Source organism: Clostridia bacterium, from assembly GCA_036654455.1.
In the GTDB taxonomy this organism is placed as follows: Bacteria; Bacillota; Clostridia; order Christensenellales; family CAG-314; genus JAVVRZ01.
On sequence record JAVVRZ010000004.1, the window covers coordinates 1 to 57,671 of the forward strand.

Annotated in this window: 47 protein-coding genes, 1 tRNA gene, 2 rRNA genes, 1 CRISPR repeat array and 1 riboswitch (1 of these 52 running past the window's edge); of the genes, 35 read left to right on the forward strand and 15 right to left on the reverse strand. The window is 37.4% G+C overall.

The genetic code is table 11. The annotated features are described in order from the left end of the window. The 5 genes from RR062_04865 to RR062_04885 form a co-directional block, all read left to right on the forward strand. Positions 1-213: ribosomal RNA gene (locus RR062_04865) — 23S ribosomal RNA — on the forward strand; the annotation flags it as partial. A gap of 126 nt (positions 214-339) precedes the next feature. Further along, a 5S ribosomal RNA gene (gene rrf, locus RR062_04870) occupies positions 340-456 on the forward strand. Positions 457-1,441: 985 nt separating this feature from the next. Beyond that, entirely contained in the window at positions 1,442-3,820 is a 2,379-nt protein-coding gene (locus RR062_04875) for a glycoside hydrolase N-terminal domain-containing protein (GenBank protein ID MEG2027040.1), read from the forward strand. Positions 3,821-3,832: 12 nt separating this feature from the next. Then, the gene (gene nrdR / locus RR062_04880) at positions 3,833-4,297 is read left to right on the forward strand and encodes a transcriptional regulator NrdR (GenBank protein MEG2027041.1); all 465 of its coding nucleotides are present in this window, start codon (positions 3,833-3,835) and stop codon (positions 4,295-4,297) included. Then, positions 4,297-5,358 carry a hypothetical protein gene (locus RR062_04885; GenBank protein MEG2027042.1) on the forward strand — a complete coding sequence of 354 codons (1,062 nt, stop codon included), beginning with the start codon at positions 4,297-4,299 and terminating at the stop codon, positions 5,356-5,358. The genes nrdR and RR062_04885 overlap by 1 nt, the downstream gene beginning before the upstream one ends. A 171-nt stretch (positions 5,359-5,529) precedes the next feature. Here the strand turns inward: RR062_04885 and rpsT are convergent, their stop codons facing one another. After that, a complete protein-coding gene (rpsT, locus tag RR062_04890) occupies positions 5,530-6,078 on the reverse strand; it encodes a 30S ribosomal protein S20 (GenBank protein MEG2027043.1) in 549 nt (182 codons plus the stop codon). 119 nt (positions 6,079-6,197) lie between these two features. On the opposite strand from rpsT, the gene RR062_04895 reads away from it, so the two are divergent. From RR062_04895 to RR062_04930, 8 genes are all read left to right on the forward strand, one after another. Then, the gene (locus tag RR062_04895) at positions 6,198-6,911 is read left to right on the forward strand and encodes an aspartate/glutamate racemase family protein (protein ID MEG2027044.1); all 714 of its coding nucleotides are present in this window, start codon (positions 6,198-6,200) and stop codon (positions 6,909-6,911) included. A 229-nt stretch (positions 6,912-7,140) separates the two neighbouring features. Then, on the forward strand, positions 7,141-9,198 hold the full coding sequence (locus RR062_04900; protein MEG2027045.1) for an elongation factor G: 2,058 nt from the start codon (positions 7,141-7,143) through the stop codon (positions 9,196-9,198). Between the two features lie 139 nt (positions 9,199-9,337). After that, positions 9,338-10,357, forward strand: a complete 1,020-nt coding sequence (gene galE / locus RR062_04905; protein MEG2027046.1) for a UDP-glucose 4-epimerase GalE — start codon at positions 9,338-9,340, stop codon at positions 10,355-10,357. A gap of 139 nt (positions 10,358-10,496) precedes the next feature. After that, positions 10,497-11,366 (forward strand): UTP--glucose-1-phosphate uridylyltransferase, encoded by an 870-nt coding sequence (locus RR062_04910; GenBank protein ID MEG2027047.1) that lies wholly within the window; start codon positions 10,497-10,499, stop codon positions 11,364-11,366. Positions 11,367-11,402: 36 nt separating this feature from the next. Then, positions 11,403-13,187, forward strand: coding sequence for an oligoendopeptidase F (gene pepF, locus RR062_04915; GenBank protein ID MEG2027048.1), 1,785 nt, complete (start codon positions 11,403-11,405; stop codon positions 13,185-13,187). A gap of 3 nt (positions 13,188-13,190) precedes the next feature. Further along, on the forward strand, positions 13,191-13,475 hold the full coding sequence (locus RR062_04920) for a Dabb family protein (protein MEG2027049.1): 285 nt from the start codon (positions 13,191-13,193) through the stop codon (positions 13,473-13,475). Positions 13,476-13,543: 68 nt separating this feature from the next. Beyond that, positions 13,544-14,878 carry a TldD/PmbA family protein gene (locus tag RR062_04925; GenBank protein ID MEG2027050.1) on the forward strand — a complete coding sequence of 445 codons (1,335 nt, stop codon included), beginning with the start codon at positions 13,544-13,546 and terminating at the stop codon, positions 14,876-14,878. 12 nt (positions 14,879-14,890) lie between these two features. Continuing rightward, a complete protein-coding gene (locus RR062_04930; GenBank protein ID MEG2027051.1) occupies positions 14,891-16,111 on the forward strand; it encodes a metallopeptidase TldD-related protein in 1,221 nt (406 codons plus the stop codon). A 98-nt stretch (positions 16,112-16,209) separates the two neighbouring features. Here the strand turns inward: RR062_04930 and RR062_04935 are convergent, their stop codons facing one another. Then, positions 16,210-16,695: a QueT transporter family protein gene (locus RR062_04935; protein MEG2027052.1), complete on the reverse strand. Its 486-nt coding sequence runs from the start codon at positions 16,693-16,695 to the stop codon at positions 16,210-16,212. 98 nt (positions 16,696-16,793) lie between these two features. Here RR062_04935 and RR062_04940 point away from each other — a divergent pair, with 98 nt between their 5' ends. From RR062_04940 to RR062_04955, 4 genes are all read left to right on the forward strand, one after another. Beyond that, the gene (locus RR062_04940) at positions 16,794-17,021 is read left to right on the forward strand and encodes a DUF378 domain-containing protein (GenBank protein MEG2027053.1); all 228 of its coding nucleotides are present in this window, start codon (positions 16,794-16,796) and stop codon (positions 17,019-17,021) included. 232 nt (positions 17,022-17,253) lie between these two features. Beyond that, positions 17,254-17,808, forward strand: coding sequence for an NfeD family protein (locus RR062_04945; protein MEG2027054.1), 555 nt, complete (start codon positions 17,254-17,256; stop codon positions 17,806-17,808). A 26-nt stretch (positions 17,809-17,834) separates the two neighbouring features. Next, positions 17,835-18,836, forward strand: a complete 1,002-nt coding sequence (floA, locus tag RR062_04950; protein MEG2027055.1) for a flotillin-like protein FloA — start codon at positions 17,835-17,837, stop codon at positions 18,834-18,836. A gap of 3 nt (positions 18,837-18,839) precedes the next feature. Beyond that, positions 18,840-19,319 (forward strand): hypothetical protein, encoded by a 480-nt coding sequence (locus RR062_04955; GenBank protein ID MEG2027056.1) that lies wholly within the window; start codon positions 18,840-18,842, stop codon positions 19,317-19,319. A gap of 111 nt (positions 19,320-19,430) precedes the next feature. On the opposite strand, the gene RR062_04960 is transcribed toward RR062_04955, so the two are convergent. Next, positions 19,431-21,110: an alpha-glucosidase gene (locus RR062_04960; GenBank protein MEG2027057.1), complete on the reverse strand. Its 1,680-nt coding sequence runs from the start codon at positions 21,108-21,110 to the stop codon at positions 19,431-19,433. A gap of 141 nt (positions 21,111-21,251) precedes the next feature. Between RR062_04960 and RR062_04965 the strand changes: the two genes are divergently transcribed. From RR062_04965 to RR062_04995, 7 genes are read left to right on the forward strand one after another with little or no spacing between them, the layout of a single operon-like run. Next, positions 21,252-22,901 (forward strand): phospho-sugar mutase, encoded by a 1,650-nt coding sequence (locus RR062_04965; GenBank protein ID MEG2027058.1) that lies wholly within the window; start codon positions 21,252-21,254, stop codon positions 22,899-22,901. Between the two features lie 24 nt (positions 22,902-22,925). Then, positions 22,926-25,316 (forward strand): glycoside hydrolase family 3 C-terminal domain-containing protein, encoded by a 2,391-nt coding sequence (locus RR062_04970; GenBank protein MEG2027059.1) that lies wholly within the window; start codon positions 22,926-22,928, stop codon positions 25,314-25,316. Next, entirely contained in the window at positions 25,316-26,692 is a 1,377-nt protein-coding gene (locus RR062_04975) for a glucose-6-phosphate isomerase (protein MEG2027060.1), read from the forward strand. Before RR062_04970 ends, RR062_04975 begins: the two co-directional genes overlap by 1 nt. Positions 26,693-26,706: 14 nt before the next feature. Continuing rightward, entirely contained in the window at positions 26,707-27,918 is a 1,212-nt protein-coding gene (gene hisS / locus RR062_04980) for a histidine--tRNA ligase (protein MEG2027061.1), read from the forward strand. Continuing rightward, positions 27,919-30,372 (forward strand): HAD-IC family P-type ATPase, encoded by a 2,454-nt coding sequence (locus RR062_04985; protein MEG2027062.1) that lies wholly within the window; start codon positions 27,919-27,921, stop codon positions 30,370-30,372. Beyond that, positions 30,369-31,091 carry an SDR family oxidoreductase gene (locus RR062_04990; protein ID MEG2027063.1) on the forward strand — a complete coding sequence of 241 codons (723 nt, stop codon included), beginning with the start codon at positions 30,369-30,371 and terminating at the stop codon, positions 31,089-31,091. The genes RR062_04985 and RR062_04990 overlap by 4 nt, the downstream gene beginning before the upstream one ends. 3 nt (positions 31,092-31,094) lie before the next feature. Continuing rightward, positions 31,095-32,036: a hypothetical protein gene (locus tag RR062_04995; protein MEG2027064.1), complete on the forward strand. Its 942-nt coding sequence runs from the start codon at positions 31,095-31,097 to the stop codon at positions 32,034-32,036. Positions 32,037-32,260: 224 nt separating this feature from the next. Here RR062_04995 and RR062_05000 read toward each other — a convergent pair whose 3' ends face one another. From RR062_05000 to RR062_05010, 3 genes are read right to left on the reverse strand one after another with little or no spacing between them, the layout of a single operon-like run. Then, positions 32,261-34,585, reverse strand: coding sequence for an alpha-galactosidase (locus RR062_05000; protein MEG2027065.1), 2,325 nt, complete (start codon positions 34,583-34,585; stop codon positions 32,261-32,263). 9 nt (positions 34,586-34,594) lie between these two features. Then, positions 34,595-35,800, reverse strand: a complete 1,206-nt coding sequence (locus RR062_05005) for a galactokinase family protein (GenBank protein ID MEG2027066.1) — start codon at positions 35,798-35,800, stop codon at positions 34,595-34,597. Then, the gene (locus RR062_05010) at positions 35,797-36,636 is read right to left on the reverse strand and encodes a hypothetical protein (GenBank protein ID MEG2027067.1); all 840 of its coding nucleotides are present in this window, start codon (positions 36,634-36,636) and stop codon (positions 35,797-35,799) included. Before RR062_05010 ends, RR062_05005 begins: the two co-directional genes overlap by 4 nt. Positions 36,637-36,746: 110 nt before the next feature. Here RR062_05010 and RR062_05015 point away from each other — a divergent pair, with 110 nt between their 5' ends. Both RR062_05015 and RR062_05020 read left to right on the forward strand, forming a co-directional pair. Then, on the forward strand, positions 36,747-37,466 hold the full coding sequence (locus RR062_05015) for a metallophosphoesterase family protein (GenBank protein ID MEG2027068.1): 720 nt from the start codon (positions 36,747-36,749) through the stop codon (positions 37,464-37,466). 95 nt (positions 37,467-37,561) lie between these two features. Then, on the forward strand, positions 37,562-38,944 hold the full coding sequence (locus tag RR062_05020) for a glycogen synthase (protein MEG2027069.1): 1,383 nt from the start codon (positions 37,562-37,564) through the stop codon (positions 38,942-38,944). Between the two features lie 3 nt (positions 38,945-38,947). Here RR062_05020 and RR062_05025 read toward each other — a convergent pair whose 3' ends face one another. The 7 genes from RR062_05025 to RR062_05055 form a co-directional block, all read right to left on the reverse strand. Beyond that, a complete protein-coding gene (locus tag RR062_05025; protein ID MEG2027070.1) occupies positions 38,948-40,048 on the reverse strand; it encodes an ATP-grasp domain-containing protein in 1,101 nt (366 codons plus the stop codon). A 19-nt stretch (positions 40,049-40,067) separates the two neighbouring features. Further along, positions 40,068-41,417 (reverse strand): UDP-N-acetylmuramoyl-tripeptide--D-alanyl-D-alanine ligase, encoded by a 1,350-nt coding sequence (murF, locus tag RR062_05030; protein MEG2027071.1) that lies wholly within the window; start codon positions 41,415-41,417, stop codon positions 40,068-40,070. A 181-nt stretch (positions 41,418-41,598) separates the two neighbouring features. Continuing rightward, positions 41,599-42,309: an alpha/beta hydrolase gene (locus tag RR062_05035; protein MEG2027072.1), complete on the reverse strand. Its 711-nt coding sequence runs from the start codon at positions 42,307-42,309 to the stop codon at positions 41,599-41,601. 26 nt (positions 42,310-42,335) lie between these two features. Further along, positions 42,336-42,782, reverse strand: a complete 447-nt coding sequence (gene rimI / locus RR062_05040) for a ribosomal protein S18-alanine N-acetyltransferase (GenBank protein MEG2027073.1) — start codon at positions 42,780-42,782, stop codon at positions 42,336-42,338. Then, positions 42,760-43,383, reverse strand: a complete 624-nt coding sequence (gene tsaB, locus RR062_05045) for a tRNA (adenosine(37)-N6)-threonylcarbamoyltransferase complex dimerization subunit type 1 TsaB (GenBank protein ID MEG2027074.1) — start codon at positions 43,381-43,383, stop codon at positions 42,760-42,762. Before tsaB ends, rimI begins: the two co-directional genes overlap by 23 nt. Further along, the gene (gene tsaE, locus RR062_05050) at positions 43,380-43,784 is read right to left on the reverse strand and encodes a tRNA (adenosine(37)-N6)-threonylcarbamoyltransferase complex ATPase subunit type 1 TsaE (GenBank protein ID MEG2027075.1); all 405 of its coding nucleotides are present in this window, start codon (positions 43,782-43,784) and stop codon (positions 43,380-43,382) included. Before tsaE ends, tsaB begins: the two co-directional genes overlap by 4 nt. Before the next feature lie 36 nt (positions 43,785-43,820). Continuing rightward, positions 43,821-44,591, reverse strand: coding sequence for an ECF transporter S component (locus RR062_05055; GenBank protein ID MEG2027076.1), 771 nt, complete (start codon positions 44,589-44,591; stop codon positions 43,821-43,823). A 70-nt stretch (positions 44,592-44,661) separates the two neighbouring features. Continuing rightward, positions 44,662-44,785: riboswitch (FMN riboswitch) on the reverse strand. A 161-nt stretch (positions 44,786-44,946) separates the two neighbouring features. On the opposite strand from RR062_05055, the gene RR062_05060 reads away from it, so the two are divergent. The 8 genes from RR062_05060 to RR062_05095 all read left to right on the forward strand — a co-directional run bounded on the left by RR062_05060 (position 44,947) and on the right by RR062_05095 (position 52,411). After that, on the forward strand, positions 44,947-46,398 hold the full coding sequence (locus tag RR062_05060) for an MATE family efflux transporter (GenBank protein ID MEG2027077.1): 1,452 nt from the start codon (positions 44,947-44,949) through the stop codon (positions 46,396-46,398). Between the two features lie 243 nt (positions 46,399-46,641). Beyond that, a tRNA-Asn gene (locus RR062_05065) sits at positions 46,642-46,716 on the forward strand. Between the two features lie 608 nt (positions 46,717-47,324). Further along, on the forward strand, positions 47,325-47,558 hold the full coding sequence (locus RR062_05070; GenBank protein MEG2027078.1) for a hypothetical protein: 234 nt from the start codon (positions 47,325-47,327) through the stop codon (positions 47,556-47,558). A gap of 7 nt (positions 47,559-47,565) precedes the next feature. Next, a complete protein-coding gene (locus RR062_05075) occupies positions 47,566-47,895 on the forward strand; it encodes a type I CRISPR-associated protein Cas7 (protein MEG2027079.1) in 330 nt (109 codons plus the stop codon). Next, positions 47,895-48,563: a CRISPR-associated protein Cas4 gene (gene cas4, locus RR062_05080; protein MEG2027080.1), complete on the forward strand. Its 669-nt coding sequence runs from the start codon at positions 47,895-47,897 to the stop codon at positions 48,561-48,563. Before RR062_05075 ends, cas4 begins: the two co-directional genes overlap by 1 nt. Then, positions 48,526-49,548: a CRISPR-associated endonuclease Cas1 gene (gene cas1, locus RR062_05085; GenBank protein MEG2027081.1), complete on the forward strand. Its 1,023-nt coding sequence runs from the start codon at positions 48,526-48,528 to the stop codon at positions 49,546-49,548. Before cas4 ends, cas1 begins: the two co-directional genes overlap by 38 nt. 8 nt (positions 49,549-49,556) lie before the next feature. Beyond that, a complete protein-coding gene (gene cas2 / locus RR062_05090) occupies positions 49,557-49,841 on the forward strand; it encodes a CRISPR-associated endonuclease Cas2 (protein ID MEG2027082.1) in 285 nt (94 codons plus the stop codon). Positions 49,842-50,020: 179 nt separating this feature from the next. Continuing rightward, positions 50,021-51,326: a CRISPR direct-repeat array (repeat unit 33 nt; unit sequence GTTGCACCCCGCGAGGGGTGTGTGGATTGAAAT). A 587-nt stretch (positions 51,327-51,913) separates the two neighbouring features. Further along, on the forward strand, positions 51,914-52,411 hold the full coding sequence (locus RR062_05095; protein ID MEG2027083.1) for an AAA family ATPase: 498 nt from the start codon (positions 51,914-51,916) through the stop codon (positions 52,409-52,411). A 438-nt stretch (positions 52,412-52,849) separates the two neighbouring features. On the opposite strand, the gene RR062_05100 is transcribed toward RR062_05095, so the two are convergent. Together RR062_05100 and RR062_05105 are read right to left on the reverse strand one after the other, a co-directional pair. Beyond that, positions 52,850-54,142, reverse strand: coding sequence for an ArsB/NhaD family transporter (locus tag RR062_05100; protein ID MEG2027084.1), 1,293 nt, complete (start codon positions 54,140-54,142; stop codon positions 52,850-52,852). 202 nt (positions 54,143-54,344) lie between these two features. After that, complete coding sequence (locus RR062_05105; GenBank protein ID MEG2027085.1) at positions 54,345-55,598, reverse strand: M18 family aminopeptidase; 1,254 nt, start codon at positions 55,596-55,598, stop codon at positions 54,345-54,347. A 173-nt stretch (positions 55,599-55,771) separates the two neighbouring features. Between RR062_05105 and RR062_05110 the strand changes: the two genes are divergently transcribed. Further along, positions 55,772-57,671: the 5' portion of an InlB B-repeat-containing protein gene (locus RR062_05110; protein MEG2027086.1), read on the forward strand. It continues 1,052 nt past the right edge of the window; 1,900 of the gene's 2,952 nt are visible here — the first part of the coding sequence; it begins with the start codon at positions 55,772-55,774; its stop codon lies beyond the right edge, outside the window.

Genomic DNA, 57,671 nt, shown 5'->3' on the forward strand with positions numbered 1-57,671 from the left:
TGCACCAGTTGTTTCGCCAGAAGCATTGCTGGGTAGCGAAGTACGGACGGGATAAACGCTGAAAGCATCTAAGCGTGAAACCCACCTTAAGATAAGATATCCCATATCATAAGATAGTAAGACCCCTTGTAGACAACAAGGTTGATAGGTCAGAGGTGTAAGCGCAGTAATGCGCGTAGCTGACTGATACTAATAGGTCGAGGGCTTGATCACATTTATATGTGATTCTTAGACCTTATACAAATTATTTCTTTTACGCTTTTGTTATTGAACTATGCAGTTGTCAATGTTCCCTTTAATAGATTATCCTACGGCTATTTGGCCGTTAATAATAACCATTGCGGTGGTTATAGCGAGAAGGATCCACCTGTTCTCATACCGAACACAGAAGTTAAGCTTCTCAACGCTGACAATACTTGGCGGGTAACTGCCCGGGAAGATAAGAAGCTGCCGCATCCAACAAGGCGCAAGAGTATTTTATAAATACTCTTGCGTTTTTTTATGCCCGTTTTTTCGTTACCACCGATATCTCATTATTTTTTATTTCGTCTTTTTATTGCGGCCTAAGTAGTTTTTTTGTAACTTGCGTTTTTGTTACCACCTATGTTCCATTATATTTTATTTCTTTTTTTGTTACGGTCTAAGTTGTTTTTTATGCCCATTTTTCGTTACCAACAATGTTCCATTATTATTTTATATTTTCTTGTTATGTCGATACTTCTTGACTTTATTATTTTTTTATATAGGCCTGCGTTTCGTCACTTTTTATCTCGAACATTTCCAATTTCACTTGTCGTTATTATTTATCTCGTAGCCTTATTTTTGCGTAAATATTTTTTGCTACCTTTTATTATAATAAGCAATATCTATCAGTTATTTAATTAATATTTATTTTTATCATTTGTAATTGTCTATATAATTATATTTTTTTAAATATTTGTTATAAATGTAAATTTTCCTTTAAGTTCTATCTTTAAATTTAGATATTTCGCAAAGTTTTTGTCAAATTACGAAGTTCTACACGGCGAGATTATTTCGGTCGGTAGAGAGTATATATTTAGCTTTTGGCTGTTGTAGGGCTTCTTATGGGCTTATTTTGCCATACATTTTTTGTTACAGCGTTTTAAGTCTTTTTTATAAGCTCCATAAGACTTAATTTGCTTTAAAATTATTCTTTTATGCCTTGTAAAAAGTCCAAACGGTTAAACTGCTTGCAAGTTCTTTTTTTTAAAGGACAAAAACATAAAATTTTAAACAATAAGTAAAAATAATAGTAAAAAATAAATAAAAGCATAGACAAACTAAGTTTATTTTGTTACAATCTATTAATATCAATGAAATGAAAGCTAATATTATTTTTTTTGAGCGTTTAAACACTATTTAAGACGCTAAAAAATAAAATATATAAGTATTTTTCTTTTTAACTGCATAAGGAGAGTGTATGGCAACGGTAAAAAAGCAGTCTAATATAATATCTTCGCAAAATCCTGCGGCTTGGTGGGGAGAAACTTGGCGAGAAGGGTATTTTGTAGGCAACGGAGTAATTGGCGCAAATGTTTGCGGTGGCGCAAGCTGTGAAAAAGTTCTTATTACCCACGCAGATTTATTGTGGCAAGGTCGAATAAATGTTGTTCCCGACGTAAGCGCAAAGTTAGTTCAAGCTCGTCAACTTGTCGAGTCCGGGCAATATATTGAGGTCGGCGACGTTTACACGAGGGCTCTTGCAAGCAAAAATTTCCGTCCGCAACACTTCTATTCCTTCCCTCTATGCGTGCTTAAAGCTACTACGTTGTTAGAGCGTAGTCCAAAAGAATTCCTACGCAGTCTTAATATGAACAACGCCGAAGTAACGGTTACTTATATTGATGGTCAAACTAGAACCAACCGCAATTTATTTGTTTCTAGGGCAAATGACACTATTGTCTACGAAATAACTAAGACGGGCGGAAGTAAATTGTTGGACTACGAATTTAGCCTAGAAACGCAGGACGCTTACAATAGTCGCACTCCAAACAGCTTTTCTAATCTTCCGCAGGGCGTTAGAACCAAATACGACCGTTATTTTATGTATTACACGGCTCGTAACGACGACGGAGCAGACTACGGCGCAGTTGCAAAACTTAATCATTACGGCGGTAATTTAACAGTTACCGATCAAGGTATTCGTATTTCGGGCGCAAATTCAATAATCATTTATCTTAAAGTATTTGTTAAAAGCGCATACGAAAAAGAGTTTACCCGTCTTAAACAAGAACTTAGTTTGCTTAAAGACCCTTATGACAAATTATTAAAACAACACACCACCATACACCAAAAGTTATATTCTTCTTCAACCCTCAGCTTTGAAGATACCGAAGACCAAATAACTGATGTTTTAATTGAAAATGTTAAAAAGCAAGATATTTCTACCGATTTGATTGAAAAAGAATATAAATACGCAAGATATTTGCTAATTTGTTCGACCAACGAACACGGTAGATTGTTTAATCCTTACGGACTTTGGAGCGGTAGCTTCCGCCCTTATCGTTCGGCTATGCTTTATTCTGGCGCTATACAAGAAGTCTACAACTTTGCCGTGCAAACAAATTTGTTACCGCTTGCCGAATCTATATTTAATTTTTTAGACGAACATTTAGGCGAATTTAAAGATAATGCGATAAGATTATTTAATTGTCGGGGTATATTTATTCCAACAATCCTTGCGACAAATACGGGTAGGCTAGGCTCGATTGAGCCAAACGCAATACATTTTACAGGTTGCGCCGGGCTTACCGCAAGACTTTACAAGCAATATTATTTGTTAACCGGCAATGCCAAATTTTTTAAAACTAGGTATTTGCCCTTTTTGCGTGAGGTTGCGGTATTTTATCAAGATTATTTTAAAATTTTAAAAGATGGTAGCGTACTATCTACGCCGTCGTGTTTGCCGGAATCAACCTTTACAAGCATTTCCGCCTCGCAAGATTACCCAATAGCTAAAAACGCATATATAGACTTTGTTTTATGCAAAGAAGTTCTTACCGACTTAATCGAGGGGTGCAAAGAAAGCAAACTATTCTTAGCCGAGATTGATTCGTGGCAAACCTTACTTAACGCCTTGCCCAAAAGGCAACTTTCACCCGGCGGAGAGATTAAAGACTTTCTTGACTGCGACGTTAAATCAACCCAAATTACCAATATTTCTACGCTTTACGAGGTTGATAACGCCGAAACTGCTAGCGACCTTGCAAACGACCTACTTCAAACGGCAAAAGCTAAGTTTTGCGAACCTAATAAGCAAAATTCTTATAATTTATCTATGCTTGCGCTTGCCTTTGTCAAATTAAATCAAAAGAAACTAGCGCAAGAAGCAATCGCCAACGTGGTTAGAGGTTGTAGTATGTCAAATCTTGCCCTAACCCTTAATGACTGGCGTGGTATGGGCGTGTGTGGTAATGAAATTTATGCCCCGATGCAATTACAAAGCAATATAATAATAGCTTCCGCTATTCAAAATATGTTGCTTAGGACTTCTCAAAATTCTATCTATATCTTGCCTTGTATGCCAACGGAATGGGGCAGTTTTAAAGCCGATAATTTGCTTTCGGTAAATAGTTGTGAAGTTTCTATCGCATATAACAGTTCTAAGTCGACCTTGCAAGTAGATATTAAAGCTAGAAAAGCTAGCGTATTTAATCTAATTTTACCCGATGGAACAAAAAAACTTCTTAAATCGGCGACTAAACTAATATTTGACGTTGAAAAAGATACTATCGACAATATAGAACTATCCGCAGGAAAGTCAATTAGCTTAAATTTTGCGTTTAAGCCCAACAAATAAGAAGGAATGATTATGAAATGTTTATTTTGCGGTTGTGAAGAAAGCAAGGTTGTTGATTCTAGGTCAATCGAAGAAGGCAACGCTATTCGCCGTCGTAGGGAGTGCGAAGGCTGCGGAAGGCGTTTTACGACTTTCGAAACGATAGAGACTACGCCTATATTAGTAATCAAAAATAGCGGAGTACGCCAACCTTTTGACAAAAATAAGCTTAAAAATGGTATTATAAAAGCCTGTGAAAAACGACCTGTCGCAATGCGTCAAGTCGATAGTCTTGTAGAAGACATACAAAAGCAACTTTTTAATTCGCTAGAACAAGAAGTTACAAGCAAGCGTATCGGCGAGCTTGTTATGGAGGGTCTTAAAAGCATAGACGAGGTCGCTTACATTCGTTTTGCCTCAGTGTATAGACAATTTAAAGACAGCGCAACTTTTATTCAAGAAATGACAAAAATTTTTGAACCTGAAAAAAAGATATAATGTTTGTAGATATTTTACTAAAACATTACAATAAATATCCGCTTATGCGCATAGACGACTTTGTTAAATTAATTTATCAAAGCGAATTCGGCGCGCATTTTAACCCTAATTACGATGTAATTCTTCAAGGCATTGAAGAAGAATGTCGAAATCTTACACCGCAAATCAAACCGACAATGCCAATTTCCAGCAATCTTGTAAGGGTAGACTTGCAAGATTGTTTGTATAAAGGCGTAAAATTTTCAATTCTTGCAAATATGTTTTGTTTAAGTAGCCTCGAAGGCAATCAAGAATCTATTTGTCAAAAATTTGATATTTTGCTTGATTTAATTCAAAGTAAAAAAATAAATTTATCTTTAAACGCAACCAAGGCATTTTTAATTAATTATAAAAAGTCGCCTTACGCTTTGTCGCACTCAATGGCTTACAGCAAAAATTATCAACCGCATTATAGAGTAATCGATAGCAAACTTTGGCAACTTTATAAGGTAATTGAAATTATCGAGGGCATAGCCGACAAAAAAGGCACGGTAGTAGTGGCGTTTGAGGGTTGTTCGGCAAGCGGAAAAACCACAACGGCAGGTATAATTAAGAATTATTTTGGCAGTCGTTGCAATTTGTTCCATACCGACAATTTCTTTTTGCCTCAAAGCCTAAAAACGAAGGAGCGACTAGCTGAAATAGGTGGCAACATTAATTACGAAAAATTACAAGAGTTGCTACATTCTATTAGACAGGGACAAGTCGTAGGCTACCAAAGTTTTGATTGCCATACCCAAACTTTCACAAATATTTCCCTACCGCCGTCAAATATCAACATCGTAGAGGGGGTTTATTCGCTTCACCCAACGTTAATTAAAAATTACGACCAAATTTTCTTGTTTAGCGTAGATAAATACGTTCAACAACAGCGAATAACCTTGCGTGACGGGCAAGAGGGGTTAAAACAATACAATGAAGTTTGGTTGCCGCTTGAAAATAAATACCTAAATAGTTTGGCTCTACAAGGAGAAGTAAACTATATCGACGCAAATGACCTTGACAACATCATTATTAAATAAAGATTAATTTAATAACTATTTCAATATTACTTAAATTAAAAAAACGAACATATTCAATATTACTTAAATTAAAAAAACGAACAAATTTAATATTACTTAAATTAAAAAAATGCAACAAAAACTCCACTACACAGTAGTGGAGTTGATTTTTGTAGTAAAATTAACCGTTAATTATTTAATCTCGTCGGTAGGCTCGTCGACAGGTTGCTCAACTGGCTTAGCAACTTTCTTTGGAGCTTTTTTGGCTGTTTCTTTCTTTTCCTCAGTCTTCTTAACCGGACTAGCGACAGGCTTAGCGGACTTTTTGGGAGCAGGAACTTTTGCAGCTTCTTTTGCCTTTCTTGCGTCGTTAATAGTCGCCTTAATTGTGGCTTGTTCTTCGGCTTTTTTGACTGCGGCAGCCTTTTGCTCGGCTTGCTTTTGTGTCTTAGCGTCAATCTTGATTACGACAATGCCGTTTACAAGTTGATACAAAGCTTTACTAACTTGTGATTTTTTGCGGTTAGCGCAATTTTTGTGGATAACGCCCTTAGTTGCTGCGCCGTCGATTTTGCTTTCGGCGATAGGCAATAATTTCTTAGCAAGTTCAAGGTCGCTACTAGAAATAGCTGCGTTAAATTTTTTGATTGCGGTGTTCATTTGCGAACGAACCATTTGATTTTCAAGTTTTTTCTTGTTTGAAACAGAAACTCTCTTTTCTGCGGATTTAATGTTAGGCATTTTCTACTCCTTACCCTTTAATTTCTTATTTAGCCTTGTAATTTTATCACAAATTACAATATTTGACAACAATTTTAGCTAATAATTATTATTTAGTTTGCTTATACATAGTATATAGCGTGAGCATTGTTATAATTGATAGCGGAGTAGGGGGAAGCTCCGTTTACCAAAAGGTAAAAAAATTACTTCCTCAGCAAAATTACATATATTTTTGCGATAATTTGCATTTCCCATACGGAGAGCGTAGCGTTATGGAGTTGCAACAAATAGCCAAACAAAACATCGATTACTTGATAAACAATTACCAAGTAAGTTGTTTTGTTTTAGCTTGCAATACTATTACGGCTTGCGCAATAGATTGTCTGCGGTCAACCTACCTAGACTATTCTTTCGTAGGCACTGAACCGCCAATTAAACAAGCGCTTGAATATACGGCTAATAATTGCTTAGTCGCCAGCACTCGGGCGACAGCGTTAAGTCAACGCTTAAAAGAGCGTTTTAACCAAGATAACGTTAAATTTGTAGCTTTTGACAAGCTTGCCTCAATGGTAGAATGTCAAGAGCCAAGCAAAAATATTAGTAGATATATCAATAGCGTACTTGAAAAACAAGATTATAATTTTGACTGCGTAGCCTTAGGTTGCACGCATTTTTTATTATGTAAATACGAATTTTCCCAAGCATTTATCGGCGAAGTGTTTGATGGTAGCTTAGGGGTTGCGTCTAGGGTTAAACAATTAGTCGGCAAGGCTAGGCAAGAATTTGCTTGTTCGGTTATTTTAACCAAGCACGACGACAACAAATACAATCAAATTGTTAAGTTATTACAGTAATTTTTATTTTTATCTTTGCCATTGTTGCTTTTATTTGTATTATTTGGTTTAACTTGAAATAAAATAAATCAATTTATTAAAAATATTCCTCTATTTATAATAAAAATAATAGTAAATAACCTTAAACTATTTGATAAATATAGCTGTTTAGTGTATAATCACGTTATATGGCGGTTTTTAACTACCTGTAACGCAAGTTTTATAAATTAAAGATAAAGGGGAATAAAAGATGATCGCAAAAGACATTCGCAATTTTGCTCTTATAGGGCACAGCGGTGAGGGTAAGACCACCCTAGCCGAAGCTATACTTTTTAACGCTAAGGCAATAGACAGACAAGGCAAAGTCGACGACGGCAACAGCACGCTTGACTTTGACCCCGAAGAAATAGCTAAAAAAATATCTATTTCGCTATCGGTAGCTAACGGCACTTATAGGCAAACTAAATTTAATATTATCGACGTTCCCGGCTATTTTGACTTTGACGGCGAGAAAGTACAAGCTCTTTCGGTTGCCGACTCTGCTATAATCGTAACTTCGGCTTCGGGCGATATGTCCGTAGGCACAGAGAAGTCCATAGATTACTGTATTGCAAACAAAATACCCGCAATTATATTTATCAACGGTCTTGACAAAGAGAATACTAATTATCAAGGTACTGTTTCGGCAATAACCGAGCGTTATTTAACCAAAGTTACCCCGTTATTTATTCCTATTACTAAGGGTGGATTTAGCGGTTTTGCAAACGTTCTTAATGGTAAATTCTACCAAACTAGCGACGAAGCAAACGCTATCGAAATGCCTTCTGCAATAGCTGACGAAGTAGCTTCGCTTCACTCAAAAGTTGTTGAGTCTGCCGCCGAAAGCGACGACAAACTTATGGAGAAATATTTCGAAGAAGGCGATTTAACCGAAGAAGAAGTTGAGCAAGGTCTTAAACAAGGCGTGCTTAATTGCGTAACAATTCCAATATTTGGCGGAGCTGCTTATTCTAACAAGGGTATATTCAACTTAATGAACCATATCATTTCCCTTTTACCTAGCCCCGACAAACGTGAAATAATAGCTACCGACGACGACGGCAACAGCAAGACAATCAAATGCGACGCAACTTGCCCTGTTGTTTTGAGAGTATTTAAGACCGTAGTAGACCCCTTTGTAGGTCGACTAACATATTTTAAATTACTTAGTGGTTCGCTAAAAAGCGGTTTAATGCTTAAAAACGCCAATAAGGACAGCGAGGAAAAGATAAGCTCAATGTATTTTGTTAAAGGCAAAAAACAAGAGCCTACCGATACAATCACAGCCGGCGACATCGGCGCAGTTAGCAAACTAAATACGCCAACAACAGGCGACGTGCTTAGCGAGGGCGTAGAACTTACCCTTCCGCCCATCAATATGCCTTCACCCGTACTTTCAATGGCGGTTTACGCTGCAAAAAAAGGCGAAGAAGACAAGATTTTTGCCGGACTATCCAAACTTAAAGACGAGGATATTTCTTTCTCGGTAGTTAAAAATATTGAAACAAACGAAATGCTACTTTCGGGCGTAGGCGAAAACCAACTTGACATTTTGTGCCGTAAATTAAGAAATAAATTCGGCGTAGAAGCCGTGTTAAAAGAACCTCGCATCGCATATAAAGAAACAATCAAGGGCAAAGCTACCGCCGAAGGCAAACACAAAAAGCAATCGGGCGGAGCAGGTCAATATGGCGTAGCTACAATCGAATTTGAGGCGGGCGCAGCCGACGGTATGTACGAATTTTGCGACAAGGTCGTAGGCGGAGCAATACCCAAACAATTTATTCCGGCAGTAGACAAGGGGCTTAAAGAAGCCGTTAAAAAAGGTATCCTTGCAGGTTACCCAATGATTAACCTTAAATGTAGCGTAATTGACGGTAAATATCACCCCGTAGACAGTAAGGAAATCGCTTTCGTTTCGGCGGCAAAACTTGCATACGAAGAAGCTATTCCTAACGCAAAGCCAATTCTTCTCGAACCGGTATATCTTATTAAAGTAACTGTTCCCGAGAGCTTTATGGGCGATATTTTAGGCGACCTTAATAAGCGTCGTGGTAGAGTGCTAGGTATGGAGCCTGACCAGGGTAGACAAATTATTTCCGCCGAAGTTCCTATGGCTGAAATTACTAAATACGCAACCGACCTGCGTTCGATGACGCAAGGCAGAGGCAGTTTTACTTTGGAGTTTATTAGATACGACGAAGTTCCCGCATTGTCGGCTACTAAGATTATCGAAGACGCTAAAAAGCGCGCGACCGAAGAAGAATAAACTAATATTTACAAAATTTAAAGGGGCAATTAGATACGCCCCTTTTTTGTATAAATTTTACCGTTTTTATATTTTACTTAAAAAAATTGATTTTTAGTCAACATTACTATATAATGTATGGCAAGATAAGGAGAAGTTTATGAAAATTTTGGTTACGGGCGGTACGGGCTACATCGGTAGTCATATTGTAGTCGAATTATTAAGCAGAGGCGACGAAGTCGTTATAATAGACAACCTCTCTAACAGCGACATTACCGTACTTGACCGAATAGCTCAAATTACTTCGGTTCGTCCGTCGTTTTATAAATTAGATTTATGTGACCTTGACGGGTTGTCGTACATTTTTTCCATACACAAATTCGATGTGGTAATACATCTTGCAGGCAAAAAAGCAGTAGGCGAAAGCGTAGAAAAACCCCAAGAATATTACTACGTCAACCTTATCGCCACGCTTAATTTAGCCTCGTGTATGCAACAATTTGAAGTAAAAAATCTTGTATTTTCTTCTTCGGCTACGGTGTATAGCCCAAGCAAAACTCCCGTAGACGAACAAGCTAATCTAGGTTGTACAAACCCTTATGGATATACCAAATTATTTAACGAACAGATACTAATTGATATATGCAAAGCTAACAAATCTCTTAACGTTGCAATTTTAAGGTATTTTAACCCGCTGGGAGCGCATTCTAGCGGTCTAATAGGAGAGTGTCCTATTGATACGCCTAACAATCTTGCGCCCTACGTGCTTGCGGTTGCAGGACGACAATTACCCTACGTAAGAGTATTTGGCAACGATTATTCTACGCCTGACGGCACAGGCGTAAGGGACTATATTCACGTTTGCGACCTAGCAAAGGGGCATATTAAAGTTATTGACAAACTGCTTACAAACTGCGGTTGTGTAATATATAATTTAGGAACTGGCAAGGGCTATTCCGTGCTTGAAGTAATCGACGCTTACAGGGTAGCGACTAAGGCGGATATTCCATATCAATTTTTGCCAAGACGACCAGGCGACATTGACTCGGTCTACGCCGTAGCCGATAAGGCACGTAGAGAACTTGGTTTTACGGCAGAAAGAACCTTACTTGATATGGCAAAAGACAGTTGGAAATGGTATCAATATTATTTAGCTCATATCAATAAGACAAAGAATTAACTTTGAGAACTTGTGATTGACAAATGATTGACAAACATATCAAGGGTTAGTTTAGCTAAGTCGCTTAATAGAATATTTAGCAAGAGTTATTTAATTGAAAATTATTAAAATTATTAAAACAAATTATAGGAAGTAAATTATGACAGTAAACAAGGCTTGTATATTAGCCGCAGGTCGTGGAACACGATTTTTGCCCTACACTAAGGCGGTTAGTAAAGAAATGATAGCCGTTGTCGACCGTCCTGCAATTTCGCTAATCGTAGACGAAGTAATCAGTTCGGGGATAAAGGATATTTTAATCGTCATTAGTCACGACAAAGAACAAATAATTAAGTATTTTAGTCCCGACCAAGACTTGCAAAATTTTTTAATTGCAAAAAATAAACCTATTCTTGCAAAATTAGTACAAGAAATAGGCGATAGAGCAAATATTTCTTATGTTTTTCAGTCTGTTGCAAATGGCTCGGGCGAAGCGGTTAAACTTGCAAAAGAGTTTTGCGACAATTCGCCTTGCGTTATTCTTAACGGCGACGACGCAATATATAACGCAAATAAGACTGCAACGACCCAATTAATAGAGTGCTACGAGAAATATAACCATACTGTAATAGGCGTGCAACAAGTTACTCGTCAACAAATTAGCGCTTACGCCTCTTGCAACATTGTAGCAAGTTTTGCAAAAGCTCACTTAGTCGACCAAGTGATTGAAAAGCCTTGCGAACAACAAATTAAGAGCTTGCTTGCTCCGCTAGGTCGCTACGTAATTACCCCAGACTTTTTTAATTACTTAGACAAGATTACTCCTGCAAATAACGGCGAACTTCAATTTACCGATGCAATAAACTTGCAAGCTAACAAAGTCGGCATTTACGCTTACGAATTTGAGGGTAGACGCTACGACTTAGGCGACAAATTAGGCTATCTTGAAGCCGTAGTGGAATACGCTCTTAGAGATAATTTGTTAGGCGAACCTTTTGCCAGGTACTTAAAGACTTTAAATAATAAATAATTAGTAATATATTTTTATAAAAAAAGGAGAACATCTATGAGTTATCAAACAAGAAACGACATTCCTACCCAGCACAAATGGAACTTAGCCGACATTTTTGTTTCAACGGAGGCGTGGGACAAGGAATTTGAGCAAATCTTGGCTTTACTGCCCACGTTTACCGAATACAAGGGCAAGCTTAACAACAAAAAGACCATTCTTGAAATGTATAAAAATAATGACATTACAGAAGAACGTATTGAAAAGTTGTATTGCTACGCTTATATGACTTATTGCGAGGACAGCAAGAACACCGATTCGCAAACAAGATATGGCAAAGTATCTACATTGCTCTCTAAGATGTCGGAGCTACTCGCTTATGTAGAACCGGAAATGTCTAAAATACCCGACCAAGAACTTAACGAAATGGTTGCCGACAAAGATTTTGCCGATTATAGCGAAAGCCTAAAAGCTTTAATTAGAAATAAGCCTCACGTACTCAGCGAAGAACAAGAACGCATAGTAGCTTCAACTGGCGACGTTACCAGATTTTTTAACGAAACATTTTCTCGTCTAGATAGCGGCGACCTCGACTACGGCTCGATTATGGTCGACGGCAAGGAAGTTAAACTTTCTCACGGCGCATACTCAACCTTAATGCAACACCCCGACCAAAACGTTCGCAAACTTGCCTTCGAAAGGTATTATAAGGCTTATATCGACCAAGTAAATACAATTTCGGCAATATACGAGGGTAGCGTTAAGAGCGACATTTTCTACGCTAAGGTAAGAAAATTTGACTCGGCTATGGAGAAAGCAACTTTCTACGAAAACGCCGACAAAGTCGTTTATGAAAATTTAATTAAGAGCATCAACAATTCTTTTGAACCTTTGCACGAATATATAGCGCTACGCAAAAAATTATTAAAGGTCGACAAGTTAAATATGTACGATTTGCACGTTCCAATCTTTGCTAACGCCGATATAGCTGTCGATTATGAAAAAGCGTTTGATATGGTGCTTGAAGGTCTTGCTCCCTTAGGCGAAGACTATCGCAAACTATTACTTACTGCTCGCAATAACCGTTGGGTTGACGTTTATGAAACTCCAACTAAGCGTGGCGGAGCATACTCAATGGGCGTTACCGGCGTTCACCCCTTTGTAATGTTAAATTATCAAGAAACAACGCACGACATATTTACCCTCGCTCACGAGCTAGGTCACTCAATGCACAGTCATTATTCGTCAAAGAATCAACCGCAAGCAAAAGCCGGCTACACAATATTTGTCGCCGAAGTTGCTTCAACCGTAAACGAAGTGTTGCTACTTAATTACTTACTTGCAAAAGAAAAAGACGTAAATATTAAGAAATATCTACTATCTTACTACCTAGATATGTTACGCACTACTATGTATAGACAAGCAATGTTTGCCGAATTTGAGTATATCGCCCACAAGAGAAGCGAGAACGGCGAACCTTTGTCAAGCGAAGTGCTAAGTAACGACTATTACGAACTAAACAAGAAGTATTATGGACCATCGGTTGAGCATAACCAACAAATTAGATACGAATGGGCAAGAATACCTCACTTTTACAGGGCGTTTTACGTTTATAAATATAGCACAGGCATTACAAGCGCAGTATGTATCGCTCAAAGAATACTCAAAGAGGGCGCTCCAATGGTAGCTAAATACAAACAATTCTTATCGCTAGGTTGTTCGCTTGACCCGGTAAGCGAGCTTAAAGTTGCAGGCGTTGACCTAACAAGCAATGTTCCGTTTGACATAGTTAAGCAGTCTTTTGCCGAAACGTTACAACAATTAAAGGAGCTATACGAATAAATTATGGTTAAACATATTGTTTGTTACACTTTTAAAAACGCAGGCGATAAGCAAAAAGCCCAAGATATTTTGTTATCTATGGTAGGCAAAGTACCGCAAATTATTGAAATATCTGCAAAACCCGACTTTCTTCATAGTCCACGTTCTTACGAACTTGCGCTTGAAGTAACCGTAGCCGACAAACAGCAACTAGACGCATATCAACAGAACGAATATCATTGTAATGTTGTCAAAGCATTTATGCATAGCGTTGTAGATAAGGCAGTTTCGGTAGACTACGAATTCTAATCTAATCAATTAAAATTGCTTGTTGGCATTAACAATAGGCATAAATTTAAAAAAAATAGGAGGTATCAATGTATAATTTCGACCCAATGTTTTATGCGGACATTCGCATAGAAGATAGATATTCTACAAATATAGTGTTTAAGAATAATGTGTTTGAAAGCATAATCGAGCGTAAAGATAAGCGAGCTTTCATAAGAGTTTTTGACGGAATAATGTGGTATTACGCTTCTACGAGCGAGATTAGTAACGTTCAAACCGAGCTTAACAAACTATACAAGCAGGCAAAACCAAATAAAGATATAGCTTCTAATCCGGTTGTTGCAAAATTTGAGGTAAATAAAGACCGCAAAATTGTATTTACGGATAATAATATTCGCAACGTATCTAAGCAAGATAAACTCGACCTTGTTAAAGATTGCTTTAACTATTTAACTCAGCCTTATATTAAGTTATCGGTTGTAATGTATATAGACCGTAGTAGCCTTTACGAATTTTATTCAAGCAAGGGCGCAGACATTAAATACGACCATCAAACCGCAGGGCTTAACATTATGTACGCCTTAGCAAGCCAAACCGAACAATTTACAGGCAGGTTTGGTAGGGGCGAAACTAGCTTTGACAAGTTAATTAATTTAGGTCAAGCTATTACCAAAGAAGTTGACAGAGGCGTAGACTTTTTGCTTAACGCCAAACCTTGTAAGAAAGGCAACTTCCCCGTTGTGCTTTCTCCTATCGTAGCAGGCGTGTTTGCTCACGAATCTTTTGGACATAAGAGCGAAGCCGACTTTATGCTAGGCGACGAAACTATGCGTAAAGAGTGGGCGATAGGTAAAAAAGTCGCAAGCGATATCTTAACCATTGGCGATACCGGCGTAGAATTAGGTTCGGGCTATGTGCCTTACGACGACGAGGGAACAAAGGCAACACGGACATATTTAATTAAAGACGGTATTTTGTCGGGCAGGCTTCATTCTTCTCAAACCGCAGTGTATCTTAAAGAGGAGCTAACCGGTAACGCACGGGCAATGAACGCTCAATACGAGCCCATAGTTCGTATGACCTCAACCTATATAGGTTCGGGCGACAGTACTTTTGAACAACTTATTTCAACTATTAAAGAAGGTTATTTTATCTACGACCTTGCGCACGGTTCGGGTATGAGCCAATTTACCATAGCGCCAACCATTTCTTACGAGATTAAAGACGGCAAAATTGCAAATCCCGTAAAGATATCGGTAATTACCGGGTCGGTATTTGAAACGCTAGGTTTAATTGACGGGTTAAGCGACAAGACCGAGATGCTTTCTTTTGTAACCGGCGGTTGTGGCAAAATGGAACAATATCCTCTAAACGTATCTTTCGGCGGGCCTTATGTAAGGGTGTCAAAGATGAGCGTACAATAAGGAGTTTAAACTATGCAAAAAGAAATTATTAAGACAAAATCTACAAATTATACGGTAAATATTACAAATAGCAAGGTTACTTCGTTACGCAAAGTCGTCAATACCTTAACAACCGTAAGAGCTTACGAGAATGGTTATATAGGTATAGCCGGCGGAGTAGGAGAAATTGACCTTGCAGAACTTGAACAACAAGCTATCGCTAACCTTGACAACAAAATGACTTACCCCTGCGAATTGCCGGAAAATGTCACAAAAGACGTTGACGTTGCTAACGCAATTATCAATCCCGACAATTTTGTTGAAATATGTTCTTCAATTATGTCTAGGGTATCCTTAGCTGCGCCGACCTTTATGTTTTCTAACATAATTGTTTATAGCGAATTAGAGAAATATTATTCTAATTCTTGCAATAGCAGTCTTAGTTACAAGGGCAATTCTATTCAAGTAGCGCTTGTGCTTAAAGAGAAAAGTTCGGCAAATCTATTTGACCTATTTTACGAAGCTGAGGCTGATTACATTGATATCGACCAAATTGTAGCCGATATTACCGACCTTACCGCAAACTATTATATTCCTTGCGACATAAGCGAGGGAACGCACAAAGTTATTTTTAATGGATTTAACGTTGTCGATTCGGCTATGCAACACCTTTCTTGCGAGATGTATGGCGTAGGCGCTTCGCTGTTTAAAGATTCGCTCGGCAAGCAAATATTCAACCAAGATTTTAACCTTTATTATAATTCTAACCCAGAAGAACAGATATGTATTCCATTTTTTGACGCCGAAGGGCGTTTTGGACAAGATTACAAGTCTTATATTATTAAGGATGGAATTTTGACTAACTTACTCGGCAACAAGAAGGTTGCTCAAAAGTTTAATTTGCCTTGCGCCGAACGTTCTTCCGCCGACTACGACGGGCTTGCGCAAGCTAGCCACGTAGGTATGGAAATAGGTTGCAATAATCAAAGTTTAGCCGAGCTTGCAGGCGAAGAAGCCGTACTTATAACCATTGCTTCGGGCGGAGATATGACTTCGTCGGGCGACTACGCAACCCCTGTTCAACTTGCCTATTTATATAGAAACGGCAAGATAGTCGGTCGTTTGCCAAATCTTAATATTAGCGGTAATATCAAGGATATTTTTGGAAAAGATTATATCGGCTCAACTTCCACGCTTTGTCGTCGTTATGGCAAGTCAAGCTATACGCTTGCTTTAATGAATGTAACTAAATAAAACTTTATTTATATTTAATTAGGCTTGAAACTTAATGTTTCAAGCCTAATTTTTTTTCAAGCGTTAGAAAAATTTATGCAATTTTGCCGATTGTTATCTTAGTCGGCGCTATTATTTAGCAATAGAGGTATAATATTTCGTTTTGTGAGCAAATATAAAGGTATGCCCACGCCGTAGAGAATAATTGCTTGACTAATAAATATCGACAAGCAGTTAAGCCAATAGAAAGCGTCAACTCCGCTAAGCAACCAAATAAGCGGTAGTCCTACGGCATTAAGAACAATAGGCGGTATAGGGGCAAGCCACATATTCTTAATTTCGGCGGTACAAATGCCTGCTATAAGGGTGATTAAAGTTCCAAAAATAATGTCGTAGACACCCATAACAGAAAAATATACGTTTGATATAAGACAACCAACCGTAACGCCAAGAGTAGCAAAAGGCATTAAAGAAGGCAATATTGCAAAACACTCGGCTATTCTTAATTGAATTACGCCGTAGCTAATAGGCGCAAGCACGATTGTCATACTAGCGTATAGAGCGGCAATAACTCCGCTAATACAGATTTTTGTAAGATGCGACATAATTATATTATTACACATTTTACGGTAAAATGCAATTAATACATAATATTATCTGTTTAGATAATACTATACATATAAATCTTTATAAGGAGGAGTGTATGAGGACATTTAATGTTTTTTCGGTTATATCGCTAATTCTAGTAATAATAGGCGCCCTTAACTGGATGGTTGTTGGAATCTTTAACTTTAACTTTGTTTCCTTTATCACGGGAACGTGGACTTGGTTAGAACGAACAATCTATATTCTTGTAGGCGTTGCAAGTATCTATCTTATTATCTGGTCGTGTGTGCGTATGCCCATTAAGACCCAACAAGCCAAAAACTAATCTTAGTTAATTAGTTTAAACCGCTTTTTTAAATGTTAAAAAGGCGGTTTTTTTAATGCTCGATTATTCTTTTAGGCGTAATTTCTAACAGTTTTATCATTATACCGCATATTAAAAAACAAGGTTTAAAAAAATATTTGTATTATATTTAAATTTATGCTATAATATAATTACAAATAAAGTAAAGTGCGTAGCTTTTGCTATTAATTTGATTTTATAAAAGGAGGATAATATGCTAAGTTTTTTTACAAGTTCGGCAGACGCTAACTTTTGGCAAAGTTTTGTGTTACTATTTTCGGAGATGTCGACAATCGTAATTGTTTTGTTTGTCGTAGGAATCTTGTTTTGCTTAATCGAAGTGTTTATACCCGGCATTGGCGCTTTTGGCATTATAGGACTTACGTCTTTTATCGTCGCTATGATTATACGTATGGTTCAAGATGGTAACGCATATATGTTGCTTATTATGGTGTTCTTTGGCGTAACTCTTATCGGCGGGACATTCTTAATCCTATCTCTATTAATCAAGAACGGCAAACTTGACAAAACAAAAATGTTTTTAGTCGGCACGTCGGTTTCTACCGGTATTACAGAAGGCACAAAAGATTACTCAAATTTACTTGGTAAGGTTGGCACTGCTAAGACATTATTGCGTCCTGTTGGAATAGCCACATTTGACCAAGAAACGGTCGACGTAGTCGCATTAAACGGCGTAATTGAGGCAGGCAGTCAAATCAAGGTAATTAAGGTAGAGGGGCAACGAGTGGTAGTTGAACCCGCCGAATAAAATAAATACATATTAGGAGGAATATTATGGCACAATTTTTACTAGCATTTGCGGCAATAGAAGGTTGGGTAATAGCCTTAATCGTTATTATTGCTGTTATTTTACTTTTAGTTTTACTTATTTTCCCAATCGGGACGTGGTTTAGAGCCTTGATAAGTAAGGCGCACGTATCAATGGGGCAACTCGTTGGTATGAAATTAAGAAAAATTAGGTTTAAAATGATAGTCGAAGCTTACATTCGTTCCAAAAAAGCAGGTCTAGACATTGAAGTTAACGAACTTGAAACGCATATTATGGCAGGCGGTAACGTTTTAAATATCGTCGACGCTTTAATATCTGCGCATAGCGCAAATATTGAACTTAGCTCGCAAACTGCAAAGGCAATCGACTTAGCAGGCAGAGACGTTCTTAACGCCGTAAAGATGTCTGTTAACCCTAAGGTAATTGAAACGCCTATTATTAGCGCTATTGCCAAAGACGGTATTGAGTTAAGAGCAAAGGCAAGAGTTACCGTTAGAGCAAATATCAGTCGTCTAGTTGGTGGCGCAGGCGAAGAAACAATTATTGCTCGTGTAGGCGAGGGTATTGTAACAACTGTTGGTTCGTCCTCAACGCATAAGGAAGTTCTTGAAAATCCCGACCTTATCTCTAAGACAGTACTTAGAAAAGGTCTTGACGCAGGTACTGCTTACGAAATATTATCTATTGATATCGCCGACATTGACGTAGGTAGAAATATCGGCGCTCAATTACAAATGGACCAAGCCGAAGCCGACAAGCGTATTGCGCAAGCTAAGGCGGAAGAACGTAGAGCTATGGCAGTTGCAAAAGAACAAGAAATGAAAGCCGCAACCCAAGAAATGAGAGCTAAGGTAGTAGAAGCAGAGGCGGAAGTTCCTAAGGCTATGGCGGAAGCTTTCCGTACAGGCAGGCTAGGCGTTATGGATTATTACAAGATGGAGAACGTTCAAGCCGACACCGCTATGCGTCAAACTCTAAGTGGCGGTACAAAAGAAAGTAAGAAGTAGAATATGGATTATATGATATTTATGCCTATACTCGTATTTATCGTTATTGCCTTTATCATTACAGGCGCAAGCGTTCTTAACGCTAAACGCAAAAACCATCAAGAGGAAGAACGTAAAAAATACGATAGACAGGTCAATTTTAGAGCGCAAAACCATTCGGGCATTGCGCCAAAATCTAAAAAAATCGTTGTTCCGCCAACGGCTTCAACAAGAGAGCCTATGAGGGTAAGCGTAGTAGCTGATAGATTAGCTAGCGGTCACGGACACGCTTCGGCTGGCGATGCGATAGAATTTAGACCAGATACTTCGGGTTCGTTAGGCGACCAAGAAACTGAGGGTTGCGTAGAGCATAATAACATACGCTTTTTAACTAAAACGACAGAAACCGAAGAAGGTCAACAAACTATCTACGATTACGACCAAATAGCCTTAGCTATTGTGCTAGGCTCGGCTCTTTCCCAACCTAAATACAAAGACTTATAATTTACCTACAAAACAATTATCCGCAAGAATTAGTTCTTGCGGATAATTTTGTTTTAATTAATAATTTTATTTAAAATGTTACTTCTTTAATATATTTAATATTTGTATATATTATTTATCTAACAATTCGTAAACCACGCTTTCATAAGCTCTTAATTTACAAGAACATAGATAAGGCGAACTATCGGGATAATTTGAAATAAATAATTTGCTTGAAGCGTAGGTAAGACCTAATTTTGTAGCCTTAAATTTGTAGTCTTTAACGGTAAAATTAGAGATTACAACTAAACGCTTGCCCTCAAATTCTCTTAAATAAGCGTAAAGTTTGTTACCGCCGATATTTATTAAAGAATATGTCCCAAATATCATTTCGTCGTGCGTTTTTCTAAGAGCGATTAAGCGTTTATAATAGTTAAGCGGACTTGTTTGTTTGTCAATTTGACTTTTTACGTTTATCTCTTTATAGTTTGGGTTAACTTTTAGCCAAGTTGTGTCGCTAGAACTAAATCCGCCTTGTTTAGAGCTATTCCATTGCATAGGCGTGCGAGCGTTATCACGAGAAGAATACGCTACAAGTTTCATAGTCAACTTTTTGGTTAGAAATTTATGAAGAAGTTTATAGCTACGGTGGCTCTCTACGTCTTTATAGTCGTCAATATTTTGCATACGAACGCTTGTCATACCTATTTCTTGCCCTTGATAAACGTATGGCGTACCCGATAGGAAAAACATTACGTTAGCTAACATTTTTGAGCCGAGTTCTCTATACTTTGCATTATCCAAACAATATCTGCCCACAATGCGAGCCTGGTCGTGATTTTCAAAATAGTTTGTGTTCCAACCTTTGTCGAATAGACCATTTTGCCAATGTTTATGAGCATTTTTAAGATATTTAAGACTAAATTTTCGTTTTAGTTGCTTTACGCCAAAATAGTTGTCGGCGCTCATTTGCTCAAAAGCAAATACGGTATTGAGTAGAGGAGCATTTTTGTCGGTTAGTTTAATTGCGTCTTCAACGTTGATTAGCACGCTTTCGCCCACGGTGTAAGTGTCATATTTGTCAAGAACGTCATTTCTAAGTTCTCTTAAAATATTGTATAGTTCGGGTTGATTTAAGTAGTGTTCTTTGCCGACAAGGGCGATGTTTGCTTTACCGTTTGGCAGACCCTTAGCTTTTGCTATAATATTAATTACGTCGCATCTAAAACCGTCTACGCCCTTATCTAACCAAAATTTTAAAATATCTTTAATTTCTTGTTTTACAGCCGGGTTTGAGTAATTTAAGTCGGGTTGGCAAGCGTCGAATAGATGTAGATACCATTCTTTTGTCGTCTCGTCGTATTCCCAAGCTTTGCCTATAAAGAAACTTGTCCAGTTGTTTGGAGGCTTTTTGCCATCTTTGCCACGACCCTTTGCCCAAATATAGTAATTGCGGTAAGGGTTGGTAAGGCTACTTCTACTTTGTTTAAACCATTCGTGCGAGCTACTTGTGTGATTGATTACAAGGTCCATTATACATTTTAAGTTGCGTTTATGCATTTCTTCCAAAAGCAAATCAAAGTCTTGCATATCGCCGTATTCGCTATTTATGTTTTTGTAGTCGCTAATATCGTAGCCGTAGTCGGCGTTAGGCGAACAGTACAGCGGAGAAAACCATATTGCGTCAACGCCAAGTTGTTTAATATAGTCTAATTTAGAGATTATACCTTTAATATCGCCAATTCCGTCGCCGTTGCTATCGCAAAAACTACGAGGGTATATTTGGTAAATCGTCATTCTTTTATAGTCCATAATTGATACTCCTTTGCTTTAATAGCTAATTTATATTTTATCACACATAATTAGTAATATCAACATTAAAAAATACTTTTTTCCTACTTGCAAAATAATATATATTTGTGTTATAATAATTAACTAAGGAGGTAAGTTTATATGACTGAATTTGAACTTTGGCGTGAAAAAGCAACCGACCAAACTGTAATTAGTAATTTGCAACAAATGACGCAAGACGAGGAGCGCAAATCTTTTGCATTTTGTAAGCAAATAGAATTTGGAACGGCAGGGCTAAGGGGGCTGATGGACGCAGGCACAAACTGTATGAACGTTTATACAGTAGCTCAAACCACGCAGGCTCTTGCTATTCGTTTACTTAGTGGCTTAGAAAGCGAAGTTGTAGTTTCTTACGACAGCAGGCATAATTCGCTTTTGTTTGCGCAAATTACGGCTACCGTATTAGCTAATAACGGATTAAAAGTATATCTTACCGAAGAAATACAACCTACGCCTTTCTTATCTTTTGCCGTTAAACATTTTTCCGCCGACGCAGGCGTAATGATTACCGCTTCTCATAATAGCAAAGAATATAATGGTTACAAGGTTTACGGCGCAAACGGGGCGCAAATAGGGCAACAAACCGCAGACGAGATATTTGAGATAATAAAGACCGTAGACTGTTTTAACGTCAACACGCAAGGCTTTCTAAATCATTTAAATAAAGGCAACATTCAATATATTAACAAAAATGTAGTAGGCGAATATTTAAATAATGTTTATTCGCAAAGTATTAACACAATAGATAGACTAAGGGTAGTTTATTCGCCCCTTAATGGTTGCGGACATATACTTGTGCCTAAGGTACTAAAAAATAGGGGTTTAACTGATTTATACCTAGTGTCTACGCAAAAGTACCCTAGCGGTGACTTTACCACGTGTTCTACGCCTAATCCCGAGAAAAAAGAAGCCCTTGCCTACGGCATAGAGTCCTTAGAGTCTAACGGCTATGACATTTTAATAGCGACTGACCCCGATTGCGATAGGGTCGGCGTTGCTATCGCCCACAAAGGAAGCACCGTAAGACTTACAGGCAACGAAGTAGGAATACTTCTTACCGATTACCTTCTTTCTAGCAAAAAGGCAAATAAAACATTGTCGCCTAACCCGATTATTATAAAAACTATTGTTACAACCGACTTAGTCGAAGATATAGTAAAAGATTACAACGGAATGTGCGTCGATTTACTTACGGGATTTAAATATATTGGCGAATACGTTGACGGGCTAACTAGGCAAGGGCAACAAAGTCGTTTTGTATTAGGATTTGAAGAAAGTTGCGGTTACCTTACGGGCAACTATGCAGGTGACAAAGACGCAGTCTTAGCAAGTATGTTAATTGCCGAAATGGCGTCCTTCCACCTAAAAAGAGGACAAACTTTGGTAGATAGGCTAGAATATATTTACTCAAAGTACGGCTATTACTCTCAAACACAATTTAGCCTTGTTTACGAGGGAACAAAAGGTATTAAACTAAGGCAAGAAGCTATTGATAAATTAAGAGCGACTGAACTTACTAATTTAGGCGGTCAAACTGTGCTATCTATTACAGATTTGCTTAACAAAAACGACACTAATTTACCAAAAGCCGATGTTTTAATCTATAAATTGAGCAACGACATTAAAGTTATTATTCGACCAAGCGGAACAGAACCGCTTGTTAAATTCTATCTATTTGCAAAGTGCGCTAATAATATTTCCCAAGCGTTATTTTCTAAGTTAGAGTTTTGTCTAAAAGAATTACTGAAATAACACTAAGGAGAGAGGAAGAGGGGTATGAACGAATTATTACAACAGCTTACAATAGAACAGAAGGTCGACCTACTTAGCGGTTTGCATTCGTGGTGGACTAGGGGGCAAGAGCAACCCTATGTTCCGCAAATAATGATGACCGACGGCCCTTGCGGGTTACGTAAGCAAAGCGCAACTGCTGATAATATCAACGACAGTAGCATAGCTACTTGTTATCCAACGGCTTGTAGTCTTGCAAACAGTTGGGACAGAGATTTAGCGTTTAGCGTTGGTTCGGCTATTGGGGCGGAGGCTCGTGCCGAACAAGTTTCAATAGTGCTAGGGCCGGGCGTAAATATCAAGCGCAACCCTTTATGCGGTAGAAATTTCGAGTATTATAGCGAAGACCCTTTTCTTACAGGTAGACTTGCCGACAAATGGATTGAAGGCATTCAAAGCCAAAAGGTCGGCGCTTGCGTTAAACACTTTGCCGTAAATAGTCAAGAAACAAGAAGGTCTACTATTGATACTCTTGTAGACGAACGAGCGTTAAGAGAAATATACCTCTCAGCTTTTGAGTATATTACGCTTAATAGCAAACCTTGTTCGATTATGGCTGCTTATAACAAGCTTAACGGCGTAAGTTGCGCTCAAAATAAGCGTTTGCTTACGGATATTCTACGTGGCGAATGGGGATACGAAGGTTTGGTTATGTCCGATTGGGGCGCAGCTTATAACATCGTAGAGTGTATTCGTAACGGTATGGATTTAGAAATGCCCGACGGACTAGGTTTATCCAAAAAAGCTTTACTCGAAGCAGTCAAAAATGGCGAACTAGATGTTAGCGATATAGATAGGGCAGTAGCTAACGTACTTAAATTAGTATTCGCTCGCAAAAAAGATATTACCGAAAAAGCCGTAGTGGACCTTGCCGAACAACATTTGTTAGCTAAGGAAACCGCTACCGAATGCGCAACACTGCTTAAAAATAATTTAAACGTATTACCTCTCAAACCCGAACAAAAAGTTCTTGTAGTAGGCGAACTGGCTAAAAATATGCGTTTTCAAGGCGCAGGAAGTAGTCATATACACGTTTCGCCAACGCCTAATCTGCTTGACACTCTAAGACTTAATAATATTGACGTAGGTTATGCACGTGGTTACGACGCTTCAACCGACGAAATTAACAGCGAATTAATAGAGCAAGCGTGTAACTCCGCCAAAGATTACGACATCATTGTATTTTGTGGCGGACTTACCGATATTTACGAAAGCGAAGGTTACGATAGGGAGCACTTAGATATGCCCCTAGCCCAATCTCACCTTATTAGCAAGTTGACCAAGCTAGGCAAAAAGACCGTGTTTGTTTCTTTTGGCGGCTCTCCCTACATAATACCTTATGTAGACGAGATAGACGCAATTTTAAATATGTATTTATGCGGACAGGGCGCAGGCGAAGCCACATACGAATTGTTGTATGGTATAAAGAATCCTTGTGGCAAACTTAGCGAAACCTGGCCTAAAAAATTGTCAAGCGTGCCTTGTTACAACTTTTTTAATCGTAAAATTCGCAGTAGCGAACATCGAGAGAGTATTTTTGTAGGATATCGCTACTATGATACATTTGATGTTCCAACATTGTTTGACTTTGGTTATGGACTGTCCTATACTCAGTTTGAGTATAGCGACTTTACCGTCAACAAAAATAATGTCTACAATTATACTGTAAGCGTAAAAGTGAAGAATATAGGTTCTACTTCTGGCAAAGAAGTCGTTCAACTTTATATAGCTAACCCTCGTCAAGATATAATTAGAGCAAAAAGGGAATTAAAAGGTTTCGCCAAGACAGATTTGCTCGAACCAAACGAGGAACAAGAGATAATTTTTACCCTAGACAAACGCAGTTTTGCTTTTTATGACGTAACAAAGAGCGATTATGTTGTTCCTAGCGGTAAATATACCTTACAAATAGGGGGCGGACTTAAACAAATTAAGGCGACAAAGGTTATTACGGTTTCGGGTGAAACCATACCGAGTATGCAGGCAGATTATCCCAGTTATTTTGAGCAAAACGGCGATACATTCTTTATCCCCGAAGACGAATTTGTTAAATTACTGGGTAGACCATTGATTGAGGACGGCGAATTTCACAAGGGCGAATTTACCCTCTCTAACACGCTTTACGATATGCGCGCAAACAGATTTATTAGATTTATAACTAATATTGTAATTAAACAGACTATTAAGAGTATGGGTATGTCTAAGCATAATCCGGCTGTAAAGATGGCTATTTCGGGTACGCTTGAAACTCCGCTTATAAATGCAACGGCAATGAGTCAGGGCGTATTTAAACGCAAATTTTGCCAAGCGTTAGTTTATATTGCAAACGGAAAATTCTTTAAGGGAATAGGTCATTTGCTAAGTAAGGAGAAATAATGATAAAATTTGACTTTACAAATATGCTTGATACCGCAGTTAAAAATGGTATTGACAAAAAAGATTTATTGTCTAGCGAGGTGTATTCTGCCTATGATTTGGTTCAAAGTAATCGTGGTAAAGGTATGCAAGAGTGGATGGATTTGCCGGAAAATCAAGACCAAGTCGTACAAGACATTTTAGATACGGCAAGGGAAGTTCAATCAAACTTTGACTATTTTGTCGTGCTAGGAATAGGCGGTTCGGCGTTAGGCTCTATTGCGGTATTTAACGCTTTATGTCACCTATATCATAACGACTTGCCTAAGGTAGCTCGTGGTAATGCGCCCAAATTTTACGTATTAGATAATGCCGACCCCGAACGTATGCGAGCTCTTTTTGATTGTATCGACTTAAAAAAGACAATGTTTAATTGCATAACTAAGTCCGGCGCAACTAGCGAAACTATGAGTCAATACTTAATTGTTACAAATTTGCTTAAACAATGTTTAGGCGAGGATTATAACAAACATATTATAGCGACAACTTCGGCAAACAAGGGCAATTTAATTAAGCTAGCTAGGGAACACTCTTATAAGACATTTTATATTCCCGAAGGCGTAGGCGGAAGGTTCTCGGTATTTAGTCCCGTTGGGCTACTTCCATTTGCCGTACTCAACATAGATATTATAAGTTTACTCAAAGGCGCAAGCGAAATGAACAAAATTTGTTCTTCTCGCAATCTTTTGACTAATCCCGCTTTAATGTCGGCAGTAATTCAAAAGAAAGCTATCGACAAAGGCTGTAATATAAGCGTGCTTATGCCTTATGCGGACAAGCTTAAATATATAGCAGATTGGTTTTGCCAACTTTGGGCGGAATCTATCGGCAAAGCAGTCGATAAATCGGGTAAGGTCGTAAACGTTGGGCAAACTCCGGTTAAGTCACTAGGCGTTACCGACCAACACTCCCAAGTTCAGCTTTATGCCGAAGGGCCTTACGACAAAGTCGTAGTGTTTTTAGAATGTGGGTTTGATACCGTATACAAAATTCCCGAAGAAAAGACCGAGTTTGACGACGTTAATTTCTTATGCGGACAAACTCTTAATCAATTAATGGATAGCGAAATGCGAGCTACAAGGTATGCTTTAACTAAGGCAAATAGACTTAATTACACTATTACTATGCCTTGCGTAAACGCATATTATTTAGGACAACTTATGCAAATGTTTATGTTGCAAACTGCTTATATGGGCGCAATTTACAATATAGATACTTACAATCAACCCGGCGTAGAAGGGGGCAAAAATGCAACTTACGCTTTATTTGGCAGAAGCGGTTACCAAGAATTAGCCAAAGAACTTAGCGTAATTCCCGACGAACAATTTATTATTTAAGCGAGGAACAAACAATGATTAGTAAACTTCCACCTAAGGGAATGAGGGACTTTCTCCCTTCGCAAGTAAGAGCTAGAAATTTACTTTTACAAAAAATAAGAGAAACATATTCTAGTTACGGTTTTGTTGAAATAGAAACTCCTTGTATCGAAGATATCTCCCTACTTCTAAGCAAACAAGGCGGAGATAACGAGAAATTAATGTACAAAATTTTAAAGCGAGGCGACAAGTTGGCTAAATCGTCAAACGAGGACTTATGCGACCTTGGACTAAGGTTTGACTTGACCCTACCGCTTTCAAGATACTATGCAAATAATATCGGCAGTCTTCCGCCGGTATTTAAGGTAATGCACATAGGCAACGTATTTAGAGCCGATAGACCGCAAAACGGACGATATAGGCAGTTCGTTCAATGCGACATAGATATCATTAACGAGCCTACAATTCTTGCCGAGATTGAATTAATTAACGCAACTTCGGCGGCTTTATTTGCCGTTGGCATACGTGGGGCAAAGGTAATTATCAACGACCGCAACTTGCTTAAACTACTTGCAAGCTATTGCGGATTTGCAGAAGAACAATATGACGAAGTATTTATTACCCTAGACAAACTAGATAAGATAGGTTACGACTCGGTCTACGAGGAGCTAATTACAACGGCTAGTAAAGATGCTTCGGCTAAGTTAGTCGCCACCATACAGCAAATAAGAGCCTCTAATGACCAGTTAAATTGTGTTAGGTCGGTTTTGGGTAGTTTGGCAGAACCCTATATCGACTCGCTTAGCCAAATTATTTGTAGCGCCGAAGCGACTTTTGACATTACGCTTGTAAGAGGTATGAACTACTACACAGGCACAATTTTCGAAGTGACTACGCCCGAATTACCTTATTCGGTAGCAGGCGGAGGAAGATACGACAAATTAATTGAGAAGGTCAGTGGAACGCCAACTTGCGCTTGCGGTTTTTCAATCGGCTTTGAACGCATCTCGGCATATCTAGGCGACAACGTAGATTTGCCTAAACAACAAGCCATAGCCTTTGTTTTTGACAAAGCCTACATTTCGCAAATAAGTAAAATTTTTGACTTAGTTAAAGAATATCGCAAAGACAACGTATGCAGTATTTTTACCAAGAGCAAGAACTTTTCTTATCAAATAAAGTCGCTCTATAACAATTCTTTTACGGCAATAATGGTTTATAACGGCAATACTTTTGAGGAAATATAAGTGACCAAACAAGAAAAAGCTAAGTTATACGTCAATCCTAAGCCTATCGCCATTGAGGACGGGGCTAAGTTTGACATAGATATAAATAAGGGTCTAAGCGATAATCAAGTAGCTACAAGGCGAAACGAAGGGCTTGTAAACCTTGACGCGCGTAAAAAAGGCAAGTCGATTTTGCAAATTTTGCTGTCGAATGTCTTTACCTACTTTAACTTAGTATATATGATATTGTCTGCAATATTGATTATTTTTCAGCAGTACAAGCAACTTATGTTTTTAGGCGTAGTTTTACTAAACACGGCTATTGCGATTATTCAAGAGATTAAGTCGAAGCGCTCGTTAGACAAACTTAAATTTATATCTATTCCGCACGCTACCGTTATGCGTAACGGCGTAAAACAAAAAGTTACTATCGAGCAAGTCGCCCTTACGGATATTATTTATTTTTCTAACGGCAGTCAAATTTGCGCCGACTGTATTGTAATTGAGGGCGGAGTTGAAGTCAATGAATCAATTCTTACCGGCGAAAGCGAAAGCGTGCAAAAAAATAAAGGCGACAAGATATTTGCAGGTAGTTACGTAGTTTCTAACAACTGCACGGCTATTGTAGTAGCCGTAGGCAAATATAACTTTATAAATACCCTTGCAGGCAAGGCTCGCCAATACAAAAAGCCCAAAAGTCAACTTAATAAATCATTTAAAATTATTCTTTATGTAGTGTCAGTGTTGATACCTATACTTGCCTTTGTAATTTACAATATAAATTTTAGAGCGATAGGCTTTGGCGATATGCCAACTTTTATCAACAAGACTGTTTCGCCTATAATTAACATAATTCCAGCAGGCCCATTCTTGCTTACTTCGGTAGCCTTAGCGGTATCGGTAATAAGGTTAACCCAACACAAAACTATGGTGCAAGAGCTGTATTGCATAGAAATGTTAGCAAGGGTAGACACTCTTTGTCTTGACAAAACTGGCACGCTTACCGACGGCACTATGCGAGTAATAGAGAGTATTGATTTAAGAACTGACGGTAAGTTGATGGTTAAAGATATTATTTCTACAATGAATAGCGCTTTCAACGAGTCAAATATGACTGCGCAGGGGCTTAAAGCTTTTTACGGCGACAAAAAACACCCAATGCTAAAAAGTTCGGTTGTGTTGCCATTTTCTTCTAAACGCAAATTTTCAGCCATTTCTTTTGAAAGAGAAGGGACGTATTTTTTAGGCGCTCCCGAATTTATCTTAAAGACAAAAAATCAACGTATCGACGATATGGTAGACAAATACGCAGGGCAGGGGTATCGAGTGCTTCTACTTGCTCATTCTACAAGTATGATGCTCTCTAATGCAGATTTAAGTCAACTGCCATTACTCCGTAGACCCGTTGCCTTGATTGTAATAGAGGACCATATACGAAGCGACGCCGAGCAAACGCTCAACTGGTTTAGAGATTTAGGCGTAGATATCAAGCTAATTTCGGGCGATAACCCTATTACGGTTTCAAATATTGCAAAAAGGCTAGGTATTGTCGGCGGAGAGAATGCCGTTAGCCTAGAAAACTTTACCGACGAAGAAGTCAAAGATTGCGCTACAAAGTTTAGCGTGTTTGGCAGAGTTAGCCCCGAACAAAAAGCTATACTTGTAACGGCTTTAAAGGCTAACGGGCGTACGGTAGCTATGACGGGCGACGGCGTAAACGATATTTTAGCGCTTAAAGAAGCTGATTGTTCTATCGCTATGGCAAGCGGAAGCGACGCAGCCTACAACGTGTCGCACTTAGTTTTGCTTGACAATAACTTTGCTAACCTTCCGCAAGTTGTATTAGAAGGTAGGCGAGTAGTCAATAATATTCAAAACGCTAGTAGTATGTTCTTTATGAAGACCGTATTTTCTACCGCTTTGATGGTTTTTTTAGCAATTTTAGGTTTTGGTTTCGGTATTTATTACGCTTATCCTTTTTCAACCACGCAAATAATTTTAATCGACACCTTTATAGTAGGCTTGCCGACGGTTTTTTTAGCCTTGCAACCCAACAAAAATATTATAAAAGGTAACTTTCTTACCAACATTTTTAGACGAGCTATACCGGCTAGCATAACTTTTTTTGTAAGTTTTATTGTGCTATTTGTATTTAATTTTGTGTACAAGTTGCCAGTTAAAGTCGAACATTTCCAAACAGTTTGCGCTTTGTGCTTTGTGCTGTGTTCTTACTACGCCTTAGTTTACGCTTGTAAACCTTACAAATTTTGGAAAATTTTACTCCTTATCGTAGTAATTTTTGTAATATTTATAGGCGCTACCGTATTTAGAGAATTTTTAGATTACGCCTTGCTTTCTCGTGAAGAAGTGCTACTTCTTTTGACTGTGTCTATGGCGAGTTTTCCTGTTTACGCTTTCGTTTACGCATTATTTAATGGATTTAAACCTAAGTTTGAGTTGGGTCTTAAAGTATGAAAGTAGCGTTAATTACAGGAGGCAATCGAGGCATAGGTAGAGCTACGGTAGAAAAGTTTGCAAGTAATGGCTATATTGTCGCTTTTACTTATAACTCTAATAAACTTCAAGCCGAAGAATTAGTTAAAAAATTATCTTTTTCTCAAAATATAGTTGTAGCTTATCAATGCGACGTGTCTAGCTTAGCTAGCTGTCAAAACGTAGCGAGTCAAATAATTAATCAATTTAAACATATTGACTGCGTCGTTTGTAACGCAGGCATTTCTATTTCTAAACCAATTACCGATTATACGCAAGACGATTACGCTTCAATTATGTCGGTAAATGCAAGAGGCGTGTTTAACACCGTAAAAGCTGTTGTTCCTTATTTAATTTCTAGTAAAAGCGGTAATATTATAGCGCTTTCTTCAATCGCCGAACAAGGTTTAAGTTGCGAAAGCGTCTACGCTATGAGTAAGGGCGGAGTAGTTAGCTTTGCGTATTCGCTTGCTAAGGAATTAGGGTTAAGTAATATTCGGGTAAATTGCGTTAGTCCCGGTCTAATAGACACCGATATGAATAGTCAACTAACCGAGCAAGAAAGGCAAACGCTACTAGACAAATGTTTAATTAAACGAATAGGGCTTAGTCAAGACGTAGCAAACGCCATATTTTTTCTAAGCCAAGCTAGTTACATTACGGGTATAAACCTCGCCGTAGACGGCGGACTAATTCTTTAAATTATGGAGTGGTATTTTTATATTTTAATAATTTTAGGCGTTTTAACCCTTTTTCAATTTGTAATCGCCCTAGTTTTAACTTTGGTTGTGCTTCGTCCTCGCAAGCATAGCGACCAATTTATTATCAATAGACAGCTAGATAGAGAGAATGTCGACTACTTATTTTTTGACAATTTGCATAAAGAAGATTTTTCTTTGCAATTAGGTAGAACAACTATCGTAGGCAAATATATCGTCAATGCCGAATCGACCAATAAGTGGGTAATTATTTCGCACGGTCACGACGCAAGCCACCTCGAAAGCGTTAAATATCTAAATATGTACTACAAATTAGGTTTTAATTGCTTAGTGTTCGACCAAAGATATTTTGGGCGTAGCGTATCCTCAAACTGTTCGCTTGGTTACTACGAACGAAAAGACTTAGTCGCCGTAATTGATATGCTTTGCGATAAATACGGCGAGATTTTTTTAGTCTTGCACGGCGAGTCTATGGGCGCTAGTTCTTCTATTTGCGCATTAGAATTTACAAATAAACCCGCTTGTGTTGTCGCAGACTGCGCATACGCTTCGGCTGACAAATTTGTATATGCCGTAATCAAAAAGGTTGTCAAACTTTTTGCTCCGCTAGTCTTTGTATTCGCTAAACTTATAGCTTTTTTGTCGTGTGGTTGTAGACTTAATAAAGTTAGCCCAATTAAAGTAATCAAACATAATAATACGCCAATATTATTTATACACGGAACAAACGACCAGCTAGTGTCGGTTAACAATAGCATAGATATGTTTAACGCTTCGACTTCTAAACTTACTCGTTTAGAGTTATTTGACAAGGCTAAACACGTAGAGAGCCACCAATTAGATTCCGCAAGATATGCCTTAGCCGTTCAAGATTTTACCAACAAAGTTTATTTAAATTATCAGCATATAACGGACGAGAATTTATAAATAATAAATTTATATTTAAAGTAAAAATAGAAATTTTAATAATAATTTAAACAAAAAAATAAAGAGCGATAGTTATGATGTTAACCCTAAAAGTTGGACATATTGAAAAATATGTTAAAATTTAAAAGGCGCATTTCATTTTTCGTTCTTTATTTTTATAAATACTATAACTTATATAGCATAGGTAAATTATTATATAAGGCGTAAATTGTCGTACAATTTAGTTATTTTTGTTTATCTTTAACCGCTTCGACAGAGTAAAGACGCCCGCCATAGTCGGTTAAAATTCTTACCGTCTCGTTCCAACCCGAACTGCTAAACGCTTGATATAGCTTAATGCCTGCGTTACAAAGCAAGTCGCCGTAAGAAGTATATTTCTCGCATTCGGTTTCTAGGCTGTAACCGTGTTCGATAACCATCTTAAATATAGGGTTATTTGCAAGGTGAGGTAGGGCTATATTTATTAAATCGCCAAATTGTTTAGCCTCAAAACTTTGTTTTTTGGTAGTTACGACATATTTTGTAGCGTCTTCAAGACCGTCAAGTTTGAGAATATCGCTAGGGGGCGAAGTTATGGCTTGCCCGTAAAACATTCCAACTATTGCCGTTTGTTTGTCGGGGCTAACTCTAATAAAGCTACTAAGATTGCTTGTAAAAATGCTACTTAATTTGTACTGTTTGCCGTATTGAAGGGTTTGACGATATTTTTTGTAATAAGATATTTGTTCTTTTACGCTCTTTAAGTCGTTATTGCTCAATTTATTTAAATCTAATTCGTAGCCGAGCAGTCCCATACTTGCTACATTAAAGCGGTTGTCAATGGTTGACATTCTTAGCGTTTGATGGTTAGGACAAGCCGAAACGTGCGCTCCAAGCGTAGAAGCAGGGTAAGCAAGCAACGTTCCTTCTTGTATTTTTGTTCTGTCGCAACTGTCGGTATTGTCGCTACACCAATATTGAGGCATATAGCATAACATTCCTAAGTCGACTCGATTACCACCCGAAGCGCAACTTTCAAATAAAATTTTATCAAATTTTTTGGTTAAGCGACTAAGAACGTCATATAGTCCAAGCGTATATTTATGGAAAAATTCGCCTTGATTTGTTAGCGTAGGGGAATAGAAGTCGCTCATAGGACGGTTGAAGTCCCATTTGACATAGCTAATATTTGCCGAACTAAATATGTCGGTAAGTCTTGTTACAATGTAATCTCTTACGTCTTTGTTTGTGTAGTCAAGCAGTAGCTGATTACGGCTCAAAGAGTAGTCGTAGTCGGGGTTGGTAACCGCCCAATCGGGGTGACTTCTAAATAAGTCGCTGTCGGGATTAACCATTTCGGGTTCTACCCAAATGCCAAAGTCAAGTCCAAGTTTGTTAATTTTGTCGCATATTCCGCTAAGCCCGTCAGGAAAACGAGATTTGTTGACATACCAGTCGCCTAGCGCTTTTGTGTCGTCGGTGCGTTTGCCAAACCAACCGTCGTCAAGCACAAACAACTCTATTCCTAGACTGCTAGCCTTTTGCGCAAGGTCAAGAAGCTTCTTTTGAGTAAAGTTGAAGTAGGTTGCCTCCCAGTTATTAACTAGAATAGGGCGAAGTTTGTTTTTCCAAACGCCTCTTACGATATGCTCGTTTACAAAAGTGTGGTATTGTTGGCTAATGCCGTTTGTACCTAAGTCGCTAAACACCATTGTAGCTTCGGGAGTAACAAAGCTAGCTTTACTTTGCAATGTCCAGCTAAAACCAAAGTCGCTTATACCAGTCATAAATCTAGTTTTGTTGTGGATAGTGACTTCGCAAGTTTCTTTGTGATTTCCCGAATAAATTAAGTTAAAGCCGTAGCCATCGCCAACGCTATCTGTTGTATTTTGCTTAGACAATATTACAAAAGGGTTGTGAATATTTGAAGATATACCGCATTTTGAATCTATTTGAGTTAAGCCTATTTGAGCCGTTCGTTTAGTAATTTGTCGTTCTTTGCCCCAAGCGCCGTCCAAAGTAGTCATATCTAAGTTAGCGTAAGGTAAATCAAGCTGTAAGCTTGCTATTTTTTCAATTATAATTGTTTTTTCGCCGTTATTTACAAGTTTTGCCGACCTAGTTATTATGTCGCAATCGGCAAAAGTCGAATAATAAAGTATTAAATCTAGATTAGCCCCTTTGTCGGTAAGCGTAATAGCTAGCGTATCGGTTTTTGCGTAGCTACTGGGAAGTTCGTCAAGCTCAAAATTAGAAATATGTTCGGCTCTACTAAATAAAAAATTAGAAACCAAACTGCCGTTACTGTTTTTTACAAGTATAAAAGGCTCTCGGTAGTCGCCCTTTCCGGAAGTAGATATTTCTTGCGACAAGTTATTTAAGTTAAGCGTAGGAAATTTTGCGCTATACGCAACCGTTGTGCCTAGACTTGTGCCAAGTTTTTCTTCAAGCGGAGTAATCTCGCAAGGGTTGGCTATTTTTTTGCCATAGTAAAGCTGTTGAAGGTGTCCGCTGTCCATTACCTCAAAGATGTAGCTTGTATTTAGGGTATCTAATTTAAAATATTGCATTACTTCCTCCTAAAAAAGTTTATCTATTTCAATTTGAGCCAAGCTAATATTAAAACCAACTTCAAGAATATTTTCTTTGCCAAATTTTTGTTCAAGTATTAGTTGCTTTTTTGCATCTTTATTTACAAAAGCAAGCACGCTTCCTCTAAACCCCCCTCCGTGAACTCTTACGGCGCAATCTGGATAAATATCTTTTACGCCTTCGATTATTGCAAGTAGGGGCGAATTTGTTTCGTTATCTATGCTACAATTTCCTAAGTAATCTCTACTGCTTATGCCCGATTGATTAACTAAATTGTAAAATGTAGGTAAGTCGCCTTTTGTAAGGGCTGTATATGCAAGTTCAACTCGATTATTTTCGTTAAAGAAGTGGAAAGAGCGTTTAAGCTCCCTTGTCTTTTCGTGGCAGTTATAGTAAGCCATAAATTCTTGTTCGTCGACCTGTCTAAGATAATTTTTACCAAATATTTTAGCAACGCTTACCATATCGTCTTTAATTTGAGCGTAGTAAGCGCCTAATTTTGCGTGGTCGTCAAGCGTTTTAATTAGCAATATTTGTCGGTCAAGCTTAACCGAGAGGGTTTTTACCAAAATGTCGCTAGGATTTGCAAAGTCAATATAGCTTAGTTTTCCATAAGAAACGCCACATTGGTCAAGCAATCCGCAAGGTTTGCCGAAATATTCGTTTTCGGCGTATTGCCCGATTTTAGCAAGTTGCATTTTTCCTATCGAATTATTGTTAAACAGTCCGTTTAAGATGTTTCCAATTAATATTTCAAATGCAGCCGAACTTGATAAGCCCGAAGCGTAAGGTATATTGCTTGAACAAACACAATCGAAACCGCTCTTAATATAATTATTATTTGAAAAACCTTTAAGAATACCTCTTACAATGGCTAAACTGGTGTTAATTTCGTCTTGTCTTTTTGCAATTTCGTTACAGTTAAGGCAAATTTGCCCAAAGTCGCTTATAATATTGATTACATCTGTATTATTTTTTTTAGCAAAGCCGATAATATCACGATTAATTGCGCTTACAAGAACTTTACCGTTGTTGTGGTCGGTATGGTTTCCAAGTAGTTCGCACCTGCCGGAGGCGGTAAAAACAGCCTCGACCTTGCCGAATTTTAATGCAAAGAGTTGGGCGACACTATCGTACCTAGCCTTAGTATATTCCTTTGGTAAATCGCCATAAATAGAAGAATAGTAACTCATATTCTTTCAAACTCCCACAACTCGGTATGCGTTTTTTGACCGTGTTTTGCAATTTCGTATATAGGCGACAACGTTTCGGCTTCAATAAAATGTTGATTAGCGTAGCACTCAACGTTGCAACAATAGTCGGGATATTCGCCCGCTACAACTTTTGCCGACTTAGTAAATTTAATATTGTCTTTAATATAGGTTATTTCTCCGTTTTTAACAAAACTGCCAACTTTTAAGGGCGGTAAGTCTAAATAATTTATTGTCAATTTATCTTTTGTAAGAACAATTCGGCTGTCGTTTATGTCGCAATATTGCCACAAAACAATGTTGCGGTTAGGCGTAAAGCCCAAAGGAGAATTATCAAATACAATTTCGACTTTTGCGTCCTTTGCAAGGGCGGTTATTGCCCAAAGACCGAGTTTAGCCATTTCGCCGAAGTTTTCAATTTTGTGAGTAATGGCTAGACTTGTGTCGGTTAAAAATTTAATATCAATAGAATAACGCAAGCCGTTTGCGTTTATGGGCGAAACCAGACTGATTTCTTCTTGCGTTGCGGTTAAAACAGCCTTAGCGTTGTCCTCATAGTAACAAGAGAAGTCCTCGGGACTTTTCCATAAGCGGTGACCGCCTAGCTGAAACCATTTATTGCCGTTATTAAGCAAGGTAGACTGAGTAAATTTATCGTCGTAATAACATAAGTTAGGGCTATTGAAAGCTGAAATATAACTTATTCTTATACCATATTGATAAGTTAGCCCAATACTAACCGAATTTGTTGAAATAATTGTCATTTCTCCAAATGCAGTAAGCCTAGTAGATATTGTATAATTGTCAAAATTTTTCATAATGTAATTATGACACATTAGAGTTGCTATGACAAGTAAAATTAAAAAAATACTTTTGTTAGTATTGTTAAACAAGTTTTTTCGTGTTATAATAAATTTAAGAGGTTATTATGACAAAGATAGGTATTTTTTCGGACACGCACGGCAACTTATTCGCTCTTGAAACAATGTATAATTACTTTATAGATAACGGTTGCGAGGAGATTATTCACTGTGGCGATATGATTACAATGGGGGCGCAATCAAAAGAGTGTTTAGACTTCTTTTTTTCTCACCCAATCACTATGGTTAGGGGCAACCACGATATGGACTATGTGTTAAACAGAGTTTCTCGCAGGGGCGAGTCGCAAGTTAGTCAAGAACATAAGGAATTTATTTTTGCTTCGCTAGGCGAAACCTATAAAGAGAGAATTCGTCAACTGCCTTTGGTTGTGTATAGAGAGTTTTACAAGGTAAAATTTGCTTTTATGCACTACGCTCTTTCTCGTGACAAACAATTTACGTTTACGCCGATTTATCAACAACCAACGATTGAAATTTTTGACGACATTTTTTCGGGTATTGACGCCGATTGCATATTTTATGGTCACAAACACGAGCCTTGCGATATGCAAGGTGTTAAACGTTATATTGACGTAGGTAGCGTAGGTTGTCGCAAAGAAAGCGACGTTAGCGGAATTATTCTTACCGTTTGTCCTAGCGGTTACAAGGTAGAAAGAATATATTTGCCTTATCCTCGTCAAAAAGTCTTGCAAACTATGCTTGATAGAAATATTCCCGATAGTTTGCATATCTTTGACTATTATTTTAAAGAAGCCGAAAATAAATAAGAATTATTCTTTATTACTATTTTAAGCAATTAATATATTAAAAAGCAGACATATATTTTACTTATACTAATATCAATAATAAAAGGGGAGCAATAATGAACAAAAACTTTACTAAAAAGATTCTTTTTGTCGTATCCGAGTGTCGTCCTTTTGTGGCTTCGGGCGGTTTAGCCGACGTTACGGGAAGTTTGCCAAGTCAATTAATAAAACAAGGCTTGACCGTAGACGTGGTTATGCCACTCTATCAATCAATTAAACGCAAATTTGGCAAAGACTTAGTCAAAATTGAAACTAAGGACGTTTATCTTGATTATCGCAAACAACAAACCAACCTTTATTCTATTGATTGTTCGGGCGTAAAATACTATTTTATTGATTACGATTATTACTACGACCGCCCCAATCTTTACGGCTATGATGACGATATAGAAAGGTTTACTTTCTTTTGTACCGCCGTTATATCTTTTTTCCAAGATAAATACGATATATTTCATTGTCACGACTGGCAAACGGCGCTTATACCTACTTTGTTAAAGATGACAAAACCAACTAAGCGCACAATTCTTACTATACATAATATTGATTATCAAGGCAAATTTGCCGTTGGACAGCTACAAGACTTAACCGGACTATCAAGCAACTTTTTGGGAATATTTGAGTGGCAGGGTAGTTGCAATTTGCTCAAAAGCGGAATTGTAATGTGCGATAAATTGACCACTGTTTCGCCTAGCTATGCCGACGAAATTCAACTTTCCTATTATTCGGCGGGGTTATGCGATATTATAATGCAGAATAGGTATAAATTAGTTGGCATCTTAAACGGTATTGACACCTTAAACTATTCTTCTAGCCTTGATACTAATCTTGTCGCAAATTTTGACGCTTCAACGCTTGCTAACAAAAAACTCTGCAAACATCAATTACAACAAACCTTAGGCTTGCCTCAAAACGACCTTCCTTTATTTTGTATGGTAACTAGACTTGCTACGCATAAAGGGCTGGACTTAGTCAAAAGCGTTATTCCATATTTTTTACAAAAAAATATACAATTTGCAATTTTAGGAACAGGAGAAAAAGAATACGAAGAATTTTTCGCCTCTCTTTCAAAAACTAATGATAACTGCGCCTGCGTAATAGACTTTAACAATGTTTTGGCAAAACTTATCTATGGCGGAGCAGATTATTTAATTATGCCTAGTTTAAGCGAGCCTTGCGGATTATCTCAAATGATAGCTTGTCGCTATGCAACGCTACCTATTGTAAGACGAGTAGGGGGATTAGGCGACAGCATAATCAACAACAAACAAGGCATAGTTTTTGACGACTACGACACAACAAGTCTTAGCTTAGCTTGGCAAAAAGGAATTGATATTTATTTAACGCCTATCTTCGACGAAATGCGTCGTTATGCCCTCGCTACCGATTTTAGCTGGGAAATTTCTTCGCAGGAATATATTAAATTGTACAAGTCAATTTAATAATTACTTTTTAAGCTTAGTCTTTGCAAAACTATTAGCTTCTAGCACACTCGTTTGGTAACTGTTTACAAGCGAGTGTTTTTTTATGTTTTCAATTTTAGCTTGTTTGCCTAGCATTTCAACAAATTCGGTTTTGGTATATTTGTTAGCGAATAGGTGATAAGCAAGATTACCGGGAATAGTGTTTATCTCGTTTACGTAGATTTTGTCTTCAATCAATAAGTCAATACGCATAACTCCGCTTGCGTTAAGCGAGGTTGCAATTTTAAGCGCAAGGTTAGATATTTCTTCTTCTTTGCTATGCTCGTTGAGAATAGGACTGGTAAATTTGCCCCCTTGCGCTAAGTATTTATCTGCAAATGAAAAGACTTCTTGATTTTTAAGCGGTTGTTCAAGACAAGAAACTATATACCCATCAAGATAACGCATGACTGCTACGTTAATTTCTTGTGCGCATACAAACTTTTCAACAAGGACAAATTCGTCGTAAAACATCGCCGTTTCTATTGCCTTTAATAGTTGCGTACGATTTTCAACTTTGCTTACGCCAATGCTTGAACCTTGTTTTGTAGGCTTTACAATTAAAGGATAAGCAAATTTTGACTCAACCGTTTGAACAACATTTTGACAATTTGTAAGATAATCTTGCTTGCGTATCAATTCGTATTCGACTACGTTTAAACCGCTACTTGCAAGGACAAGTTTGGTTAAATATTTGTCGTAGCAAACGTGACTTAGGCTAGAACTCGGCGAAACATAGGGGATATCGGCAATTTCAAGCAGTCCTTGTATATCGCCGTTTTCTCCGCTTCCGCCGTGAAAGGCTAGCAAGGCTAAATCAATCTCAAACAGTTTTTTAAGCCTATTGCCTTTTATTTTATATAAAAATTTGCTGTTTGGTAAAATTATGCAAGGTATGCCCGAACAATTTGTATATTGCTTAGGCGTTAAGCTATTCTCAATTAGCCACCACTTATTTGATTTATCTATGTATATTTTTTTATAGTTGGCATTTTCAAACAGACAAGCGGTTATTATTGAAATGTCGTGTTCGGTTGAAGGCATACCAAACATTATTACTTTGCTTTTTGTTATTTTTTTCATTCTTTTACTCCCTAATTTTTTATAAGTTATCCGGCAAGTCATTTTGAAAGACTAGCGTAGAGTGGGTCGAGTAATGCGCTTGACAAATTTTTACGGCGTCTTGTAAATTTTTAGCTTTTATAGCGACTTTGTTTCCAGTAGCGTAACCTTGACTAATTGCTTGGGAATTTTTACCGATAACTACTAATAAATCTACGCTTAAAGACATTTTTTGCCCGACTTTAAAATTTATATCATAGCTTGCCGAACCCACTTCGACTATGCCTTGACTGATTGCCATTTTTTTGCCGTCAAATAAATCTAAGGTTTGGCACAAAGCTTCAACTCCGCTTAAATTTGCGTTATAGCTATCGTCGATTACGGTGATATTTCCCACTTTTGTTAGACTTAGTCTGTGTAGGGTAGGGGTAAGGTCAAGGCAAGTTTTTGCGATGTCTTGCGTGTTTACGCCTAATTTAAGGGCAAGCATACTAGACAAAGCTATATTGGTCAAGTTGTGTTTTCCTAGCAGTTTTGTTTGGCAAGGCAAAGATATTTCTTGATATTTTATGGTAAAATTGCTACCTAAATAACTACAACTTATGTTGTTTATAGATAGTTCGCCTTTTTCGCCTGCGGTAAACTTTTGACATTTGCCTAATGCGAGATATTCTTTGCAGTTATTGCAATCGCTGTTAATTATACACAAGTCATTTTGTTCTAAATAATCTAAAACTTCGCCTTTGGCTTTTATAATATTTTCAATAGACTTAAAAGTTTCTAGGTGACAAGTGTCAATTCCCGTAATAATTGCAAATTTAGGTTTGACCATTTGACATAAGTAACTTATGTCGCCTAGCCTTTTTGCGCCCATTTCATAGATACAATAGTCGCAGTCAAGGCTAGTAGTGTTGACGAATTTTGCAATGCCTAAGGGCGTATTGTAACTTGATGGGGTAACTACGCAATTATATTTTTGACTAAGCATTTTATATAAAATGTTTTTTACGCTTGTTTTACCATAGCTACCCACAATAGCTATTGATATTGCTTTTGACGAGCAAATTTTTGTTTTAGCTTTTTTTATGTAGTAATTATTAATATGTTTTTCTATCGGTAAATTAATTAAGTTTGCGCTAGCAAGCAGTAGCGGAAGAAAAATATAAGTTATAATGAAAGCGAGTAAGACTTGTTTTAAACATATTTCTAGCGTGACTAAAAGGATAACGCAGACAACACAGTAGGAACAAATCAGTCTAATCAAGCGTTTTGTGTACTTGATATTTGTCTTAAATTTAATCTTAAATGACAAGGCTAGCATAATTAAAGAGAAGGCAAGTATTAAGTATTCTTGATATTTGTCAAATAGAAATATAAGCAAAAATGACAATAAAAAACCTAAGCAAAAAAGCCAAAATTTATCTTTATATACTTTAAAAAAAGTCTTATTAAACTTATAAGATTGCAGTTGTAAAAACAATAAGTACTTTTTACAAGCGTACAAACAAACAAATAAGGCTGGCAAGCTTAGTATGTATTTAAGCAAACTTCTCTCCCAAAATAACTATTATTTAGCCTTCTAGGTAGGCGTTTAAAATGCCGTTAAATAACGTTGGACACTCTAAAAATGGAAAATGTCCGCAAGGCAAGGTTACTAGGCGACTATTTTTTATAAGTTTATTAAATTTTTTGCCCATAGCAAGTTTGGTTTCTTGGTCGTGTTCGCCCCAAATTAACAGGGTTGAAGCCTTAACCCTACGGGCGTACTTTGCTAGCGAGGTATTTACCGCTTTGACAAATATCGCCCGCATAACGCCGTCACACGCCTTGTAATCGCCACTTTGAAATTTTTTTAGCTTATTTTTGTCGACAAGCCTTAGTTTTACCAAGCATTTACACCACTTGTACCGTAAAATTTTAAGCCGTGTTTTTAGCGATTTTTGTATAAGTCCTGCGCTATCCACAAGGACAATTCCCTTAATTATTTTTGGGTACTTAGCGCCTAGAACTATGGCAATTCTTCCGCCAAAACTGTGACCGACAACTATAACTTTCTTTACATTTTGCGCTGTCAAATAGTCGTAAATTTGGTTTGCGTAGTCTAGTATACTCAATGGTTCTTTGGGAATTTGCGTTTTGCCAAAGCCTGCAAGGTCGGGAGAAAGGGTAAAATATTTATGTTTTAAAAAGTCAATTTGTCCTTTAAATATCGAACCGTCGCTTCCCCAGCCGTGCAAAAAGAGAATGGCAAATTCGCCATTCTCTTGTGTAAATTCTAACATAATCTTTCCCTATTATATTTGTTTATTTATAACTTTTTGACCATAACATAAGCGTCTTTGCTATCAAAAAGTGGTTTGCTATAAAAGTTTTTTCTTGTAGAAATCACTTCGAAACCGTACTTGCCATATAACTTTAAGGCGTTTAAATTTTGAGTGTTTACTTCAAGAAATATTGCCTGCGTGTTATAATCTCTTGCTTTTTTTATAAGTAGTTCAAGTAGTTGCGAACCGTAACCTCGACAAACATAAGGTTTGTCTACGACGATATTGTCAATATTACAGAAGTCAATAGACACATTTAGACAAGCGTAACCTATAAGAATTTCGCCCAAAAACACGCCATAGATATCGTTACAAGGGTTTGCAAACATAGACAGTAACATTTGTCTGTTCCATCGTTCTTGCCCGAAGTTATTTTCTTCAAGCTTTATCAAGTTGTCAAGTTGTTCTTTATTGGTTAATTGTCGTATCATTTTTAGTTAACTCTTGTAATTTTTGTGTGTTAAGTTCTTCAATTGCCTGAGGTCTACGCAAATAAATCGGTTGCAGTTGGTCGCAGAAGTCATTTAAGGCAATTTTATCTTTTACACATTGGCATATTTGTTTAGTGTAATCGCTTGCTAGGTCGTAGAGTATTCCGCCTTTTTCAAGCAAGGCTATTTTTTCTTTTTCTTCTATAATATGCGGAGCGACTATCTCAATATTTCTGTTGTAAGTTGCGCAATAGAATAAATTTCGTCCTGCGTCTTGTAAAACTACGCTATCGCCTTGTTTAGTATATGCTACAACTTGCAAAGTGTTAATAGCTATCGCTCGGCTTTTTGGTAAAGCGGTTAAAAAGCCTTTTATGCTAGCGATACCTATTCTAATGCCTGTAAAACTGCCCGTGCCGACGTTGACGGCAAAGACCGAAATATCGCTTAGCGCAAGATTGTTTCTTTCCAGCAAAGTTTTGATGTTTAAGTTAAGATTGACGCTTTGCAAGCCTTGCTCGATTACGCTGTCGACTTCTTCTTCTTTTAATAGTATGCAATATTGTTTTGCGCTAGTTGTGTCAATTATCAAGGTGTTCATAGTTCAATCTCTCTTGTTGTTTGGTCGACTATTGTAATTTTTACCGTCTTATGCGTCTGGGGTATTAAGCTAGGGGCGTTGTCCGCCCACTCGATTACGCTAACGCTATTTGCCTCGTCGATTATTTCTTCTAGTCCCATATTTTGCGCTTCTTCTTGGTCAAGGCGGTAAAAGTCGAAGTGATTTAGCAAAATTTTACCTACGTAGCGATTATGAATTGCAAAAGTCGGGCTAGTTATTGTTTCTTTTACGCCTAGTCCGCTAGCAAGACCCTTACAAAAATGCGTTTTACCTGCGCCAAGTTCGCCTTGAAGCACTACGGTATCGCCCTTGCAAAGAGTTTTTGCATATTGTTTTGCAATAGATATAGTTTGTTTTACGCTTGTACTAATATATTTCATATAAGTTATTATATCCTAATTAATATAATTTTGCAATTAATTATGGAGCAAGGGGCTAAGAGGTTTGTACAATAAATAAGTAATCGCTCCAACAATAGTCAATCTAATTATGTTAAATGGAATTACGGCTAAGCAGATGTAATAAACATAGAAAGTATCTTTTGTTACGCCGTTATATAGTTTGCCGACAACATCAAGTAGACCCTGCCAATTTCCGCCAAACATAGCTTCTACGTAGAAGGGTATTATAATTAGTCTGTTTGCAAGCACCGAAGCGACAAGAGCGCACGCCATACCGCAAGCAATGCCGATTAAGGCGTTTTTCTTGCTCTTTTTATGTTTATAAATTAAGCTTGCCGGCAAGACAAAGGCAATGCCTATTAGTATGTCGCAAAGTTCGCCCACGCAAACCGAGCTTGTAAAAGGCATTTTTAAACAACATTTTAAAACAATTATTATTACGCTTGCAAGCGGTCCTATTGCAAAACCGCCTATTAGCGCAGGCATATCCGAAAATTGTATGTCAAGCCAAATAGGAAAGATAAACCCTAATGGAAATTTGACAAACATATACAATATATAGGATACGGCGGTAAGTATAGCCATACGGGCGATATTTTTTGCCGTAAAGAACTTAGGCGAGCTAAGTTTTGTAATAGGCAAGGCTACCGTATCGTCTTTTAGTGTAGAAATTGTGTTTTGACTGTCTTGTTTATTTGCCTCTTGACCTTGTTCTTGCGGTTTAGTTTCTTGTTCTTGTAGCGTAGGTTCTTTTTGATTTGTCTTTTTTTGTGATTTGTTGCTCATAGTTTGCTCCTTTTGCGAAGCGTTTTTGCAATAAAAAACGCCCTAAAAAAAATAGGGGCGCAAAAAAATGTTCATTCTTTTCCCATCCGGACTATAACCGTCGGTACAGGAATTACGCCTGTTCGGCACAGCTTTCGCTATGTTAATGGACTATTACCATCGGTAGAGATTTTCACTCTGCCCCAAAGAATTATTAAATATTTGTATATTACGGATAGATATTAACACTTGTTTTAGGCTTTGTCAACTATGCAAAGAATATTTATTTAAGTAGCAAAATTCGTTTGACAAATACCATTATTGACTAGATAATTATGTCGCTACGCATTAAAATATATGCGTAAAAAAGGAACAAATGACAAAAACTATTAGCTTTACAAACGAAAAACATAGCGCATTAAAAGTTATTCTTTTGCTTGCTTGGCCGGCAATACTCGAACAGCTACTTATTTCTCTTGTTCAATATGTAGATACTGCAATGGTAGGTAGTCTTGGCACTAACGCAACCGGTTCAATCGCTCTTGTTACGCCGTCAATTTGGTTAGTCAATGGTATTTTTGCAGGTATTGCCATAGGTTTTTCTGTGCCGATAGGCAATTACATTGGGTCTAATCAACTTGACAAAGCTCGTAACGTTGCTAGGCAAGCCGTAATTGCGATAGGATTGCTTGGAATTATCGTTTCGATTTTAATGATTGCGCTTGCGCAGTTTTTGCCAACTTTATTAAAAGGCGAAGTTGCAATTCGCGCCGACGCTACCGGGTATTTGTCTATTATTGCCGCAGGATTTATTTTTAATATTACAATTAATATTTGCTCGGGAATTTTGCGTTGTACGGGCGACACTAAGACGCCACTTCTTTGCAACCTTGCTACAAACGTAATTAACGTTGTTTTAAACTTTTTATTTATATTTAGCACTCGTCAAATTACTATTTTTGGGTTTGAGTTTACGATGTGGGGCGCAGGACTAGGAGTTAAAGGGGCTGCGCTTGCTACTATAATTGCGCTAAGTTTTTCGGCGAGTATGTTATTTAGCAAGTTATTTAGAAAGAAGTTTGTAATTAACATTGTTCTTAAAGACATTCGCAAATTTGATAAAGAAGTTTGGAAAGATATGGTACGTATCGGTTCGCCCGTTGCAATTGAACGAGCGACGGTTTCGGTTGGGCAGATATTTATGACGGCTATTGTGACTGCGCTAGGTAAGGCCGCTCTTGCCGCTCACTATTTATCTATTGTAGCCGAATCATTTACATATATGCCTGCCTTTGGTTTTTCGGTTGCGGCTACTACCTTAGTATCGCAGTCGCTTGGCGCAAACAAACCTCAGCTTGCAAAAAAATATAGCAGACTATGTATAATAAGTGGTATGGTCTTTATGACTGTAATGGGCGTAGTCTTATTTTTTGCCTCTAATTTTTTAATAAGTCTTTTTTCACAAGACGCCGAAGTAATAGCCCTAGGTGGCAAGGTTTTAAAGATTGAAGCGTTGGCGCAACCGTTTTTTGCTTGCGCAATGGCGGTGACAGGGGTTTTGCGTGGCGCAAGAGATACAAAATGGCCGTTTTACATCAGCGCTATTGGTATGTGGGGCATAAGACTTCCGCTTGCGTTTATTTTAACAAAATATACTACGTTAGGCTTGACCGGAGCTTGGATAGGTATGGTTATAGATATGGTTTTGCGTGGCGTGCTTAGCTATTTTAGATTTAGGTCTAACAAGTGGAATAAACCTATAATTAACGATTTGCTTCCCGACAAAGAACTTACGCCAATCGACGAAGAAACAACTCTCGGCGTTTAGTATTTTTAGCCTCTTTTTACCAACCGTATAGCTTAGTATTTCAATTCGGCATTTTATAATGATAAACTAAGAAATGCGATTTTTAAGCAGTCAACAGCGCAATAGTTTTAATGTTTTTCTTTTGCAAGTTTACTAATTAATCGCTGAGAGATTTTTTTAAGGCTTATAGAAGAAAAGTCAAAAAAATACTTGACTATTATTTGTTTAAGTGCTAATATCTTTATGCTAATTGTTAGCAAATTTTCCTCCTTAGCTCAGCGGTAGAGCATCCGGCTGTTAACCGGAGGGTCGTTGGTTCAAACCCAACAGGGGGAGCCATCTAGGTATACACTTATGTCTTAATCGACACGAGTGTATATTTTTTTGCCCAAAATAAGTTTTGCAAGGATATTGACGAGTTTAGTAAGGGAATTAGCTAGTTTAGCAATGATTTTAATGAATTTAGCGAGGATATTCTCACATTTCTCAAATATTTTTAGCGAAAAGTCTTAAAGAGTTCTCGCTATTTTTATAAAGTTAACTAATCGGCACTATGTTAGAATTCGAATGTCCGCAAAACATACCCCGAAAACCCTAGTTAACTAACCCTCACCATTTGGAGAATCGAATGTACATAGCTTAATGAAGTATTAATGATAAAATATTTTTATTGACTTTGTTTGAGTAGAAGAATATAATATAAATAATACTTTGAGGAATTTGTTATGGTAAAAGTAGAGTTGCAGTATATGACGACAAACCAAACGGGTAAGCTTTGGGGAATTTCTCAGCGAAGAGTTGGCGTCCTCTGCAAGTAAAACCGCGTGGATAAAGACGGTTGTGGGCAAGTATAGTATTTGATTTAATTATCTTAAACAACTAGTTAACAATTGCAGATGCAAAAAACAAGGAGTTAGTCAAAAATTTGACAAAATGGAGGCGTGTAAGTGAAAGATTTAAGTTTATTAGAACAATATGAATTTTCTTTAAAAATGTTAAGCATAGTAATGCCTATCCTGGCTGTTATTATGGTTATTATTGGAATAATACTTAGTATAGCACTACAAAAAGTGTTTTGGGTTGGATTAATAATAGTTGCAATTGGATTAGGTGTCTTTGTGTTATTTGTATTAATTAGGAAATTTCTAATTTGGAAAATCAATGGTTTAAAAAATCTATAAAAACATTGTGCCATACGCTTTATATAAAGCCGAAGGTTATGTTCAATCGATTCTTGCAAATAAAACAGGCTTTGACGAGGAAGACTTGGAATTGCTTTGGAAGTCAATTTTGAATATGTTTGAAAACGACCACAGCAGTTTAAGGGGCAAGATGTGCATGAGAAAATTGATTATCTTTAAGCACGATTCGTTGCTTGGAAACGCTCCTTCGCATAAGCTGTTCGAACTAGTTAAAATCGTAAAAAAAGATGAAAACAAGGTTACGAGAAATTACAGCGATTATGATATTTCAATAAGTAGCGACATTTTAGAAGGCGTAGAAATCATTGAAAAATAATGGAAGAATACATAGCATTAAGAAGTATTCAACAGTTTTATTACTGTCCGCATAGATGGGGGCTTATGCAAATAAATTGCGATTGGGAAAGCAATTATTTTGTTGTGCAAGGAGATATTTTACACGAAAAAGTTGACATAAAAGAGCTAATAAAAATTGGTGATAAATATCAATATAAGAGCCTAAGCGTTTTCAATGAAGATTACGGAATTTTTGGGATTGCTGACGTTCTTGAACTAAAGAAATCTAAAAAAGGCATAAGAATAGAGTTACTTAATGATAGCTTCGATGTGGAGATTGTAGAATTTAAAAATACATTTGGGAAAGAACAAAAATTAGACGATTTGTTGCAAATATACGGACAAAAATTATGCGTGGACAAGATGTTTGGTTGCAATTCTAAAGTTTGCTTTTATTATAATGATATAAAAAGAAGAAGTAACGTGGTAATAACTGAAAAAATCAAACAAGAATTTGAAAATACGATTATAAAAATCAAAGAATATTTAAAGAACAACCAAATACCCGAAGTTAAAAAAGGACAGAAATGTAGCGGTTGCTCGCTTGAAAATATTTGTATGCCTATAAAAAGAAAGACAAAAAGTTTTATGAAAATGGTGGAAACAACAAATGAAGAAATTACTAAATACGCTTTATGTAACAAGTGAAGATACCTATTTGGCTTTAAATGGCGAAAATATAGTTATCATAAGAAAAGATAAGGATGATGTTAGGTTTCCGCTTTGCAATTTAGAAGAAATAGTGTGCTTTAATTATACAGGAGCAAGTCCGCAACTTATGGGCAAGTGTATGGCGGACAATATATCGTTGACTTTTTTGTCTCCAAGTGGCAAACTGTTGGGCAGGGTGATCGGGCGCATAAAAGGGAATGTGTTTACTCGAATGGCGCAAATAAAAATGTTTGAAAATAATGAAGTAAAGCTTAAACTTATTCAAAATACTATAGCTTGCAAATTGCTAAATACAAAGTTCTTAATTTCGCGTTCGCTTAGAGATTATCCGCAAATTGATAATGATAAATGCGTAACGGAGCTTATAAATAAAATAGCAAAAAGAATTGACGTTTTGTATGGCATTGCGGAAATAGATATATTACGTGGCATTGAAGGCGATATTGCAAAAGATTATTTCGGAATTTTTGACAGATTAATAAGAAACGATGCCTTTAAGTTTAACGGACGATCTAAACGGCCGCCGCTTGACGAAATAAACGCATGTCTATCTTTTTTATATGCTATTCAATCAAATTCAATAGCTGCCGCGCTAGAAGTAGTGGGAATCGATTCTTATATTGGCTTTTTCCACACAGAAAGGCCAGGCAGAATTTCGTTTGCGCTTGATATTGTTGAAGAATTTAGGGCGATGATTGATAGGTTTGTCATTTCAGCTATAAACCTTAAACAGCTGACATTAACCGACTTTATCAAAGAACTAGGCGGAAGTGTTTTGTTAAATGACAGCGGAAGGCAAAAGATTTTAAAGTTGTGGCAAGATAAGAAGAAAGAAAATATATATCACCAAGTTCTTAAGCAAAACATTCAGTTTGGCATTTTGCCGTTTATACAAGCAAACTTATTTGGGAAATTTTTAAGAGGAGAAATCGAGGAGTATATTCCTTATTTGATTAAATAACAATGCTAATGTTAATAACTTATGATGTGTCTACAATCGATAGCGTAGGTAAAAGCAGGTTGAGAAAAGTTGCAAAGGAATGCATAAATTATGGGCAGCGTGTCCAAAATTCCGTTTTTGAAGTCAACACAGATTACGGAACTATTTTAAAGTTGAAAAATAAACTAATAAAAATTATTGATCAATCAAAAGATAGCATACGATTTTACCATATAGGAAATAATTGGGAAAATAAAGTTGAGCATTTTGGTGTCAAAGAAAGCTATAACCCCGAAGACTTATTGTTAATCTAGGTTTGCGAACTAAAAGCTCGTTACACAATTCCATTGGGTTCGCAAGCAAAAATAGTTGAAATTATAAAAATTGCAACTAAATTATAGAATAATTAATTAAATTAACTCAAAAATTCTATAATTCGTCCGCCTTTCGTTAAATGCAACTATGTTTTTATATGTCATACTATAAAAATAGAGTTGCACCCCGCGAGGGGTGTGTGGATTGAAATAATAAGCAATATTAACAATTCCAAAATGTACGGAGGTTGCACCCCGCGAGGGGTGTGTGGATTGAAATTCCTTTCATATAAATTTTGAAAATATCGTAAAAAGTTGCACCCCGCGAGGGGTGTGTGGATTGAAATGATTTTCTTTATAGAACTTTAATTTTCTATTTAGGTTGCACCCCGCGAGGGGTGTGTGGATTGAAATTTTTTGTATACAAAAATACTTTTTGAGATACCCTGTTGCACCCCGCGAGGGGTGTGTGGATTGAAATGATAATATTGTTTTATCCATATTTTTTTATCTCGTTGCACCCCGCGAGGGGTGTGTGGATTGAAATAAATATACCACTTGCAAGTGTCAACGAATGGATTATGTTGCACCCCGCGAGGGGTGTGTGGATTGAAATGCCTAAATTTTTGCAAACATATATTGGATACAAAGTTGCACCCCGCGAGGGGTGTGTGGATTGAAATTTGTTTTTTAGTACCCCCTTACAAACGTTTGTTGTTGCACCCCGCGAGGGGTGTGTGGATTGAAATGTTGTAATATCTACATAAGAATATGCTTTCGTGGGTTGCACCCCGCGAGGGGTGTGTGGATTGAAATTTTCTAGTTTAATTATAGCTGTATCACTCCCAATGTTGCACCCCGCGAGGGGTGTGTGGATTGAAATTCTTTCTTCCATAATTTACTCCTTTTTTATTTTATAGTTGCACCCCGCGAGGGGTGTGTGGATTGAAATCAAAGAGAATTTATTTGTCGCTATGCCGAGTAGAGTTGCACCCCGCGAGGGGTGTGTGGATTGAAATTTTATTGTGCTGTCAGTTTGTGCCATTAAAAATAGGTTGCACCCCGCGAGGGGTGTGTGGATTGAAATTTTCTGCAATAGTCATTTTACTCTCCTTTCATAGTTGCACCCCGCGAGGGGTGTGTGGATTGAAATTTATTTTTGTCGGGTGGACAACATCGGCTGATGGGTTGCACCCCGCGAGGGGTGTGTGGATTGAAATAGCTAATGATAATCTACCAGTTGCTACTTACGAAGTTGCACCCCGCGAGGGGTGTGTGGATTGAAATGTATGTATTTTGCGACATCGATTTGCCGGCGTGGTTGCACCCCGCGAGGGGTGTGTGGATTGAAATCATTAACTGGGTCGGTAACCCTTGCAACGGTGTGTTGCACCCCGTGAGGGGTGTGTGGATTGAAATCGAGATACTCTTCGTGATGATTTCATCCATTCCGTTGCACCCCGCGAGGGGTGTGTGCAAACGTGGTCACCATACTAATATAGAGTTGAACCAAAATCCACAGAAGGGAAATTCAAACAAAGCGTATTTACGTAAGGAATTGCGTTACGACACAAAAGACGGGTTTTGAAGATGTACTTAATGATTATGAGTTAAGTCCTGCCGATAAAATAAAAGTGATTGAGTACATAGAAAACTGTAAAAAGAAAAAGTAGCCTATTGGCGGTAGTCATTAACTACCACAAGTCTACTTTCAGCAAGCAAACGCTTACTTTGATATACTACGCTACTTTGGCTTATTTGTCAACCAAATAAACGTTAATAAAAGAAGTGTTGCACCCCGTGAGGGGTGTGTGGATTGAAATATTGACAACCTTTATATCATTTGGTATAATAAATCTTACACTTGCGAGAAGTGTGCGGGCTGAAATATAAATGATACGCAAAAGCGACGAAAAATTTATTGTTACGGCGAGCCGAGAGAAGACGAAGCGCCGAATTTCTTGTTAAAAGAGCTAAACGCAAATTATTTAAGCATTAAATTAGAAGTTGCAATGAGGATAGTTTATACAATCTCACAGCGTGTAAATAGTAAGTCACAGAGGTAAATTAAAATGAAAAAGCTGTATATCATAGGTGGTACAATGGGGGTCGGGAAGACTACCGTATGCCAGCAATTAAAAAAGGTTTTGGCAAAAAGCGTGTTTCTTGACGGTGATTGTTGTTGGGATATGCAACCTTTTGTTGTTAACGAAGAAACGAAAGCAATGGTTATAAAAAATATCTGTTTTTTACTCAATCAATTCTTACATTGTTCCGTTTACGAAAATATAATTTTTTGTTGGGTATTGCACCAGCAAGATATAATTGATACTATTCTTAATAGTCTTGATACTACAAATTGCGAATTGGCAATTATTTCTCTCCTTTGTAATGCTAACACGCTAAATGCAAGATTGGACAAAGACATTCGTGAGGGCATTCGAAGTAATGATGTAATCGAAAGAAGCGTTGGGAGAATACCACTTTATGATAACCTTTCTACCGAGAAAATTATTACAGATGGAAAAAGTGTTGACGATATCGTAAAAGAAATTGTAGACAAGTTTTAAAAAGTTAGTCCGCAAGTGCGTAGATAAAATGACAAATAAATTCTTTCGCAGTAATATAAGTGAGGCGTATCCGCTAAAAATTGTTAAGCGCTACTTTATTTATGTTTTAATGCAAATAAAAAATTAAAAAATTAGAAAACTTCAATAGCGATATCTTTACTAGCCTTACCGAAAGCTTGTAGATAGGCAAAAACTAAGCTAAGCGCTTTGCAAGCGTTCTAATGGAGTAGGTTAACGAAAATATAGCAAATAAAAAGTATCAAGAACAATTAGACGAATTATTTGCGTTAGAAATTGCAAAGTCTACTGGGTTAGAATGTGATAAAACAGTCCTAGCAAAACTTAAAAAAATTATAAAAACTAATAATTAAGCTCACTTAAAGTGGGCTTTTATTATACTTAGCTCTACAATAATAATAAGGGTAGCTAGGAGGTTTGCTAGTTCATAAGCGTTAAAACTGTAAGACCTGCGCAAATTACCGGAACGGCGATTAGCAAGCCATATAGAACAAATCGTCTAAATGAATAGTTAACCGAGTTGTCTTTGAGAATTTTTACATACATTATGCCCGCAAGCGCACCGATTGGGGTAAGAAAAGCTCCAATATTAGAACCCATAATGGCGGCAAAGACATTTACGCCTTGCGGAACGACGTTTTCTAACGCCGAAGCGAACAATACGCTCATAGGTATATTGTTGATTAAATTTGCCGAAAGAAAAGATGCAATGCCCACAATAAAGGGACTCTTTCCGTTTAAAAAACTTGAAATTTTACCGATTAAGCCACAATTTTCAAAAGCAAGCACGATTACAAACATCGATAGTAAAAAGGGCGTAAGGGCGTAAGGCAATTTTTTAACGGCTTGCCCGATAGGTCTTAGGCTGTATTTTTTTATTAAAGATATAATTATGCAAACGGCAAACACTGCAAGCGACACAATTAAGCCTACTAAATACATTTGCATATTTATATACGAAGCTACCGCCATACCGATAATATAGATAATTAGCCCGACGCAACAAGAGTACATTAAAGGCTTGTTGGGAACAGGAATAAGTTCTTCGGTCGGTTCGAGTTCGGCTGACAAATTCTTTCTAAATAGCAAGTACATTATGCCAAAAGAAGTTAGTCCGCAAACCATAGTCGGCAAAGCCATTACTAAAAAGTAATCTACAAAGTCTATGCCAAAAAAGGTCGCCAAATAAATATTGGTGGGGTTGCCAATTATTAGTAGCAAACTCCACGTATTAGCGGCGACAAATTCCATTACTATATAGGGAATAGGGTTTATCCTAGCGTGCTTAGTAAAGTAGCAAATAAAAGGGGTAAAAGTCAATATAATTATATCGTTTGAAGTTACAATGGTAAGCAAAGATATCACTATATAGAAGTAGATAAATAGCCGACGCTGACTTGTCTTTGCTTTTTTAAGGGCGTAGTAAGCTAGATATTTAAAAAAGCCTATTTCGTCAAGCAGTACCGAAACACAAGTCATTGAGAAAAATATAATCAATATTTTTATAGGATTAATCGGTAAATTTGTAGTAAAGTTTTGCAATATTTGTTTAAGAGACACTTCGCCTATACATATTAGTAGTACCGCTCCTAAAAGAGCAAATACCCAATAAAGGCAAAAAGAAACTTTGCCTAGTTTAATTTTTAAATCAAAAATAATAGATATAATCATCAATATAAAAACTATTGATGCAATAATAATTGTAGCTGTCATATTTCCTCGTATAAATCTATTGGTAAGTATAGCATAAATTTTAGATAAAATGTCAATTTTAAAAAATATATTTTTATCTAATACGCCTATCAATTAGCTATGAAAAGTTAGCGTTTTTTGTTACAAAAAAACAAGAGAACTTAATACTTTTCTCTTGTTTTTGGTTACAAATATTTTTATTTTTTCGCTTAAATTTTAGAAGTTAAAAGGTAACTTCAATTTTATCATAACCGTTACAACTAATCGAACAAGCGTAGTAAGCCTTCGCTAAATTTACCAATTTATCGTAGTCGTAAGCGCCCATAGTTTCGCTCGTTGAGTGCATAGCAAGTTGAGCTAGTCCAATATCTACGCTTCTAATTGAAAGTTGTTGTGAGGATATTGCGCCAAGCGTGCTACCGCAAGAAACGTCGGAGCGTGAGAAAGAATCTTGTATTGCGATATTTGATTGTTTAGCTATATATTTAATTACCGCCGAAGACATAGCGTCTGTCGTATAATTTTGGTTTGCGTGGTGTTTAATTACAACGCCTCCATTAAGCGTAGCTATATTAGTAGTGTCGCTTTTTTCTAAGTGATTAGGGTGAGCTGCGTGGGCATTATCACAAGAAAGCATAAAACTGTTGGCAAGCATTTTGTCATAATCGTTATCTAGCAATACAGAAATTTTTCTAAGTGTGTCGACTAAAAATGTTCCGCCTGCGCCTTGTTTAGTGCTACTGCCAACTTCTTCGTTATCCGGCATAAAGGCTAAGGCTACGTTATGACTTTTAAGGTCTTTTAATGCGTCTATGCTTGCAAAAGCGCTTGTAAGGTTATCTAGTCTAGGCGAAACTAAATATTCGCCGTTTTGTCCTGCAAAAAAAGGCTCTTGGTTACAAGCTAAAAATAAATCATAGTCAATTAATTCGCCCTCGTACGCTTTATAAGTGTCTTCTCCTGCAAATAAAGGTTGAAGGTCTATTTGAACATTTGGGGCAAAATTTGTGTTAGCGTCTCTATTTAAGTGTATCGCAAGCGAAGGAATAACAACATTATAATCGCTTTTAACTAATTTTGAGCAAACGCAATTTGTAACTTTGTCAAGATAGACAATTCGCCCTGCAATTACTAAGGGTTTATCAAACCAAGTATAGTTAAGCCCTCCTCCGTAACGCTCGACGTTAAGTTTGTATTGCTTAGCTTGCTTAGTAGAAGGGTTATATTTAAGTTTAAGCGCCGGACTGTCGGTGTGCGAAGCAAAGATATTGAAGCCCAAATTTCTATCGCCTAGACAAAAAGCTATTAAACCCGAACCGTCTTTAATGACATAATATTTGCCTAGTGGCTTAATTTGCCAAGTTTGACCTTCGATTAATTCGGTATAACCGCAAGCTATAAGGTCTTGTTTACAAACTTCTACCGCATGGTAAGGCGTGGGGGAATTATGTAATTTTTGCATTAATTCTTTTATCATTATGTTCTCCTAAATTTATATTTAATGTCTACTTACTTCTTTTAACCATTTTACAACATAAATATGCTTTTGTCTATATGCGTTAGGGTATATTTTTCAAAGATATTGACAATTTTTAATAATTGAAGTATAATAAATAGATAGATATTTAAATAATCTAGGAGGTAAACAATATGAAAAGATATGTTAAATCTTTGGTGTCAATTCTACTCGCTGTTGTTATGCTATTTACTTTTGTTGGCTGTGACGATACCCTTTTTGTTGTTAAGTTTTTTGACGGAACAGAACAAATCGGCAAAGACGTAGCAGGGACTTCTAGCAAAGTGATTGTTCCCGTTACCGCTCCAACCAAAGTCGGTTACACATTTGAGGGTTGGTTTGACGCAAAGATTGACGGTAATAAATTTGTAGATGGCACTAAGTTTACACAAAATATAACGTATTACGCAAGATATACCAAAGACGCCGAACCCACCGTTACCTATACTGTCAAATTTTTTGACGGAGATATCCAAGTAGGGCAAGACGTTGTTGGCGCTCCCGAACAAGTCATAGTAGCGCCTACTGCTCCAACCAAGGCTGGTTTTATATTTACAGGTTGGTTTGACCAAAAAGTCAATGGCGATAAATTAGAAAAAGACGCTAAGTTTACTAAAAATATATCTTATTATGCAAGGTATATTGCAGAGGGTCAATCTCCAACCACCTTTACAGTCAAGTTTTTTGACGGTTTAACGCAAATAGGGCAAGACGTTGTTGGCACTGCCGAACAGCTTATAGTTCCTCCTATGCCACCGGCCAAAAAAGGTTTTGTGTTTAGCGGTTGGTACGACCAACAAATAGGCGGTACAAAGTTGCCATTTGGCGCAAAATTTACTAAAAACGTAACTTACTACGCAAGGTACGAAGTAATGAAGACCGAAGGCGAAATTGAAGGCGACGTCAATGACGCCGTCGATAAGAGTCCTACTCTTTCTAGCGGTAATGTTGCGTTAGATATCATAACCAAACAAGTTCTTAAAAAAATACTTGTTTCTACTTGCATTAAGTTGACGTTTAGCGGTGTTATGCAAGATAAGATTGCTATTTTGTTAGATATTTTTACCAACCCTAATAGCGAAATAGTTAGCTTAATAAATCAAATTAAGACAGCGCCTACCCCCGAACTTATTACAAAACTTATTGGATTGATTAAGCTTGACGACTTTACCCCCGACGAAGTAGCAACTATTGTTAAGGCGCTTGTCGAGTCAACCTTAGACACAGCCTCAAAGAGTTCAACCTATGACGAACTTGTAACCGAACTTAATAAATATGTCGCTACTTTTACCAAAGAACAAGTCAGCGAATATGCTTTTTACGCAGAACTAACTCTTATTAGAGATTACTACGGCAATTACGGAAAATATGTATTTAACAATACCGATATGCCAGAAGTAGAATATAACGATTTTGTAGCTTTAATGAGGAGTTTGCCCGATTACAACGCTACTACTTTAAATTCTACTACATACCAAACCTTAGTCGCTACGGCTACGTTTGAGCGTCCAAATCCCGTAATGGACTTTGTCAACAAGATTATCGCATCTATGGGCAAAGATTATTCTGGCGCAGTAGCGGGTGAGGGTTCGCTTATAGCTAGACTTGCAAACGAGTCCAAACGCATAGAGGCTCTTCCTCAAAAACAAGCGATGGCAGATTCTTTTGCTAAGGCGACAACTTTACAAAAGACGCTTACCGTGCGTTTGGCAAATATAATTAAGGCTAACGCTACGGCAACCGCCGAAGATTTAACTTTTTTACAAGATTGGTCTATTGAGTGGAAAGCGATATTTAAGGACACTAAGATTACTCCTCCGCAAACAGTAGAGGGATTAACGGCTAAATATATTGCCGAGCTTACAGTTCAAATGACTAGTGATATGCACGCTCTCGAAATGGCGCTTAAAGACTACGTTTCTTACGCTAACGCTCTAACGGCTATAAAGTTAATGCCTCTTGTTAGCTATCAAGTGACCCAAGTATTGTTTAGCGAGGCTTACATTAGCAAAGATTTACAAAAAAGTTTTATAG

Excerpts from the sequence above, each read along its gene's own strand:
- RR062_04995 (MEG2027064.1), top strand. The coding sequence starts at position 31,095 with ATGGAGTGGTATTTTTATATTTTAATAATTTTAGGCGTTTTAACCCTT.
- RR062_05020 (MEG2027069.1), top strand. The coding sequence starts at position 37,562 with ATGAACAAAAACTTTACTAAAAAGATTCTTTTTGTCGTATCCGAGTGT.
- floA (MEG2027055.1), top strand. The coding sequence starts at position 17,835 with ATGGCACAATTTTTACTAGCATTTGCGGCAATAGAAGGTTGGGTAATA.
- RR062_04940 (MEG2027053.1), top strand. The coding sequence starts at position 16,794 with ATGAGGACATTTAATGTTTTTTCGGTTATATCGCTAATTCTAGTAATA.
- RR062_05000 (MEG2027065.1), bottom strand. The coding sequence starts at position 34,585 with ATGCAATATTTTAAATTAGATACCCTAAATACAAGCTACATCTTTGAG.
- RR062_05105 (MEG2027085.1), bottom strand. The coding sequence starts at position 55,598 with ATGATAAAAGAATTAATGCAAAAATTACATAATTCCCCCACGCCTTAC.
- cas1 (MEG2027081.1), top strand. The coding sequence starts at position 48,526 with ATGAAGAAATTACTAAATACGCTTTATGTAACAAGTGAAGATACCTAT.
- RR062_04920 (MEG2027049.1), top strand. The coding sequence starts at position 13,191 with ATGGTTAAACATATTGTTTGTTACACTTTTAAAAACGCAGGCGATAAG.
- RR062_04990 (MEG2027063.1), top strand. The coding sequence starts at position 30,369 with ATGAAAGTAGCGTTAATTACAGGAGGCAATCGAGGCATAGGTAGAGCT.
- RR062_05100 (MEG2027084.1), bottom strand. The coding sequence starts at position 54,142 with ATGACAGCTACAATTATTATTGCATCAATAGTTTTTATATTGATGATT.
- galE (MEG2027046.1), top strand. The coding sequence starts at position 9,338 with ATGAAAATTTTGGTTACGGGCGGTACGGGCTACATCGGTAGTCATATT.
- RR062_04965 (MEG2027058.1), top strand. The coding sequence starts at position 21,252 with ATGACTGAATTTGAACTTTGGCGTGAAAAAGCAACCGACCAAACTGTA.
- rimI (MEG2027073.1), bottom strand. The coding sequence starts at position 42,782 with ATGATACGACAATTAACCAATAAAGAACAACTTGACAACTTGATAAAG.
- RR062_04925 (MEG2027050.1), top strand. The coding sequence starts at position 13,544 with ATGTATAATTTCGACCCAATGTTTTATGCGGACATTCGCATAGAAGAT.
- cas2 (MEG2027082.1), top strand. The coding sequence starts at position 49,557 with ATGTTAATAACTTATGATGTGTCTACAATCGATAGCGTAGGTAAAAGC.
- RR062_04885 (MEG2027042.1), top strand. The coding sequence starts at position 4,297 with ATGTTTGTAGATATTTTACTAAAACATTACAATAAATATCCGCTTATG.
- RR062_04975 (MEG2027060.1), top strand. The coding sequence starts at position 25,316 with ATGATAAAATTTGACTTTACAAATATGCTTGATACCGCAGTTAAAAAT.
- tsaE (MEG2027075.1), bottom strand. The coding sequence starts at position 43,784 with ATGAAATATATTAGTACAAGCGTAAAACAAACTATATCTATTGCAAAA.
- RR062_04955 (MEG2027056.1), top strand. The coding sequence starts at position 18,840 with ATGGATTATATGATATTTATGCCTATACTCGTATTTATCGTTATTGCC.
- RR062_05055 (MEG2027076.1), bottom strand. The coding sequence starts at position 44,591 with ATGAGCAACAAATCACAAAAAAAGACAAATCAAAAAGAACCTACGCTA.
- RR062_04935 (MEG2027052.1), bottom strand. The coding sequence starts at position 16,695 with ATGTCGCATCTTACAAAAATCTGTATTAGCGGAGTTATTGCCGCTCTA.
- RR062_04945 (MEG2027054.1), top strand. The coding sequence starts at position 17,254 with ATGCTAAGTTTTTTTACAAGTTCGGCAGACGCTAACTTTTGGCAAAGT.
- RR062_05025 (MEG2027070.1), bottom strand. The coding sequence starts at position 40,048 with ATGAAAAAAATAACAAAAAGCAAAGTAATAATGTTTGGTATGCCTTCA.
- RR062_04900 (MEG2027045.1), top strand. The coding sequence starts at position 7,141 with ATGATCGCAAAAGACATTCGCAATTTTGCTCTTATAGGGCACAGCGGT.
- RR062_04960 (MEG2027057.1), bottom strand. The coding sequence starts at position 21,110 with ATGGACTATAAAAGAATGACGATTTACCAAATATACCCTCGTAGTTTT.
- RR062_05015 (MEG2027068.1), top strand. The coding sequence starts at position 36,747 with ATGACAAAGATAGGTATTTTTTCGGACACGCACGGCAACTTATTCGCT.
- hisS (MEG2027061.1), top strand. The coding sequence starts at position 26,707 with ATGATTAGTAAACTTCCACCTAAGGGAATGAGGGACTTTCTCCCTTCG.
- RR062_05095 (MEG2027083.1), top strand. The coding sequence starts at position 51,914 with ATGAAAAAGCTGTATATCATAGGTGGTACAATGGGGGTCGGGAAGACT.
- cas4 (MEG2027080.1), top strand. The coding sequence starts at position 47,895 with ATGGAAGAATACATAGCATTAAGAAGTATTCAACAGTTTTATTACTGT.
- RR062_05005 (MEG2027066.1), bottom strand. The coding sequence starts at position 35,800 with ATGAGTTACTATTCTTCTATTTATGGCGATTTACCAAAGGAATATACT.
- RR062_05060 (MEG2027077.1), top strand. The coding sequence starts at position 44,947 with ATGACAAAAACTATTAGCTTTACAAACGAAAAACATAGCGCATTAAAA.
- pepF (MEG2027048.1), top strand. The coding sequence starts at position 11,403 with ATGAGTTATCAAACAAGAAACGACATTCCTACCCAGCACAAATGGAAC.
- rpsT (MEG2027043.1), bottom strand. The coding sequence starts at position 6,078 with ATGCCTAACATTAAATCCGCAGAAAAGAGAGTTTCTGTTTCAAACAAG.
- RR062_04970 (MEG2027059.1), top strand. The coding sequence starts at position 22,926 with ATGAACGAATTATTACAACAGCTTACAATAGAACAGAAGGTCGACCTA.
- RR062_04930 (MEG2027051.1), top strand. The coding sequence starts at position 14,891 with ATGCAAAAAGAAATTATTAAGACAAAATCTACAAATTATACGGTAAAT.
- RR062_05035 (MEG2027072.1), bottom strand. The coding sequence starts at position 42,309 with ATGTTAGAATTTACACAAGAGAATGGCGAATTTGCCATTCTCTTTTTG.
- RR062_05010 (MEG2027067.1), bottom strand. The coding sequence starts at position 36,636 with ATGAAAAATTTTGACAATTATACAATATCTACTAGGCTTACTGCATTT.
- RR062_04910 (MEG2027047.1), top strand. The coding sequence starts at position 10,497 with ATGACAGTAAACAAGGCTTGTATATTAGCCGCAGGTCGTGGAACACGA.
- nrdR (MEG2027041.1), top strand. The coding sequence starts at position 3,833 with ATGAAATGTTTATTTTGCGGTTGTGAAGAAAGCAAGGTTGTTGATTCT.
- RR062_04875 (MEG2027040.1), top strand. The coding sequence starts at position 1,442 with ATGGCAACGGTAAAAAAGCAGTCTAATATAATATCTTCGCAAAATCCT.
- tsaB (MEG2027074.1), bottom strand. The coding sequence starts at position 43,383 with ATGAACACCTTGATAATTGACACAACTAGCGCAAAACAATATTGCATA.